The 56,724-nt window shown below is 63.4% G+C and carries 52 protein-coding genes and 1 pseudogene (1 of these 53 only partly in view); 30 read left to right on the top strand and 23 right to left on the bottom strand.

Annotated elements, in window-relative coordinates:
- Positions 1-58: the 5' end (the start) of a hypothetical protein gene (locus IVA95_RS24240; RefSeq protein WP_247512787.1), read on the bottom strand. 227 nt of this gene lie to the left of the window's left edge; 58 of the gene's 285 nt are visible here — the first part of the coding sequence; it begins with the start codon at positions 56-58; its stop codon lies off the left edge, out of view.
- A gap of 247 nt (positions 59-305) precedes the next feature.
- Here IVA95_RS24240 and IVA95_RS24235 point away from each other — a divergent pair, with 247 nt between their 5' ends.
- Together IVA95_RS24235 and IVA95_RS24230 are read left to right on the top strand one after the other, a co-directional pair.
- Positions 306-797 carry a cupin domain-containing protein gene (locus IVA95_RS24235; RefSeq protein WP_247512786.1) on the top strand — a complete coding sequence of 164 codons (492 nt, stop codon included), beginning with the start codon at positions 306-308 and terminating at the stop codon, positions 795-797.
- A gap of 118 nt (positions 798-915) precedes the next feature.
- Positions 916-2,142: an MFS transporter gene (locus IVA95_RS24230; protein WP_247512785.1), complete on the top strand. Its 1,227-nt coding sequence runs from the start codon at positions 916-918 to the stop codon at positions 2,140-2,142.
- Here IVA95_RS24230 and IVA95_RS24225 read toward each other — a convergent pair.
- From IVA95_RS24225 to IVA95_RS24210, 4 genes are all read right to left on the bottom strand, one after another.
- The gene (locus IVA95_RS24225; RefSeq protein ID WP_247512784.1) at positions 2,114-3,400 is read right to left on the bottom strand and encodes an MFS transporter; all 1,287 of its coding nucleotides are present in this window, start codon (positions 3,398-3,400) and stop codon (positions 2,114-2,116) included. The genes IVA95_RS24230 and IVA95_RS24225 overlap by 29 nt on opposite strands.
- 45 nt (positions 3,401-3,445) lie before the next feature.
- Complete coding sequence (locus IVA95_RS24220) at positions 3,446-3,943, bottom strand: PRC-barrel domain-containing protein (protein WP_247512783.1); 498 nt, start codon at positions 3,941-3,943, stop codon at positions 3,446-3,448.
- Between the two features lie 47 nt (positions 3,944-3,990).
- Positions 3,991-6,189, bottom strand: coding sequence for an amylo-alpha-1,6-glucosidase (locus tag IVA95_RS24215; RefSeq protein ID WP_247512782.1), 2,199 nt, complete (start codon positions 6,187-6,189; stop codon positions 3,991-3,993).
- A gap of 68 nt (positions 6,190-6,257) precedes the next feature.
- On the bottom strand, positions 6,258-8,021 hold the full coding sequence (locus tag IVA95_RS24210; protein ID WP_247512781.1) for an ABC transporter ATP-binding protein: 1,764 nt from the start codon (positions 8,019-8,021) through the stop codon (positions 6,258-6,260).
- 303 nt (positions 8,022-8,324) lie between these two features.
- Here IVA95_RS24210 and IVA95_RS24205 point away from each other — a divergent pair, with 303 nt between their 5' ends.
- Positions 8,325-9,392, top strand: a complete 1,068-nt coding sequence (locus tag IVA95_RS24205; RefSeq protein ID WP_247512780.1) for a glycosyltransferase family 4 protein — start codon at positions 8,325-8,327, stop codon at positions 9,390-9,392.
- 141 nt (positions 9,393-9,533) lie between these two features.
- Here IVA95_RS24205 and IVA95_RS24200 read toward each other — a convergent pair whose 3' ends face one another.
- Both IVA95_RS24200 and IVA95_RS24195 read right to left on the bottom strand, forming a co-directional pair.
- Positions 9,534-11,480, bottom strand: coding sequence for an alkyl sulfatase dimerization domain-containing protein (locus IVA95_RS24200; protein ID WP_247512779.1), 1,947 nt, complete (start codon positions 11,478-11,480; stop codon positions 9,534-9,536).
- A 433-nt stretch (positions 11,481-11,913) separates the two neighbouring features.
- Positions 11,914-12,918: an ABC transporter substrate-binding protein gene (locus IVA95_RS24195; RefSeq protein ID WP_247512778.1), complete on the bottom strand. Its 1,005-nt coding sequence runs from the start codon at positions 12,916-12,918 to the stop codon at positions 11,914-11,916.
- A 98-nt stretch (positions 12,919-13,016) separates the two neighbouring features.
- Between IVA95_RS24195 and IVA95_RS24190 the strand changes: the two genes are divergently transcribed.
- The 7 genes from IVA95_RS24190 (at position 13,017) to IVA95_RS24160 (ending at position 19,747) form a co-directional block, all read left to right on the top strand.
- Positions 13,017-13,664 (top strand): TetR/AcrR family transcriptional regulator, encoded by a 648-nt coding sequence (locus IVA95_RS24190; RefSeq protein ID WP_247512777.1) that lies wholly within the window; start codon positions 13,017-13,019, stop codon positions 13,662-13,664.
- Between the two features lie 88 nt (positions 13,665-13,752).
- Positions 13,753-14,523, top strand: coding sequence for an ABC transporter permease (locus tag IVA95_RS24185; RefSeq protein WP_247512776.1), 771 nt, complete (start codon positions 13,753-13,755; stop codon positions 14,521-14,523).
- A gap of 14 nt (positions 14,524-14,537) precedes the next feature.
- Complete coding sequence (locus IVA95_RS24180; protein ID WP_346658040.1) at positions 14,538-15,575, top strand: NAD(P)-dependent oxidoreductase; 1,038 nt, start codon at positions 14,538-14,540, stop codon at positions 15,573-15,575.
- Positions 15,562-16,380 carry a GNAT family N-acetyltransferase gene (locus IVA95_RS24175; protein WP_247512774.1) on the top strand — a complete coding sequence of 273 codons (819 nt, stop codon included), beginning with the start codon at positions 15,562-15,564 and terminating at the stop codon, positions 16,378-16,380. Before IVA95_RS24180 ends, IVA95_RS24175 begins: the two co-directional genes overlap by 14 nt.
- 11 nt (positions 16,381-16,391) lie before the next feature.
- On the top strand, positions 16,392-17,447 hold the full coding sequence (locus IVA95_RS24170) for a dihydrodipicolinate synthase family protein (protein WP_247512773.1): 1,056 nt from the start codon (positions 16,392-16,394) through the stop codon (positions 17,445-17,447).
- On the top strand, positions 17,435-18,223 hold the full coding sequence (locus tag IVA95_RS24165) for an ABC transporter ATP-binding protein (RefSeq protein WP_213249549.1): 789 nt from the start codon (positions 17,435-17,437) through the stop codon (positions 18,221-18,223). Before IVA95_RS24170 ends, IVA95_RS24165 begins: the two co-directional genes overlap by 13 nt.
- 132 nt (positions 18,224-18,355) lie before the next feature.
- The gene (locus IVA95_RS24160; RefSeq protein WP_247512772.1) at positions 18,356-19,747 is read left to right on the top strand and encodes an MFS transporter; all 1,392 of its coding nucleotides are present in this window, start codon (positions 18,356-18,358) and stop codon (positions 19,745-19,747) included.
- Between the two features lie 33 nt (positions 19,748-19,780).
- Here IVA95_RS24160 and IVA95_RS24155 read toward each other — a convergent pair whose 3' ends face one another.
- On the bottom strand, positions 19,781-20,209 hold the full coding sequence (locus IVA95_RS24155) for a DUF1772 domain-containing protein (protein WP_247512771.1): 429 nt from the start codon (positions 20,207-20,209) through the stop codon (positions 19,781-19,783).
- Between the two features lie 63 nt (positions 20,210-20,272).
- Here IVA95_RS24155 and IVA95_RS24150 point away from each other — a divergent pair.
- From IVA95_RS24150 to soxA, 9 genes and pseudogenes are all read left to right on the top strand, one after another.
- Positions 20,273-20,732: pseudogene (locus IVA95_RS24150) on the top strand (MarR family transcriptional regulator).
- Between the two features lie 158 nt (positions 20,733-20,890).
- Positions 20,891-21,340 (top strand): (2Fe-2S)-binding protein, encoded by a 450-nt coding sequence (locus IVA95_RS24145; RefSeq protein ID WP_247512770.1) that lies wholly within the window; start codon positions 20,891-20,893, stop codon positions 21,338-21,340.
- Between the two features lie 10 nt (positions 21,341-21,350).
- Positions 21,351-23,537 carry a molybdopterin cofactor-binding domain-containing protein gene (locus IVA95_RS24140; protein ID WP_247512769.1) on the top strand — a complete coding sequence of 729 codons (2,187 nt, stop codon included), beginning with the start codon at positions 21,351-21,353 and terminating at the stop codon, positions 23,535-23,537.
- Positions 23,538-23,595: 58 nt separating this feature from the next.
- Entirely contained in the window at positions 23,596-23,889 is a 294-nt protein-coding gene (locus IVA95_RS24135; protein WP_247512768.1) for a cytochrome C, read from the top strand.
- 12 nt (positions 23,890-23,901) lie between these two features.
- Positions 23,902-25,182 carry an NAD(P)/FAD-dependent oxidoreductase gene (locus IVA95_RS24130; protein ID WP_247512767.1) on the top strand — a complete coding sequence of 427 codons (1,281 nt, stop codon included), beginning with the start codon at positions 23,902-23,904 and terminating at the stop codon, positions 25,180-25,182.
- A 25-nt stretch (positions 25,183-25,207) separates the two neighbouring features.
- A complete protein-coding gene (soxX, locus tag IVA95_RS24125) occupies positions 25,208-25,633 on the top strand; it encodes a sulfur oxidation c-type cytochrome SoxX (RefSeq protein ID WP_247512859.1) in 426 nt (141 codons plus the stop codon).
- A 9-nt stretch (positions 25,634-25,642) separates the two neighbouring features.
- Complete coding sequence (locus IVA95_RS24120) at positions 25,643-26,122, top strand: SoxY-related AACIE arm protein (RefSeq protein ID WP_247512766.1); 480 nt, start codon at positions 25,643-25,645, stop codon at positions 26,120-26,122.
- The gene (soxZ, locus tag IVA95_RS24115; protein WP_247512765.1) at positions 26,122-26,442 is read left to right on the top strand and encodes a thiosulfate oxidation carrier complex protein SoxZ; all 321 of its coding nucleotides are present in this window, start codon (positions 26,122-26,124) and stop codon (positions 26,440-26,442) included. Before IVA95_RS24120 ends, soxZ begins: the two co-directional genes overlap by 1 nt.
- Complete coding sequence (gene soxA, locus IVA95_RS24110; protein ID WP_247512764.1) at positions 26,439-27,212, top strand: sulfur oxidation c-type cytochrome SoxA; 774 nt, start codon at positions 26,439-26,441, stop codon at positions 27,210-27,212. Before soxZ ends, soxA begins: the two co-directional genes overlap by 4 nt.
- An 87-nt stretch (positions 27,213-27,299) precedes the next feature.
- Here soxA and IVA95_RS24105 read toward each other — a convergent pair whose 3' ends face one another.
- Both IVA95_RS24105 and IVA95_RS24100 read right to left on the bottom strand, forming a co-directional pair.
- The gene (locus IVA95_RS24105; protein WP_247512763.1) at positions 27,300-28,520 is read right to left on the bottom strand and encodes a GNAT family N-acetyltransferase; all 1,221 of its coding nucleotides are present in this window, start codon (positions 28,518-28,520) and stop codon (positions 27,300-27,302) included.
- A gap of 267 nt (positions 28,521-28,787) precedes the next feature.
- Positions 28,788-29,561 carry a ferredoxin--NADP reductase gene (locus tag IVA95_RS24100; protein WP_247512762.1) on the bottom strand — a complete coding sequence of 258 codons (774 nt, stop codon included), beginning with the start codon at positions 29,559-29,561 and terminating at the stop codon, positions 28,788-28,790.
- A gap of 145 nt (positions 29,562-29,706) precedes the next feature.
- Between IVA95_RS24100 and IVA95_RS24095 the strand changes: the two genes are divergently transcribed.
- The 4 genes from IVA95_RS24095 to IVA95_RS24080 all read left to right on the top strand — a co-directional run bounded on the left by IVA95_RS24095 (position 29,707) and on the right by IVA95_RS24080 (position 34,040).
- The gene (locus IVA95_RS24095; RefSeq protein ID WP_247512761.1) at positions 29,707-30,906 is read left to right on the top strand and encodes an amidohydrolase family protein; all 1,200 of its coding nucleotides are present in this window, start codon (positions 29,707-29,709) and stop codon (positions 30,904-30,906) included.
- Between the two features lie 134 nt (positions 30,907-31,040).
- On the top strand, positions 31,041-31,730 hold the full coding sequence (locus IVA95_RS24090) for a hypothetical protein (RefSeq protein ID WP_247512760.1): 690 nt from the start codon (positions 31,041-31,043) through the stop codon (positions 31,728-31,730).
- Positions 31,731-32,029: 299 nt separating this feature from the next.
- Entirely contained in the window at positions 32,030-33,598 is a 1,569-nt protein-coding gene (locus tag IVA95_RS24085; protein WP_247512759.1) for an SUMF1/EgtB/PvdO family nonheme iron enzyme, read from the top strand.
- A 16-nt stretch (positions 33,599-33,614) separates the two neighbouring features.
- On the top strand, positions 33,615-34,040 hold the full coding sequence (locus tag IVA95_RS24080; protein ID WP_247512757.1) for a DUF4399 domain-containing protein: 426 nt from the start codon (positions 33,615-33,617) through the stop codon (positions 34,038-34,040).
- 41 nt (positions 34,041-34,081) lie between these two features.
- Here the strand turns inward: IVA95_RS24080 and IVA95_RS24075 are convergent, their stop codons facing one another.
- Genes IVA95_RS24075 through IVA95_RS24060 form a run of 4 tightly spaced genes read right to left on the bottom strand, consistent with a single transcriptional unit; the run spans position 34,082 to position 36,869 of the window.
- Positions 34,082-34,939 (bottom strand): crotonase/enoyl-CoA hydratase family protein, encoded by an 858-nt coding sequence (locus IVA95_RS24075; protein ID WP_247512756.1) that lies wholly within the window; start codon positions 34,937-34,939, stop codon positions 34,082-34,084.
- Between the two features lie 24 nt (positions 34,940-34,963).
- Positions 34,964-35,776 (bottom strand): crotonase/enoyl-CoA hydratase family protein, encoded by an 813-nt coding sequence (locus IVA95_RS24070; RefSeq protein ID WP_247512755.1) that lies wholly within the window; start codon positions 35,774-35,776, stop codon positions 34,964-34,966.
- 13 nt (positions 35,777-35,789) lie between these two features.
- The gene (locus tag IVA95_RS24065; protein ID WP_247512754.1) at positions 35,790-36,452 is read right to left on the bottom strand and encodes a TetR/AcrR family transcriptional regulator; all 663 of its coding nucleotides are present in this window, start codon (positions 36,450-36,452) and stop codon (positions 35,790-35,792) included.
- Between the two features lie 33 nt (positions 36,453-36,485).
- Positions 36,486-36,869, bottom strand: coding sequence for a hypothetical protein (locus tag IVA95_RS24060; RefSeq protein WP_247512753.1), 384 nt, complete (start codon positions 36,867-36,869; stop codon positions 36,486-36,488).
- Positions 36,870-37,113: 244 nt separating this feature from the next.
- Here IVA95_RS24060 and IVA95_RS24055 point away from each other — a divergent pair, with 244 nt between their 5' ends.
- Both IVA95_RS24055 and IVA95_RS24050 read left to right on the top strand, forming a co-directional pair.
- Positions 37,114-38,514 carry a selenium-binding family protein gene (locus tag IVA95_RS24055; protein ID WP_247512752.1) on the top strand — a complete coding sequence of 467 codons (1,401 nt, stop codon included), beginning with the start codon at positions 37,114-37,116 and terminating at the stop codon, positions 38,512-38,514.
- A 2-nt stretch (positions 38,515-38,516) separates the two neighbouring features.
- Positions 38,517-39,182 carry a hypothetical protein gene (locus IVA95_RS24050; RefSeq protein WP_247512751.1) on the top strand — a complete coding sequence of 222 codons (666 nt, stop codon included), beginning with the start codon at positions 38,517-38,519 and terminating at the stop codon, positions 39,180-39,182.
- 12 nt (positions 39,183-39,194) lie between these two features.
- On the opposite strand, the gene IVA95_RS24045 is transcribed toward IVA95_RS24050, so the two are convergent.
- The 8 genes from IVA95_RS24045 to IVA95_RS24010 form a co-directional block, all read right to left on the bottom strand.
- Complete coding sequence (locus IVA95_RS24045) at positions 39,195-39,650, bottom strand: MarR family winged helix-turn-helix transcriptional regulator (RefSeq protein WP_247512750.1); 456 nt, start codon at positions 39,648-39,650, stop codon at positions 39,195-39,197.
- 28 nt (positions 39,651-39,678) lie between these two features.
- Positions 39,679-40,383: an ABC transporter ATP-binding protein gene (locus IVA95_RS24040; protein ID WP_028347398.1), complete on the bottom strand. Its 705-nt coding sequence runs from the start codon at positions 40,381-40,383 to the stop codon at positions 39,679-39,681.
- A complete protein-coding gene (locus tag IVA95_RS24035; RefSeq protein WP_247512749.1) occupies positions 40,380-41,171 on the bottom strand; it encodes an ABC transporter ATP-binding protein in 792 nt (263 codons plus the stop codon). The genes IVA95_RS24040 and IVA95_RS24035 overlap by 4 nt, the downstream gene beginning before the upstream one ends.
- Positions 41,168-43,057 (bottom strand): ABC transporter permease, encoded by a 1,890-nt coding sequence (locus IVA95_RS24030; RefSeq protein ID WP_247512748.1) that lies wholly within the window; start codon positions 43,055-43,057, stop codon positions 41,168-41,170. The genes IVA95_RS24035 and IVA95_RS24030 overlap by 4 nt, the downstream gene beginning before the upstream one ends.
- 238 nt (positions 43,058-43,295) lie before the next feature.
- Complete coding sequence (locus IVA95_RS24025) at positions 43,296-44,498, bottom strand: ABC transporter substrate-binding protein (RefSeq protein WP_247512747.1); 1,203 nt, start codon at positions 44,496-44,498, stop codon at positions 43,296-43,298.
- A 23-nt stretch (positions 44,499-44,521) separates the two neighbouring features.
- A complete protein-coding gene (locus IVA95_RS24020) occupies positions 44,522-45,106 on the bottom strand; it encodes an amino acid synthesis family protein (RefSeq protein WP_247512746.1) in 585 nt (194 codons plus the stop codon).
- A gap of 19 nt (positions 45,107-45,125) precedes the next feature.
- A complete protein-coding gene (locus IVA95_RS24015; protein ID WP_247512745.1) occupies positions 45,126-46,034 on the bottom strand; it encodes a UPF0280 family protein in 909 nt (302 codons plus the stop codon).
- Positions 46,031-47,476, bottom strand: a complete 1,446-nt coding sequence (locus IVA95_RS24010) for a 6-hydroxynicotinate reductase (RefSeq protein WP_247512744.1) — start codon at positions 47,474-47,476, stop codon at positions 46,031-46,033. The genes IVA95_RS24015 and IVA95_RS24010 overlap by 4 nt, the downstream gene beginning before the upstream one ends.
- A gap of 285 nt (positions 47,477-47,761) precedes the next feature.
- On the opposite strand from IVA95_RS24010, the gene IVA95_RS24005 reads away from it, so the two are divergent.
- The 5 genes from IVA95_RS24005 to IVA95_RS23985 all read left to right on the top strand — a co-directional run bounded on the left by IVA95_RS24005 (position 47,762) and on the right by IVA95_RS23985 (position 55,299).
- Positions 47,762-48,247 (top strand): (2Fe-2S)-binding protein, encoded by a 486-nt coding sequence (locus IVA95_RS24005; RefSeq protein ID WP_247512743.1) that lies wholly within the window; start codon positions 47,762-47,764, stop codon positions 48,245-48,247.
- Entirely contained in the window at positions 48,244-51,798 is a 3,555-nt protein-coding gene (locus tag IVA95_RS24000) for a molybdopterin cofactor-binding domain-containing protein (RefSeq protein ID WP_247512742.1), read from the top strand. The genes IVA95_RS24005 and IVA95_RS24000 overlap by 4 nt, the downstream gene beginning before the upstream one ends.
- Positions 51,799-51,867: 69 nt before the next feature.
- A complete protein-coding gene (gene pncB / locus IVA95_RS23995) occupies positions 51,868-53,172 on the top strand; it encodes a nicotinate phosphoribosyltransferase (protein ID WP_247512741.1) in 1,305 nt (434 codons plus the stop codon).
- 45 nt (positions 53,173-53,217) lie between these two features.
- Positions 53,218-54,513 carry an O-acetylhomoserine aminocarboxypropyltransferase gene (locus IVA95_RS23990; protein WP_247512740.1) on the top strand — a complete coding sequence of 432 codons (1,296 nt, stop codon included), beginning with the start codon at positions 53,218-53,220 and terminating at the stop codon, positions 54,511-54,513.
- Positions 54,514-54,516: 3 nt separating this feature from the next.
- Positions 54,517-55,299 carry an alpha/beta hydrolase gene (locus IVA95_RS23985; protein WP_247512739.1) on the top strand — a complete coding sequence of 261 codons (783 nt, stop codon included), beginning with the start codon at positions 54,517-54,519 and terminating at the stop codon, positions 55,297-55,299.
- A gap of 173 nt (positions 55,300-55,472) precedes the next feature.
- Here IVA95_RS23985 and IVA95_RS23980 read toward each other — a convergent pair whose 3' ends face one another.
- Positions 55,473-56,498 (bottom strand): trypsin-like peptidase domain-containing protein, encoded by a 1,026-nt coding sequence (locus IVA95_RS23980; RefSeq protein ID WP_247512738.1) that lies wholly within the window; start codon positions 56,496-56,498, stop codon positions 55,473-55,475.
- Between the last annotated feature and the right edge of the window lie 226 nt (positions 56,499-56,724).

Below are 56,724 nucleotides of genomic sequence, written 5' to 3'. Positions count from 1 at the left end.
TCGTTGCAACGGCAGCAAAGGCCGCGGCGGCAATCAGGGTCTTGGAAAGGGAGGTCATGCGAAATTCCTCAAGATTGACATCACGCCCGCCAATCGGGCGCTGAGCCATCAGAGGGTCGAGGCCGCTTGATGTGAAATGCCGTTGCACAATCGGTTCGATAGCCACGGCGTATTGAGAGCCGCATAGCGCGGAGCTATCGAGTCAAAAGCGAACCGGCATTTCCTCCCGTGTGCCATTTCCATGATGGTGGTGACTAGCCGGCCAGACCATCCGGGGCCAAGGCAAAACCAGAGGAGACCACGACATGTCCAAATCCAACGTCACGTCACGCACGGTCTGGCACGGCCTCGCGCTTGCCGGATTGATCGGAGGTTCGATTGCCACCGCCTCCAGCGCCGCCGCCGGCGAATGCCCGGCCGGCAAGATGAAGGCGAACGTCCGCCCGATGGTCGACCACAAGCCGGTCGGCGTCACCGACGTCACGCTCGGCTCGATCAACCTTGAGAAGCAGCCGGCCAACATCAAGGATCGCGAGCTGCGCTTCCGCAAGCTGACCATCGAGCCCGGCGGCATCGTGCCCTGGCACAGCCATGACGACCGGCCTGCGCTGATCTACATCCAGCAGGGCGAGATCGTCGAATACGCCAGCAACTGCTCGGAGCCGATCGTGCACAAGGCCGGCGAGATCAGGCCGGAAGTCGCCGGCACCTCGCACTGGTGGAAGAACCTCGGCAACGAGACCGTCATTCTCTACGTGGGCGACGTTCGCAGGGATCCGCACGACCACAACATGTAAGGAGCTGTAACGAGCGCCACCCGGCGTCTTGTTGCCGGATGTGACGACGTGGGGTCCCCGTGTCGCCCCACACGCCCAGGCGTCACATCCTTCTTTCTCCATATTTTTGGGAAGCGCCATGACCGGCATGTCCGCGCCGATGAAATCCGAAACGACGGAAATTCATGGACACTCGCCGGGCGTAGCGCTGCGATCCCTCGTCATCTGTCTCACGGCGTTCCTGACCGTGGTGGATCTGTTCGCGACGCAGGCGATTCTTCCCTCGCTGACCCGGCACTACAATGTGACGCCGGCTGCCATGGGTATCGCGGTCAATGCCAGTACCATCGGCATGGCCGTTGCTGGCCTCGTTGTCGGCTTCCTGAGCCCGCATATTGATCGACGGCTCGGCATTCTCGTCAGCCTGGTCGTGCTCGCAGTTCCCACCACGTTGCTGGCGATCGCGCCTGATCTCACGACGTTTACGGCACTTCGCATCGCCCAGGGCCTCTGCATGGCCTCGGCGTTCGCGTTGACGCTGGCCTATCTCGGCGAGCAATGCAGTTCGATGGATGCGGGCGGCGCGTTCGCGGCCTATATCACCGGCAACGTCGCGAGCAATCTGATTGGCCGGCTGGTGTCCGCGGCGGTGGTCGACACGCTCGGGCTGGCCTCGAACTTCTATTTCTTTGCGCTGCTGAACCTTGCCGGTGCTGCGCTGGTGTATTTCACCATCCATCACGTCAAGCCGATGCACGCGATGCCCTCGACGCAATCGCCCTTCGCGGCAACGCTCGGCCATTGGCGCGACCCGGCGCTGCGCGCTGCTTTTGCCATCGGCTTTTGCATCCTGTTCGCCTTCATCGGCACCTTCACCTTCGTCAATTTCGTGCTGGTGCGCGAACCGCTCTCGCTCGGACGGATGGACCTCGGCCTTGTCTATTTTGTCTTCGCGCCTTCCGTGGTCACGACGCTGTTTGCCGGTAAGGCTGTCGCCCGGTTTGGCACGCGGCCGGCGATCTGGGGCGCGCTGGCGGTGGCAGCCGCTGGATTGCCGTTGATGTTGTCTCCTCACCTGCCGCAAATATTGACCGGCATGGTACTGGTCGGCGTCGGGACGTTCTTTGCGCAGGCCTGCGCCACCGGCTTCGTCGGCCAGGCCGCCAGCGACCACCGTGGCATTGCCAGCGGAACCTATCTTGCCTGCTATTTTCTCGGCGGCCTTGCCGGCAGCGCCATTCTAGGCCAATTCTTCGATCGGTTCGGCTGGAGCGCCTGCATCGCCGGCATCGGCGCGGCGCTGGCAGTGGCGGCGCTGCTGACCGCGCGGCTCACGGTTAAGCCGTCCGCCGGGTCTCCGGCATGAGCAGCCAGATCATCGTCAGGCCGAGCGCCGCGATCGCTGCAAGTCCGGTAAAGGCGATGCTGCTGCCGAAGGTATCGCTAATATAGCCGGCCAGCACCGTGCTGAGTGACGCGCCGATGCCGGTCGCAGTGCCGACCACGCCCTGCGCCAGATTGAAGTGGCCGCTGCCATAAGCGATGTCGGCCACGATCAGCGGCACCATCACGCTGAGCACGGCCGCGGTAATGCCGTCGAACACCTGCACGAGAACCAGAAGATAGGGATCGCGCACAACCGCAAACAGCAGGCCACGGATTGCCAGTGCGCCGAAGGCCATTAGTAGCAACGGTCGCCTTCCCCAGGCCTGCGCCTTGCGGCCGACCGTGGGTGAGGTCAGCGCGACGATCGCTTGAGGTACGATGATGCAGGCCGCAATCAGCACCGGCGCCCATTGGGCCGATCGCGTCGTGACCACGCCGGCCATCAGCGGCAGCATGGCTGCATTGGCGAGTTGAAACAGCAATACGCCGCCGGCGAATATCAGCAGCGGGCGCTGCCGAAGCAGGTGAAGCACACTGGTCGCCTCCTTGTCGGCGGCCTTGGTATCGCCGTCCTCGTTCAAGGCACCGTGCGCCTGCGCCACGTTGATTTCCTGGCCACGAATCCGGGCAAGCGCCAACAGGGTGGGGATTGCGAGAAGGGCCGTGACGAAGAATACCGACTGACTTGACAACAGATAACCGCATGCGCCCATGAGCGCCGCCGCTGAACCATTACCGAGGGACGCGAAACGGGCATTGCGCCCGAGCCGTTCCCCGATCGCAAGCGGCCCGACCAGGCCGAGGCTGATCGCGGCGATAGCCGGACCCAGCACGCAGCTCGCAAGCGCGTGCAACGTGGCGGCCGCTGTCACTACCGGGAAGATCGGCCACAAGGCGTAGGCTAGCGCGGCGCAGCCGATGGTGGCGACCGCGAGCCCCGCCACCAGCCGCTCGGAACGGGCAGCATCGACGACGGCTCCGCCCGGCATCTGCCCGAGCAGGCCGATGATCCCGCCGATCGACAGCACGAAGCCAATCTCGACCTGCGTCCATTTCTGCGTCGTCAGGTAAACCGCGATGAACGGACCAAATCCGGTCTGCACGTCGGCGAGAAAGAAGATGAACCAATCGAGGCCGCGTTGGCTCTCACGCGACGGTTTGGGCCGCTCGCCGGGCGCGGGCGGCAGCGGTACAACGTTGCCCTCGCCGGCGGATCGCCTATGGCGATCGTCGTTCATCGGATCGAGCGACTGGGACGGGCGCGCGATCAGACCGTTTCTCCCTTATTTGTCGAAATCCCACGGCTGTAAGCGGCCGGCCGCACCGAGCACGATGACCGGCGCGTCCTGCTTGTATTCCGGCGCCGCCATCACCTGTTCCTTGGTCAACTCGAGCGTGATGCTGTCACGCTTGTTGGCAACACGACCAAAATGCAGCGCACTCCAGTCGACGACGATCTTTCGGCTACCGACACCAAGAAAGCCGCCGAAATCGATCACGGCGGCGCGCACCGTGCCCTCGCGGTCCACGATCACATCGACGATGCGTCCCATATTTTCGTTGGCCGCACTGCGGACCTCGCGGCCAAGAATGCCGAGCGCGTCGCGGGCGCCGATCACAGTGACCGACGGCGGAGGCGCCGGTTCCTTTTTCGTGGCATCTTTCGCTGCATCAGCCGGAGCGGCACGGCTTCCCTGCGTTCCATTATCTTCCGCTGCCGAAACCGGAAGGCTCATCGCTAGCCCGGCGATCAGCGATATGGTGACAATACCGGCGCGCATATGGCCCTCCTGAACTCCGAAGACGCACGGATGGGAATGCACGACCGCTAATGCGTCAACACGATCGACACCTGAATCTGTCCGCGCGTGCGCAACACCTCGAGCGACACTTCCTCGTCGTGGCGGCGCACCCTCAAGTCGACACTTGAAGGCCCGAGCCGCAGATCGCGCAATACCACCTCGTTGAGGAATTCCGGCAGGCGCGGGTCACGAAGCCGGATCTCGCCGCGCGCGGCATCGAATTCAAGGCCGAGCGCTGCTTCAAGTAGCGTAAACGGCGTCGCGCTGGCCCAGGCCTGCGGCGCGCAGGCGACCGGATAAAGCACCGGTCCGCGCCGCTTTTCCCGTCGGAATCCGCAGAACAATTCCGGCAGCCGCCGCAAGTCCATGTAGCTCGCAGCGTCGAACAGGCCCTTGAACAGATGCGCTACCGAATGTTTCAGGCCGTAGCGTGCAAAACCGAGCGCGATCAGCGCATTGTCGTGCGGCCAGATCGATCCGTTGTGATAGGACATCGGGTTGTAGCGAACCTCACCGTAGGCCACGGTGCGGATGCCCCATCCCGAATAGAATTTCTGGCTCATCAGATCGGCCGCAACGAGGCGGGCGCGGTCGGTCCGGACGATGCCGGTGAAGAGAAGCTGGCCGGCATTGGACGTTCGAACCTTGCACGGCCGCTTGGCACCATCGAGCGCCAGCGCGTAGGTGCCGAGTTCCTCGCACCAGAACGCCTCCTCGAAGCGCTCGGCCAGCAGCAGGGCTTCGGATTCGAGCTTCGCCGCCTGATCAATTTTTCCCAACCGCCGTGCGCAACGGGCCGCCAGCCGCTTGGCGGCGAAGACATAGCCCTGAACTTCCGCCAGCGCGATATAGCCTTCGGCGAGCTGCCCATCGGCATGGAAGATCGCGTCGTAGGAATCCTTCCAGCCCTGGTTGGCGAGCCCCTGCTCGGTAGCACGCTGGTACTCAATGAAACCGTCATGATCGGGGTCGCCAGGCCCGTCGATCCACCGCAACGCCGCCTCGATCGCGGGCCACAGTTCGGCCAGCGTTTCCTCGTCGCCGGTGCGCTCGACATAATAACCGGCCAACAGCACGAACAGCGATGTCGAGTCGACGCTACCGTAATATTGCGCAAACGGCACTTCGCGCAGCGCCGCCATCTCGCCGCCGCGCATTTCGTGCAGGATCTTGCCAGGTTCGGCATCGGCGAGCGGATCGACGGCCTTGGCCTGAAAATGAGCCAGCCGCCGCAGCACGCCCTGGGCAATACGCGGATCGACCCACAGCATCTGCAGTGCGGTGATCAGTCCATCGCGACCGAACGTGGTCGAATACCAGGGAATGCCCGCATAGGGATATCGCCCCTGCGGCGTTTCGGTCATCAGCATGTTGAGGTCGCCCATCGCCTGGCACAGAACCTCGTTGAAGATGTCGTTCGACGTCTCGATGCTGGCTGCGCCGATCGTCGAGCGCCGCATCTCGCGGCGATGCGCCAGCAGGCCGCGATAGAACGGTACCGGCTTCTGCATGGCAGGCTTGTTGCAGGACACCGCGACGAACAATGCGATCACTTCCTTCGGCGCCAACTCGAAATGATAGGTTGCCGAATTGACTGCGAGCCGCGTCGGCCGTGGCTCGAAATGCAACGATGTAACGCGGACCTGACCGTCGAGCCCGCTGTACTCTAGCACGACATCGCTGGGGCCGAGCAACCGGCTGGAGCCCACTCCCCGGCGCGACCGGCGCTCGCCGCGCACCTCGAACAAGTCGGCGAAGTCGTTGTCGAACAGCAGCGTCAGGTCGAAGCTCGCCGGCCGGTCGCCGTGATTTTGCAGAGCGATGCGCTGGTAGGCGGTGCCGCGCCACAGAAAAATCGAGCGCACGATGTGCAGCGTGTCTTTCTGCAACGCCAGCCTGCCGTTGCGGTACACGTCCGAATTGGTGAGATCGATTGTCAGCGCCGAATTGTCATCGCGCAGATTGGAGCCGAGCAACAACGGCTGGACTTCGTCGAGCACCATCTCCAGCCGGGCGAGATAACGGGTGTCGGCGTTGAACAGCCCGTCGGGCCCGCCGGCAGAGGCGCCGATGTCGCCATGGCTGTCCAGCACAATGAATGTATCATCGTGCTTGAGCGAGCGGCGCTGCCGCGTCGCTGGGCCCGTCATCGGAATATAGAAAGGCGATTCCGCGACGTGTTCGGCAGCCTGAATGGTGATCAGTTGGCTGACTTCGGCTGTCATTTTGACCCCTCAAGCGATTTCCTTGCGTTGTGATGGACGCATCGGCACGCAAACGCAACTGCCACAGATCAGGCCGCATGGCTGGCGAGGCGGCCCATTTCGCGCGCGACCAATTCTCGGTAAGGCCCTCTTCCCTGCACGAGAATATCCGGCGGCCCATCTTCAATGATTCGCCCGTGATCCAGCACCACCACGCGGTCAAAATTGCGCAAGGTGGCGAGACGGTGGGCGATGGCAATCACAGTACGTCCGCGCATCAACCGCGACAACGCCTCGCGGATCGCCTCTTCGGATTCGCTGTCGAGCGCAGCCGTTGCCTCGTCCAGCAACAGGATCGGCGCGTCCTTCAGGAAGGCGCGCGCGATGGCGATCCGCTGCCGCTGCCCGCCGGAAACCTTGATACCGCGATCGCCAACCATTGTCGCCATGCCTTCGGGCAGATTTTCGATGAAATCGCAGCGCGCTGCAATCGCCGCGCGCAGCACCTCGTCGTCGGTCGCGTTCGGACGTCCGTAGCGGATATTTTCCATGATCGAGCGGTGGAACAGCGAGATGTCCTGCGGCACCACCGAAATCGCCTCGCGCAGGCTCTGCTGCGTCACCCGCGAGATATCCTGGCCGTCAATGGTGATGCTGCCGTGCTGGACGTCATAGAAGCGCTGCAGCAGCACAAACAGACTGGATTTCCCGCCGCCGGAATGACCGACCAACCCGACCCGTTGTCCCGGCTGAATGCGCAAGGAGAATTTCTCGAACACCTGAACGCCGCCGGGATAGTGGAACGAGACGTTGTTGAATGCGACGGCGGCGCCGCTGCGGATCAGCGGCTCGGCCTCGGGATGATCCTTCAATTCGTGCGGCAGCAGCAAGGTGGCGATCGCCTCCGTCAAGCGGGCAACATGCTGGGTGACGTCGACCAGCGCCACCGCGAGGTCGCGCGTCGCGCTCAAGATCGAGAGCCCGAGCGTACATACCAGCACGACATCGCCGGTGGTCGCCCCGCCCCGCTGCCAGAGCGTGATAACCCACGCCAGCAGCGCGATCGTCAGCAGAATCGTCACAACGGCGTGAAGCAGCCGCAGCTTCTCGAGATAGCGGAGGCTGCGCCCACGGGCATCGAGTTCCCGCTCGACGGTGGCGTCGAAGCGGTCGTGCTCGTAGCTGAGGCCGCAGAACGCACGGACCAGCGGCAGATTGCTGATAACATCGACCATCTCGCCGTCCACCGCGGCCGCCTTGTCGGCAAAATCATCATGCAGCGGCTTGCCCGCCGCGGCGAGGTGAAACATCGCCATCAACATAATACCCGCGATGATGATCAAGCCCGCGGACATCGCCAGACTGACAGTTCCTATAAGGAGTATCGCCGAAACGGTCGCGATGCACGGCGGTAACACATTCCAGACGAACATGTTTTCGACGGTGAAGACGGCATTGGACGTCGCCGTGATACGGCTGGTCAGCATGCCCGGCAAGCGGTCAGAGAAATAGCTGGGGGCGTGACCGGTCAGGTGGCGGAACATGTCACGGCGGAGATCACCGGTGACGCCTACGAAAGTAAAGCTCGCCGTCCAGCTCGCGACCCGCCACAGCAGATTATCCGCCGCAATCAGCGACATGAGAAAAGCGAATGCCAGCCATACGCTGCTCGCGTGCGACGAACCGGCCGTCAGGCTGTCGACCAGATACTTGACGCCATATTGCGTGCCCACCGAGCAGGCAACCGCTGCAACGACGGCAGACACAATGACCACATGGGCTCCGCGGCGCCGGCGCAGATAGCGCAAGACAAATGGAAGCGGCCGCCGCGCATATCCTGAGAGATTATCCATGTCGTCTGCAAACCTGTTGAGAGTGAAAGGGAATCCCTAACGCATATCGCGCACGAGGACGTGAACGGTGCCGCTTCGGGTTTGTGTGCGCGCGGCCATCACCGCGCAACAATTCTGCAGCATCGAGGTCGCCTCAAATCTGTTGGTGTCAGATGGCATCAGCAAGACAGTCGTGTGGAAGAACCAAGATGCGCCGACGGTTGGAACTTCGCAGATGCAAGAACGTTCCAGCTTGCGGCACGCCGGTGCCGATCTGCGGGCTGAGGGCTTTATCCAACCAACATTCGAAACAGGAGACGAGAGATGCGCATCGCGCAGGTCGCCCCGCTGACGGAGGCTGTTCCCCCCAAACTGTACGGCGGCACCGAGCGGGTGGTGCACTGGCTGACCGAAGAACTGGTAGCGTTAGGGCACGAAGTCACGTTGTTCGCCAGCGGGGATTCACGCACCTCGGCGAAACTCGATGCGACGTGGCCGAAGGCGTTGCGTCTCGACGGCTCCGTGCGCGACCCCAACGCGCTGCACATGGTGATGCTGGAACGCGTGCGGCAGAAATGCGACGATGAAGAGTTCGATTTTCTGCACTTTCATCTCGACTACTATCCGTTCTCGCTGTTCTACCGACAGCCGACGCCGTTCCTGACCACCCTGCACGGCAGGCTCGACCTGCCGGAGCATCAGCCGGTATTCAATACCTTCTCCAAGGTGCCGGTGATCTCGATTTCCAACGCGCAGCGTCGGCCGGTGCCGCAGGCCAATTGGGTGCGCACCATTCACCACGGGTTGCCGGAGAATCTGCTGACGCCGCAGCCGGTGCAGCCGTCCTATTTGGCGGTGCTCGGGCGGATCGCGCCGGAAAAGGGCGTGGATCGCGCCATCAGCATTGCTACCCGATGCGGCATTCCGCTGAAAATCGCGGCCAAGGTCGATCGCGCCGACCAAGACTACTACGACGAGCTGATTTCCCCACTCATCAAAGCCAATCCGCTGGTTGAATACATCGGTGAGATCAGCGACCGCGAAAAGCCCGACTTCCTCAGCGGCGCCATCGGGCTGCTGGTGCCGATCGACTGGCCGGAGCCCTTCGGCCTCGTCATGATCGAGGCCATGGCCTGCGGCACACCGGTGGTCGCTTACAACCGTGGCTCGGTGGCGGAAATCATCGACCCCGGTCTCACAGGTTTCGTGGTGGAAGATGAAACCAGCGCAGTGGCCGTGGTCGATCGACTATCCACGCTGGATCGCGGCGCCATCCGCAAGCGGTTCGAAGCGCGTTTCACGGCGCGCCGAATGGCGCTCGACTATCTTGCTGCGTATCGCGGCCTGATGGAGGAAGAGCCGCGCATCAAGCTGGTCAGCAGCGCGGAGTAATAGCAGTCGCACCTGCCCTCGTCGTCGCAAGACGACCGTAGGGTGGGCAAAGCGGAGCGTGCCCACCATCGCATGGATCCGGACGGATGGTGGGCACGGCGCTCACACGCCTTTGCCCCACCCTACGAGATCACAACCACGTCAGGGGACCACCGTCCGTTTCGGCTCGACGATCTCGAACATCCGCGGGAATTCGTCCATCAGCATCATCAATTCGTCGAGCCGCACCGGATTGCCGCTGACTTGGATCTTGCCGGAGCTGACTGCTTCCGGGAATGTCGTCAGTTTGGCGATCACTTCGTCGAGCACGCTGCGCGGCAGCGTGAAGCTGGCATCGGCATCGCCGGCTTGCGCACTGGCGACATAGGTCAACGCGCAGTTTTCCAGGTTGAGCATGAAACTCTCCTTGGTATCGGTGAAATTCCAGTTCAGCACGATGCGCTTGCCTTCGGCCTTGGGACCGTTGAGGCGCACGCCGAGCACGTCCCAGAGCTGCTCGGTGCGCAGCGCCGCCAGCGTTTCACGCGGCATCGCGGCGCGCGGCGGCGTCTTGGGCATCCCCTGCCGCAACTCCTGCGCGCCGAACAGATACGCATTGCGCCAGGTCGAACTTTCGGAGGCGTAGCCGAGCTGCTCGAACGTATCGGCGAGCAACGCGCGTGCCGCCTGATTGTCGGGATCGGCGAACACTAGATGGCTCACCGCCTGTGCGACGAAGCGGAACTCGCCCCTGGCAAAATCCTCGCGCGCGCGTGCCAGGACCGCGTCCGCGCCGCCCATATACTCGACATATTTTTTGCCGGACTCGACCGGCGGCAGCGGATTGAGGTTGACGGGATTGGCGTCGTACCAGCCGAGATATTTTTGGTAGATCGCTTTCACGTTATGCCTGATGTGGCCGTAATAACCACGGCCATGCCAGGCGCCCTCAAGGCTCGCCGGCAGGCGGATGGTTTCGGCGATTTCGGCTGCGGTTAGCCCATGGTTCATCAGACGGATGGTCTGGTCATGCGCGAATTTATAGAGATCGCGCTGCTGCCGGATCATGGTGTCGATCCGCTCCCGGCCCCAGACCGGCCAATGGTGCTGGCCGCACATCGCATCCGCCTTGCCGCCCCACATCTGCAGGGCCTCACCGAGATATTTTGACCAAGCCAGTGCGTCACGCACGTCGGCGCCGCGGAACGGCAGCAGATTGTGGAAATTATGCGTGCAGTTTTCCGCAAGGTTGAGAAGCTTGTAACGCGGTAGGAAGAAGTGCATCTCTGCCGGCGCTTCGCTGTTTGGCGCCATCTGGAATTCGAATTCGACCCCGTCGATGATCCGCCGGTCGCCGGTCGCCATGATCAGGTCGGTCGGGCGCACGAGCGCAACCGCCCCCGCCGCCATGGTCTTGCCAAGCCCGCAATCGACCTGCCCGCGCACGCCCTTTGCAAGAAACGGCCCGAATTGATATTGCGCCCGCCGCAGCATGGCGGGGCCGGCAATGATGTTTTCCGAAACCGCATGCTCCATGAACAGATTGGGTGCGATGATCGGCACGCTGCCGCCGGCATGCGTTGCGTCATCGACTACGCCGCGCGCGCCGCCCCAATGGTCGGTGTGGGTATGGGTGAAGATCACGGCCGCAACAGGACGCTTGCCCCGGTGTTGGAAGTAGAGCTCCATCGCCGCTCGCGCGCCCTCGATCGAGGTCAGCGTATCCACCACAATCACGCCGCTGTCGCCCTCGATCAGCGTCATGTTGGCGATATCGAGCCCGCGCACCTGGTAGAGGCCGGGCATTACCTCGAACAGGCCATGATGCATGTTGAGCCGCGACTGCCGCCACAGACTGGGATCGACCGTCGGCGGCGCTTCTTCGGCGGACAGGAAGCCGTAAGGCTCCAGGCTCCAGACCACCCTGCCCTGAGGCGAGGTGATGTTTGCGTTCTCCACCGTGCCAAGGAAGCCGCGCGCGGCATCGTCGAAATCACGCGTGTCGGAGAACGGCAGCGCCTTCAGCGTCGCCGCATGCTGCGCGATGACGGAAGCGGACGCTTCCTTTGGAGATTCCTTGCGCGCTTCGATCGTGGCTGGTTGGCTCATTGTGTGCTCCCTTACGCAAAAGAAACAGAAGGTCGAAGTTCGAACAGCGTCAGCGAAAACTCGAGCCCTTGGAAGCAAATCAAGACCGGCAGCGTGAAGCCGCTTGCCGTCATGACCGACAAGTGCGTCGCCGATCTGCCCGATGTGCCGACGATTGCGGAGGCCGGATTTCCGGAAGCCACCATTTTGCCCTCGAGCTTGCCGCGCTGATGAAGGCCGATTACGAGAAGCTGACGAAGGTGATCGCGACGTCGGGCATGGCGCTGCAGTGATGTCTGCCTCCTAAACGAACCTCACGTCATTGCGAGAAGCGAAGCGACGAAGCAATCCATGGCTCGGCAAGCTGAGAAAATGGATTGCTTCCGCCTTCGCTAAAGCTTCGGCGGACAAGTCGCTGCGCTCGCAATGACGGCGGGAGACGCCGACCGCCCCGCTACTTCTTCACCTTGCTGGCATCCATCTTGATGCTCGTATCCAGCATCTTGACCGAAAAAGCAGTGTTCACGTCGAACGGCTTTTCCATGCCGAGATAGGTCTGCACCAGCTCGTAATCCTTCTTCATCCGCTCGGCATCGATCCAGCCGAGCGCCTTACTCGTCGTGAATTCGTCTGTCATCAGGAACTTGATCCGCTCCCACTGCCGCTGCTGGTTTTCCTTGTCGAGGCCGGAGGCTTGATCCAGCAGCGCCTTGAGGCAGGGCGCGACGTCGGCGACGCAGGCGGCATAGGCCTTCTGGCTGATCTTGACGAAATCCTCGACCAGTTTTGGATTCTTTTGCAGATAGGCGCCGTTGACGATCAGCGAATTGCCGTAAGGGTTAAGCCCGATATCCTTCCAGTTGACGTAGCCGAGATCGGCGCCGAACTCGATCACCTTCAAATCGTGCTCATTGTAGAAATCGCTGATGATATCGACGGTATGGCTCTTCAGCGCCGCGATCTTGGCGGTCGGACCGACATTGACGAAGCTCACCGAGTCCGGCGCGATGCCGGCCGCCTTGGCAAAGGCCGGCCACATCACTCGTGACGCGTCGCCCGGCGGATTGCCGATCTTATGGTTCGGAAAGTCCTTCGGCCCGTTCACGCCATAGCTCTTCAGCCAGTAGAAGGTCTGTCCGGTGTTGGCGTAGATGCTCATCAGCGCCACCACGTCGGCGCCCTTGCTCTTGGCCACCAGCGCGGTCGCGAGATCGGCGATGCCGAACGGCGAGCCACCGGAGCCGACTTTCAGCGATGAGACGCCGGAGCCTTTGCCGACTTCGATCGTGAGATCGATGCCGGCTTTCTCGTACCAGCCTTGGGACTTGGCGTAATAGAACGGCGAATGATCGGCCGTCGGCGTCCAGTTCAGGATCAGGTTAACGGACTCGGCGGCCACACAGGGCGCAGCCGGCGCGGCAAGCGCAAGCGCCAATCCCGCAATTCGCAAAGCCTTCATTGCACCCTCCTCGTTCTGCAACCGATCTTGTCGTCGCGCATCCGTGACGCTACCAATGCAACAAGGGACCAGACGACTTGTCAACTATTTGGTTGGAAATGCCGAAGAAACGTTCTGACAATACCAGGCCGCAGCGGCGCGATCCCGCCGCGACCCGCAAGAAGCTGCTGACGGCGGCGCGGCGCGAATTCGCCAGCAGCGGCCTCGCCGGGGCCAGGGTCGACGAGATCGCCGCGCGGGCGGGCGTCAACAAGCAGCTCGTCTATCACTATTTCGGTGACAAGGACGCGCTATATCTCGCGGTGCTCGAATGGGTCTATGAGGAGATCCGCGCCCAGGAGCGCAAGCTCAACCTCGAGGGACTGCCACCCGAACAGGCCATCAGAAAGCTGATCGAAAGTTCGTTCGATCACCTCGCCGCGCATCCGGACTTCATCGTGTTGCTGAACGACGAAAACCGGGGCGGCGCCCGGCATGTGCGCGGATCGCGAAAATTGGAAGCGATGCATTCGCCGCTGGTCAGTCTCGTCTCGACCATTCTCGGCGAGGGCGTCAAGGCCGGCATATTCCGTAAAGGCATCAACCCCCTGCACCTCTATATCTCGATTGCCGGGCTCAGCTATTTTTACTTTTCGAACACGCCGACCCTGTCGGCGATCTTCGGCAAGGATCTGTCGAGCCGAGCCGCGCGGCAGGCCCGCCGCAGGCACGTGGTCGACCTGGTGATGCACTCACTGCGGCCATAATCAACCAGATGGTTGATTACTGGAAGGGGCCGCGGTAGATTGCCGCCGCGCGGCGGGGAACCGGCCGCGCATCCAAAGGGAGCGCACGGTGTTCAGCGGTGACGGCGGATCGGCTCGGTCTTTCGCGATCATCCTGATTGTGCATCTCGCCGTGATCGTGCTCTGGCAGGTTCTGGTCGACGTCTTCCAGGTGCCAAAATTCATCCTCCCCTCGCCGCTCGCGACCGTCGCGACCCTGGGTTCGCCCAGCTATGCCTGGCTCTCCAATCTCGCGGTGACCGCCATCGAAATTCTCGGCGGATTCTGCCTCGGCGCGCTGGTTGGCATCATGCTGGCCGTGCTGTTCACCTGGTCACCGCTGGTCAGCATTCTGCTGCTGCCGCTGTTCGTGACGCTGAACATGATCCCGAAAGTGGCGCTGGGACCGCTGTTCATCGTCTGGTTCTCTTACGGCATCTTCCCGAACATCCTGATCGCGTTTTCCATCTGCTTCTTTCCCATCCTGCTCACCACTGCGCGCGGATTGAGCGAGGTCGAGCCTGATCTGCTGGATCTCGTGAAGTCGCTGCGCGGTTCGCGCTGGACGCTGTTTCGAAAGATCCAGTTGCCGGGTGCGCTGCCATACGTGTTTTCCGGAATGAAGGTCGGCGCCATCCTGGCGGTGGCCGGCGCGATCGTCGGCGAATTCATCGCCTCAGAGCGCGGGCTCGGCTACCTCATGATCCAGGTTCAATCCTCGCTCGATACGCCGGCGATGGTGATGGCAGTGGTGCTCCTGACGTTGCTCGGTGTGGCGCTGTATGGCCTCGTGCTCGGCCTCGAACGGATGTTCGTCGTCCGTGACATCCGGCTGCAATAAGACAGGGAATGAAGATGCTGCTGACGCGCGAAAACCTGCCGCAGACGATCGCCGATACTACCGCACTCGACGAGCTGTTGTGCCGCCCGAGTCAGGCGTTGATCGACGATTTGCGCAAGGTCGACGGCGACATCATGATCCTGGGTGTTGCCGGCAAGATGGGGCCGACGCTGGCCGGCCTTGCCAAGGCGGCCGCGCCGGAGCGCCGCGTCATCGGCGTGGCCCGCTTCAGCGATCCCGCCGTCAAGGACTGGCTGCAGGCGCGCGGCATCGAGACCATCAATTGCGACCTGCTCGACGAAAGCGCCATCAAGGCGCTCCCGAAGATTCCGAATATCGTCTTTATGGCCGGACGCAAGTTCGGCGCCGAGGGCGACCTCTCGCTGACCTGGGCGATGAATTCGCACGTCCCGGCCCTGGTCGCGCAGGCCTTTGCGGCGTCGCGTATCGTCGCGTTCTCGACCGGCTGCGTCTATCCGTTCGTGCCGGTCTCCGGCAAAGGTTCGGCCGAGGATATGGCGCCCGATCCCCCGGGCGAATACGCGCAATCCTGCGTCGGGCGCGAGCGCATGTTCGAGTATTTCTCACGCAAGCATGGAACGCCCGGACGGCTGTTCCGGCTGAACTACGCGATCGACATGCGTTACGGCGTGCTGCACGATATCGCGAGCAAGGTGCTGCACGGCAAGCCGATCGACGTCAGCCTCGGCCATGTCAATTTCATCTGGCAAGGCGACGCTTCCTCGCAAGCGCTGCGCTGTCTGGCGCATTGCGATACGCCGACCTCCCCGATCAATGTCAGTGGCCACGAGATCCTGGCGGTGCGCGATCTCGCCGCTAAATTCGGCCAGCGCTTCGGCCGCCCGCCCGTGATTGTCGGCAAAGAGGAGCCGACGGCGTGGCTCACCGACACGTCGCAGGCGGTAAAGTTATTCGGCCTGCCGATCGTCGATACCGAGCAGCTCATCAGTTGGACAGCCGATTGGGTGTCGCGATCGATGCCGAGCCTCGGCAAGCCCACCAAATACGAGGTGCGCGATGGCCGCTATTGAGCCCATCGTCGAGCTCGGCATCAGCGATGCGAAGGCCGGGCTCGTGCTGTCGACCGAAGCCGGCTGGAACCAGAACGAGGCCGACTGGCGATTTTTCCTGAGCCAAGGGGTCGTATTCGGCGCGCGCGACGCAGACCGGTTGGTGGCGACAGCGGTGCTGATGCCCTACTCGGCGGGCAATGCCTGGATCAGCATGGTGCTGGTGACCGCCAACTTTCGTCGCCGCGGCCTTGCGACCAGGCTCGTCGATGCATGCCTGGAAGCGGCCGCGCGGCGCGGGCTCACAACCTGGCTTGACGCTACGCCGGCTGGCGCGACCGTCTATGGTCCACTCGGTTTTGCGCCGACGCTGCAATTGCGAAGGTTGCGGTTGGAAAAGCCGCAAGGCACCACAGCGACAAGGCCGCTAGCGGCCGGCAACCTCGAAGCCCTGGCCGCGCGCGATGGCAGCGCCATGGGGTTCGACCGCAGCACATTGCTGTCGGAATTTGCTGCGCGCCCGGGTTCTCGCATCGTGTCGGATGCTCGAGCCATGGCCCTCGTCCGCGATGGACGCACCGCGCGGCACATCGGTCCGGTCCTGGCCGACCACGCCGATCAGGCGCTGGCGTTGGTCGACGCCATCACTAGCTCTGAGATCGGCCCCTGGCTAATCGACGTCGTTCATTCTCAGGACGCGTTTCTGAACGGCCTCGTTCGCTCGGGCTGGAATATCGAGCGGCCGTTTCAGCGCATGCGCTTTGGCGCCGCAACCGCCTCGCCCGCGCAACCGCCGTTCGCCGTCGCCGGCCCGGAATTCGGATAGGAAGCGCCGCCATGCATCATAGCGAAATCAAGGCCGAGGTTCGAAAGCTGATCGCCGACGGTACCGTGCTCCCTGCGCATCCGCTCGCGCTCGACGCCAACCGCGCACTCGATATCAGGCACCAGCGGGCGCTAACGCGCTATTATCTTGACGCCGGCGCCGGAGGATTGGCCGTGGGCGTGCACACCACGCAATTCGCGATCCGCGACGTCGGCATGTACCGTCCGGTGCTGGAGCTGGCGGCCGAGACCGCCGCTTCATGGACCAAGCGGCCGGTCGCGATGGTCGCGGGACTGGCCGGTCCGACGCAGCAGGCCATCGCAGAAGCGCAGACCGCACGCGGCATCGGCTACCACGCCGGCCTGCTCAGCCTGGCTGCGATGAAATCGGCATCCGAGGACGAGATCATCGCGCATTGCGAGGCGGTGGCACGCGAGATCCCCCTGGTCGGCTTCTATTTGCAGCCGGCCGTCGGCGGCGTCATCCTCAGTGCCGATTTCTGGCGTCGCTTCGCAGGTATCGACAACGTCATCGCCATCAAGGTCGCGCCGTTCAATCGCTATCGGGCGCTGGACGTGCTGCGTGGGGTGGCGGCGGCGAACGCGCTCGACCGCGTCGCGCTCTATACCGGCAATGACGATCACATCCTGCTTGACCTCACTCTGCCGTTCGACCTCCGCGACAAGGGAGTCACCACACGAGCCTACTTCAAGGGCGGCCTGCTCGGGCACTGGTCGGTGTGGACCGCAAGCGCGATCAAGCAGTTTGAAATGTGCAAGGCAGCGCGCGGCAAGGACACCCTGCCGGCCGATTTGCTGGCGCTCGACGCGCGTGTCACCGATTGCAACAGCGCGTTCTTCGACGTTGCCCATAATTTTCACGGCTGCATCGCAGGTTGCCACGAAATTTTGCGGCGGCAGGGATTGATGCAGGGCCTCTGGTGCCTCGATCCCGCTGAAGGGCTGAGCCCGGGCCAGATGCAGGAGATCGACCGCGTCTGCCGCGAACATGCCGATCTCTCCGACGATAGCTTCGTGCGGGAGAACCTGCAGAAATGGCTGGCATGACGGCGGAAGAGCCCTTCATCAGCCTGCGCAACGTCCGCAAGGTCTACCGGTCCAAGGGCGCGGAATTCCTCGCCGTCTCCGACGTCACCATGGACGTCGGGGAGGGCGAACTGGTTTCGCTGGTCGGCCCGTCCGGCTGCGGCAAGACCACCGTGCTGAAGATCCTGGCCGGATTGCATGACGCCGACGGAGGCACGATTAAAATCGGTAATGCGAAAACGCCGTTTGATCCGGCGCGCGACATCGGCATGGTGTTCCAGCAGGCCCTGCTGCTGAAATGGCGAACCATTTTGGACAACGTGCTGCTGCCGGCCGAAATCGTCGGCTTGCCGATGAAGGCTGCACGGAGCCGCGCCCGCGATCTGCTCAACCTGGTCGGCCTGGCTGGCTATGAGGACCGATATCCGCAGCAATTGTCCGGCGGCATGCAGCAGCGCACCGCGATTGCCCGCGCCTTCATCCACGATCCCAAACTGATCCTGATGGACGAGCCGTTCGGCGCGCTGGATGCGCTGACCCGCGAGCAGATGAACCTCGAAATGCTGCGGATCTGGCGCGAAAGCGGCAAGACCATCCTGTTCGTGACGCACTCGATTCAGGAAGCGGTGTTTCTCGCCTCGCATTGCGCCGTGCTCACCGCAGGTCCGGCGCGAATGGCGGAATATTTCCCGATCGATCTGCCGTTTCCCCGCGCATTGCCGATCAAGACCACGGACGAGTTTGGCGCCTATGCGCGGCGTATCTACGCGCGACTGGGATTGAGCCCGGGCACGTAGGCCTGCGGACGCCAGGATTTTGCAGGCTCGCCTCGCATACGCATCATGCAACTGAGAGCCTGTGGCCAGCGCGGCGTCCGTAGTACACGCCATCCGAGGGCGCGTCCGCGCCGGCGTGGAGAGCCCGACAAAATGCCCGCAGACGTAGCCCCAAGACCATCGACCGCACCCATCGACGGCCTGCCCCCCGAACTCCGGCGCTGGGCGGTCGCGGCGATCTTTACCGCGCTGGCGCTGGCCTCGCTGGATACGGCGATCGCCAATATCGCGCTGCCCGCCATCGCGGCTGACCTCCATGTCAGCCCGGCCGACGTGGTCTGGGTCGTCAATATCTACCAGATCGCGTTGGTCGCGACGCTGCTGCCGCTGGGCGCGCTCGGCGAGATCGTCGGCCACGAGCGCATTTATATCGGAGGCCTCGTGCTGTTCACGCTGGCCTCGCTTGGCTGCGCCTTGGCATGGTCGCTACCCAGTCTGACGGCGGCGCGCGCGCTGCAGGGGCTGGGCGCCAGCGGCATCATGAGCGTGAATGCGGCCCTGGTCCGTTTCGTCTATCCGACGCACATGCTGGGGCGCGGCTTCGGCCATAACGCGCTCGTGGTCGGAACGGCATTCACCTTCGGTCCGACCATCGCCTCCGCCATTCTTGCGATCGGGACATGGCCGTGGCTGTTCGCGATCAACATCCCGTTCGGCGTGATCGCAATCTGGATCGGCCTGAAGACCTTGCCCAAAACGCCGCGCGCGAAGCACGCGTTCGATTTTGCGAGCGCGGCGCTGACTGCAAGCTGCCTCGGGCTTTTCATCATCGGCATCGGCATCGCGGCGCATCAGGCCCCGCCTCTCCTGGTCGGCCTGACGCTTGGCGCGGCATTGCTGCTCGGCTGGATCATGATGCGTAGAGATGCGGACCATCCGGCGCCAATGCTGCCGATCGATCTGTTCCGGCGGCCGATGTTCGCGCTGTCGGCCGCCACGTCGGTCTGTACATTCGCGGTGCAGGGACTGGCGTTCGTCTCGCTGCCCTTCTATTTCGAGGACGTGCTGCACCGGTCGCAGGTCGAGACCGGCTTCTTCATGACGCCCTGGCCGCTGGTCGTGGCGATCATGGCGCCGATCGGGGGCCGGCTCTCCGATCGCTATCCCGTCGGCATCCTCGGCGGCCTCGGGCTGGTGTTACTCGGCATCGGCATGGCACTGCTGGCGACGCTGCCGCCAGACCCTAGCGTTGCCAACATCGTCTGGCGCATGGTGATTTGCGGAATCGGATTCGGCTTCTTTCAAACGCCGAATCTGCGGGCGCTGATGTCGAGCGCGCCGCCGCATCGCAGCGGCAGCGCGAGCGGAATCGTCGCAACCGCACGCCTGACCGGGCAAACCCTCGGCGCCGCGCTGGCGGCATTGTGCTTTGCGCTCGCCGGTCACAACGGCGCCACGGTGGCGCTGGCGCTCGGGGCCGGCTTTGCCGCACTCGGAAGCCTGATGAGTTTCCTGCGTCTGGCGGTCGGCACCGAAAGGACATAACGGCCACGCGGGGCACGCTCCGGTTCGTTGCGCCTAATTGAGCGCCCAAAGATACGCCAGCGTTGCCGCGATCCCGAGCCCCGTTCTGACCGCGTGCAACCCTCCCCATTTCATGATCAGCGCACGTGACTGCGGGCCGGCGTCCGTTTCGTCGATGGCATTCAGCAGGCGGTTGGTCGGCATGATGCCGATTAGCGTATAGGGCCAATTGGCGAGAATGAGCACCGCGCCGACGATCCAGCGCCAGTCCCGCGTCAGCCAGGCAGCGATCAGGCCGAGCACGCCGGAAATAACCGCGCAACTCGCCTGCATCGCAAAGCCGCGCGCGTAGCTTGGTTTCCACTGCCTCAGGAGGCCCCGGTCATCCAACATAAGCCGCGCCGGCTGTTCGGCGAAGTTGATGAAGAAGGCGGCGCCGGCGAACGCCGCCGCGACGACCATTGCAAGCTGTCCTGCAAACATGACTCACTCCAAACACTCGTGTCTTATTGACAATATATTGTCATCTTGGGTACTAACTGTCAAATGGCAACGAAACTACATACACCCGGCGGTCAGGCTTTGACCGAGCTGGTTCTCGCCGTGTTTCGCCTCAATGGACGCCTGCTCGCGGCCGGTGACCGGCTTGTTTCGGACCTCGGCCTCACCAGCGCGCGCTGGCAGGTGCTGGGCGCAATCGCGCTTGCGCCTAGTCCGCAACCGGTGGCCCTGGCTTGCGCGCAGCATGGGACTCAATCGACAGGGAGTTCAGCGCATTGTGAACGAGATGGCAGAGGATGGCCTCGTGGAGCTGCGGCCCAATCCAAATCACCGCCGGGCGCACCTCGTCGCGCTGACCAGGCGTGGGCAGGATGCCTTCGAAACCGCCAGCGCGCTGCAGGTTCCGTGGGCAAATGCCCTCGCGAAGGGGCTTAGTCCCGAAGAGCTCGCTACAACATGCCGGATCGCGAAGCTGCTGAGCGAGCGCCTTGATAATTCCGTCTAGCCCCTACCCCTGAACAAGGCGGCAAATCGGCGTAACACCGGCGGATCGAGTTTCTTCCCGTTCGCCAACACGCTTTTTCTTGATTTGAACTGTTCTATTTTCTCGGATCACATCGCGCCCGGTTCAATTGGCGAATTGGACTCAAAAAGGGACATGCGATGGCAAACCTCACAATAAACGGCAAAACAATCAATGTGGACGTTGAAGACGACACGCCACTGCTTTGGGCGATCAGGGAAAATGTTGGACTGACCGGCACCAAATATGGCTGCGGCATAGCACTATGCGGCGCCTGCACCGTCCATATCGACGGAGTCGCGATGCGCTCCTGCGGCATGACGGTCAGCGAGGCCGTCGGCAAACAGATCACCACGATCGAAGGTCTTGCCTCAGAAGGCGCCCTGCACAAAGTGCAGCAGGCCTGGGTGGCGAACGACGTGCCGCAATGCGGCTATTGCCAGAGCGGCATGATCATGGCGGTTGCCGCCCTTCTGAAAGAGAAGCCGAAGCCGACCGACCAGGATATCAACGAGGCCATCACCAATATCTGCCGATGCGGGACCTTCCAGCAGGTCCGCGAGGCGATCCACGCCGCCGCGAACGCTTGAGGGGGACGCCATGAACAAGCACGTCATGCCCAAACTGAATCGCCGCGCCTTCGTGATCGGCACCGCTGCCGCCGGCGCGGGCCTCGCAATCGGCCTCGACATTCCCTTCGGTGGACCCACGGTCGTCCGCGCCGCCGACGGCTCGCCCGAGGTCAATGTCTGGGTGGTGATCCGCCCGGACAATACGACCGTAATCCGCGTTGCCCGCTCCGAGATGGGTCAGGGCACCCTCACCGGCCTCGCGCAGCTCGTCGCCGAAGAGCTTGAATGCGACTGGTCGAAGGTCGTCACCGAATATCCGACCCCCGGGCAAAGTGTCGCACGCAAGCGCCCTTGGGGCGATTTCTCGACGGGTGGCAGCCGCGGCATCCGCTCCAGCCAGGAATATGTCCGCAAGGGCGGCGCCACCGCGCGCATGATGCTGGTGCAGGCCGCCGCAAACGAGTGGAAGGTGCCGGTCTCGGAATGTACCGCCGCCAACAGTGTCATCACCCATACGCCGTCGGGCAGGACCACGACCTACGGCAAGGTGGTTGAGGCCGCAGCAAGGCTCGAGCCGCCAGCGGATGTGAAGCTGAAGGATCCCAAGGACTGGAAGATCGTCGGCAAGGCCCTGAAGCGGCTGGACACCGTCGACAAGACCACCGGTGCGATGATCTACGGCGCCGACATCAAGCTGCCGGGCATGCTCAATGCGGCGATCAAGGATTGTCCCGTCTTCGGCGGCAAGCTGAAGAGCTATGACGAGGCCAAGATCAGCGGCATGAAGGGCATCAAGAAAGTCGTCCGTGTCGGCGACAGTGCGGTCGCCGTGGTCGCCGATACCTGGTGGCACGCCAAGACCGCGCTGGATGCGCTGCCGATCGTCTGGGACGAAGGCGAGAACGCCAAAATCTCCAGCGAGTCGATTGCCAAGTGGCTGGCGGAAGGTCTCGACAATTCCCAGCCGGCCTTTATCGGCAACCAGAACGGCGACGCCAAGGCCGCGATTGCGAGCGCGGCGAAGAAGGTCGAGGCGGTCTACAACTATCCCTGCCAGAACCACGCGACCATGGAGCCGATGAACGCCACGGCGCTCTATACGCCGGACAAATGTGAGGTCTGGTGTGGCACGCAGAACGGCGAAGCGGCATTCGCCGCCACTATGGAAGCATCGGAATTGCCGGCCGAAAAATGCGAGGTACACAAGCTCATCCTCGGCGGTGGCTTCGGCCGTCGCGGCATGACCGACTATGTCAGGCAGGCGGTTCTGATCGCCAAGCAGATGCCCGGTACGCCGGTCAAGCTGCTGTGGTCGCGCGAAGAAGACATGGCGCAAGGCAAGTTCCATCCGGTCACGCAATGCAAGCTGACCGGCGCCTTCGATGCCGACAACAATCTGACGGCGCTGCACGTCAGATTGTCCGGCCAATCGATCCTGTACACGGTCCGTCCGGCGGCGCTGGTGAACGGCATGGATACGGTTGCGTTCCAGGGCCTCAGTCCTTCCGGCGACGCGGCGATCGGCTACTCCGTGCCGAATCTGCTGGTCGAGCATTCCATGCGCAACCCTCACGTTCCGCCCGGCTTCTGGCGCGGCGTGAACGTGAACCAGAACGCAATCTATATGGAATGCTTTATGGATGAGCTGGCGCATTCGGTCGGCCAGGATCCGGTGGAATTCCGCCGCAAGCTGATGAGCAAGCATCCAAAGCACCTCGCCGTGCTCAATGCCGTGGCCGAAAAGATCGGCTGGGGCAAGCCGGCACCGCAAGGCGTCTATCGCGGCATTGCGCAGGTGATGGGCTATGGCAGCTATGTCGCGGGTGCTGCGGAGATCTCCGTCTCCGACGGCAGCAAGATCAAGGTGCATCGCATCGTCGCTTCGACCGATCCGGGCTACGTCGTCAATCCGGCGCAGGTCGAGCGGCAGATCGCGGGCTCCTTTGTCTATGGCCTGTCCGCCCTGTTCTACGGCGGCTGCACCGTGAAGGACGGCAAGATGGAGCAGACCAACTTCGATACCTACGATTCCATGCGCATCGCCGCGATGCCGAAGGTGGAATGCGTCATGGTGCCGAGCGGCGGCTTCTGGGGCGGCGTCGGCGAGCCGACCATCGGTGTCGCCGCACCCGCGGTGCTCAACGCCTACTTCGCGGCAACTGGCAAGCGGATCCGTTCGGTCCCGCTGAAGGACCAGAATATTACGTTTGCCTGACACTAGCGGACGGCGGGCCCACTCCGGGGCCGCCGCTTTTCCCATCGAGAGATTGCCGATGAAAGCGTTGCGTGTCGCCATCGCAGCTGCCACGGTCGCGGCGTGGTATCAGCCGCTGCTTGCAGCTTCCGATCCGCCGGCCGGCGCAGCATCCTGCTCAGGCTGCCATTCGACCGGAACAACCGCCTCGTCGATTTCGCGGCTGTACGGCCGCGATGCCGGCGACATCGCCACGGCGATGGCCAAATTTCGCGACGGCTCGCTTCCGGCCACGGTCATGAACCGCATCGCCAAGGGTTTCACTGACGAAGAGTCGCGCGCGATTGCGACGTGGCTCGCGGCACAGAAATAAGGGGCCGCCGGCATGGGTATCAGTCATCATGTGAGCCGCCGGGATTTCTGCCGCATCGGCGCGGCCGCCGCGGCGACGGCCGCTTTTCCACTGCCCGCGTTCGCGCAAGCGGCAGCACGCGTGGTCGTAATCGGCGGCGGCTTCGGCGGCGCGAGTTGTGCGCGGGCGCTGAAGCAGATCGATCCGAAATTGCAGGTGACGCTCGTCGAGCAGAGCCGAACCTTCACCGCCTGCCCGTTCAGCAACAATGTCATCGCCGGACTGCGCTCGATCGAGGAGCAAAAGTTCGGCTACGACAAGATCGCCGCCAGCGGCGTCACTGTGGCGGCGCAGGCGGCAACGGCCGTCGATGCGGCGGCGCGCACCGTCGGTCTCGCCGACGGCACCTCGCTCGCCTATGACCGGCTGGTGCTGTCCCCTGGCATCGATCTGCGTTTCGATGCACTACAGGGTTACGACGAAACTGCAGCCGGCAAGATGCCGCATGCGTGGAAAGCCGGCGAGCAGACGCTGCTGCTGCGCAAGCAGCTCGAGGCCATGGACGATGGCGGTCTCGTTGTGATCGCAGCCCCAGCCAATCCCTACCGCTGCCCGCCGGGCCCTTACGAACGCGCCTGCTTGATCGCGTATTACCTGAAAACCAAGAAGCCGCGCTCCAAGCTGATCATCCTCGACGCCAAGGACACCTTCTCCAAGCAGCGCCTGTTCCAGAACGCCTGGAAAGAACTCTATCCGGGAATGGTCGAATGGGTGTCGCTATCGCAGGGCGGCAAGGTGAACGGCGTTGATGCAGCGACCAACACGCTGATCACCGATTTCGGCAACCACACCGCCCAGGTGGCCAATGTCATTCCGCCGCAGCGGGCCGGGCGCATCGCCATGATAGCAGGGGCTACCGACAACACCGGCTGGTGCGCGATCGATCCTGTGACCTTCGAGTCCAAGTCGGTCCCGCACATCCATGTCATCGGTGACGCCTGCCTCGCCGGCAGCATGCCTAAATCGGCATTCACTGCCAATGCGCAGGCCAAGGCGTGCGCGCGTGCAGTCGTCACGCTGCTATTGGGTGGATCGCCCGCGACGCCGAAACTGATCAACACCTGCTACAGCCTGGCGGCCCCCGACTATGGCATCTCGATTGCCGGCGTGTACCAACCGAAGAACGGATTGCTGGCCGATGTCGAAGGCGCCGGCGGCGTCAGTCCGCTGGATGTGCCCCGCGATTTCCGCGCACGCGAAGCCGACTATGCGCAAACCTGGTTCGCGACCATTACGGCGGAAGTCTTTGGCTAAACGCACCTATCGCTTGTTGGATCCGATTCTTGCTGGAGTTCTCCTCGCGTTGCCCGGCTGCGCCGCCGCAACGGAACTTCGCAGCTATACCATCGTTGGCGATGCCATTCCGCAGTCACTGACGGGCACGGCTGGCGATGCGACGCGCGGCCGCGCGCTCGTCGTCGAACGTTCCAGCACTTGCATCCTCTGCCACAGCGGCCCATTTCCCGAACAGAAATTCCAGGGCGACCTGGCGCCTGATCTTACCGGTTCCGGCAGCCGCTGGTCCGAAGGTCAGCTTCGGCTTCGGCTGGTGGATGCCGCTCGTCTCAACGCCGCGACGATCATGCCGTCCTACTACCGAGTTGACGGCCTCACTCGCGTCGGGACGCTGTGGCGCGGCAAGCCGATCCTGTCGGCCGAACAGATCGAGGATATCGTGGCGTATCTCGCAAGCCTACGCGAATAGGAAGGTCCGATGCATCCACCACCGAATTCGACACGCCGCCAGTTTCTCAGCCTCGCCGGAGGAGCAGCCGTGCTTGGCACGGCCTCCGTCGTCACGCTTCGGCCTGCCGAGGCGACGCCCGAGATGCTCGCTTCCGCCATCCGCAATGTCACCGGCGGCGCCGCGGTGAAAACCGGCAAGGTCAAGCTCGACGTGCCGCCCTTGGTCGAGAACGGGAATACCGTGCCGCTGACTGTGAGTGTCACCCACCCGATGGCGCCGGAGGACCACGTCAGCAGCATCCACATTTTCAACGAGAAAAATCCGCAGCCCAACATCGCCAGTTTCCATCTCGGCCCGCGTAACGGCCGCGCGCAGGTATCGACCCGCATTCGCCTCACCGACAGCCAGAAGGTGGTCGCGATCGCAAAGCTCTCGGACGGGTCGTTCTGGTCGGCTAGCGTCGACGTCGTGGTGACACTGGCGGCCTGCACCGAGGAGGTGATCTGATGGCTTCCGCGCTGATCAACGTTCCGGCCAAAGCCAAACGCGGCGACATTATCGAGATCAAGACGCTGATGTCGCACATCATGGAGTCAGGCTATCGCCATAAGGCATCAGGCGAAGCTGTGCCGCGCGATATCGTCACGAGCTTTACCTGCCGCTTTAACGGCGCTGAAATCTTCCGCGCCGACTTGTATCCGGCCATCGCGGCCAACCCGTTCTTCTCCTTCTTCACGACCGCAACGGAAAGCGGCAAGTTCGAATTCGAATGGATCGGCGACAAGGGTTTTTCCGAAACCGCTTCCGCCTCAATCTCGGTCGAATGAGATTTTTGGGCTCCATAGCCGCCGCACTGCTGGTGGTGGGCGCCGTCGGCGCTGCCGAGATCCCGCAAACCGACCGCCGTTCCGGCTACAGCTTCATGAAGCCGGACACAAAGACAATGCAGGATGACGACACCGCCAATCCCGGCATGCTCTGGGTGCTCAATGGCGAGACAGTGTGGAACCGGAAGACGGGCGCCGCCGACAAAGCGTGCGCCGATTGCCACGGCAATGCCCGCGCGACCATGAAGGGCGTGGCCGCCCGCTATCCCGCGTTCGACAAGGCAACCGGCCGCCCCATCAATCTGGAACAGCGCATCAATTCGTGCCGCACCAATCACCAGCAGGCGACGCCGCTTCCCTTCGAGAGCCGCGAGTTGCTGGCGCTGACAGCCTTTATCGCGCGGCAGTCGCAGCGGGCACCGATCGAAACCGGCGCCGACCCGCAGCTCGCGACGTTCGTCGCCAAAGGACGCGAACTCTACATGCAGCGGCAGGGCCAGCTCAATCTCGGCTGCGCCAATTGCCATGACGACAATTGGGACAAGCGGCTCGCCGGCTCCGCGATCACGCAGGGACACCCGACCGGTTACCCGCTCTACCGGTTGGAATGGCAGTCGCTTGGCTCACTGCAACGGCGCCTTCGCGCCTGCATCACCGGCATCCGCGCGCAGCCCTATGATTATGGCTCGCCGGAGCTGGTCGCGCTCGAATTGTACCTGATGTCGCGGGCGCGTGGGATGGCGATGGAAGCGCCGGGGGTTAGGCCATAAGTCTTACCCTCATGGTGAGGAGCGCCTGCTGCGCAAGCTCCTCAGGGTATGCACCGCCCGCCGCAATAGCGGGAGAAGAACGCAGGATCATTCTGCTGCCGGTCGCCGAAAGCCACGCGGCGGCGCCAGCCCCCTCGCGATACTTCGCAGGCGCTCGCTTCGCGCGACCAACGCCTTGAGGTGCCCGACGGTCAGCCGGATCGCCTGATAGACCTTTCCCCTTACCGTCACGCCGCGGACGCAGGCGTGGAGCGGCATGGTGTGGTCGGCCCAGAGTCGTTTGTACTCCTCATCGCCGATGGTTAGATCGAAGTATTTGATGCGCCGCGCGATGCCCCACTCGACGAGGCGCTGCATCAGCAGGCGGCCAACCGATAAACGGGCCCACTCGCCGGTTTCGTAGGTCGGCATCAGCCAGTAGATTCGATTGCGGAACACCATGCCCCAATGCGTCGCCACGATGGTTTCGCCGACCCGCAAGGCAGACAGCTGGATGAAGCCGGTGTCGCGATGCCGCTCGGCCATAGCCTTGTAGAAGCGCAGATGGCCCGGTCTGGCGAACAGATCGGGCGAGCCGATCTCCTGCAAGCGCCGCCGCTTCTGGCGCACGAAAGCCTGCATGATATCGGCAACGGCCTCGGGCGTGTCGGCAAGGCAGAGCTCGGTCGCCCCCATCTCCGCAAGTCGCCGCTGCATTCCCGCAGCCTTCTTGAAGAATTTCGCACTGCGACGCTTCTTGAAGTCGGCGAACGTCTCACCGAGGGTGGCGACCCAGGCGTTGCTTACGTGCTCGGCACCGCGAAGATGCGCGAGCGCATTGGCGACCCCGTCGATCACCACGGGCATTCTATCAAGCGCGACCACGTCCACGTCGGGCAGTTGCTTCAGGATGCGCGCGATCAGCGCGTCGGCGGCATCCGGATCGAGGCTCGCCGCGAAATCCGCGCGGATGATCGGCGCGTTATAGTCGGTTGTGCCACCGCCGAGGAAAACGAGATGCGACAGTCCAAGCCGCCGCTGGATTCCGAGCGGCAGCAACATCAACGTGCTCCCGTCGGCGTCGGCGACACGGACGATCTGCGGCACGATCCGCTCCACGATGCCGATCGTCTCGTGCCAGGTGGAGAGCCAGTCGAACGTCTGGAACCCATAGCAGTCGCAATGGTCCTGCGCCTTGCGCCATTCGGCCTCCGCCTGGCCGAAGGAGTGGAAGACCGCTATGCCGACGCACGGCAGCGAGGGCGACGGAGCCTCACTCCAGCTCCCGCCGGGCGACACGAATGTCCCAGGATCTTCCGCCGGCAACATGCGCTCCCCGATCGGTATCCGCCCCGGCCTCTCGGGTCTCGTCGAAGACGTTGGAGCACTCCCGAAATCCCTTCTTGCCGTCGGAAGAAAAGCGCAAGATTCCGTGGCGCCCCGTTGCATGGTCCCAGGCCTCAAAACTATGGCGCACCCTCTCACGTGGCGAGTTGGGCGATGGGATAGGTGGCGAATGAATCCGAACGCAAAGTGGGTACCTCGAAGGTATCCCGAGCTCGGGTGAGGAGATTAAACCTATGGTGGCGCAGGCGATTACCGCTCCGCGAACGCCTTCTCGACCACGAACTGCGCCGGCTCGCCGTGATTGCCCTCGACAAACCCCTTGCCATTGAGCAGAGCGCGCGTGTCCGTCACCAGCGCCGGGCTGCCGCAGATCATGACGCGGTCATGGGCGGGATCGAGCGCAGCCAGCCCGATGTCGCCGAACAGTTTTCCTGAGGTGACCAGGTGGGTGATGCGGCCGCGGTTGCGGAAGGGATCGCGCGTCACGGTCGGATAATAGATCAACTGGTTACGGACATACTCGCCGATCAGTTCGTCGTTCGGCAGTCTCTCGGTGATCATTTCGCCATAGGCGAGCTCGGCGACGCGGCGGCAGCCGTGCAGCAGCACCACCTTCTCGAAACGCTCATAGGTCTCGGGATCCTTGATCACGGAAAGGAACGGCGCGAGCCCGGTGCCGGTGCCGATCAGGTAAAGGTTACGACCGTCTTCGAGGTTGTCGATCACCAGCGTACCGGTGGCCTTGCGGCTGACGATGATCTCGTCGCCCTGCTTCAAATGCTGGAGCCGCGACGTCAGCGGGCCATCCGGCACCTTGATCGAAAAGAATTCGAGCCGGTCCTCGTAATTGGCGCTGGCGACCGAGTAGGCGCGGAGCAGCGGCTTCTCGCCGACCTTCAGGCCGATCATGGTGAACTCGCCATTGCGGAAGCGGAACGAGGGATCGCGGGTGGTCGTGAAGCTGAACAGCGTATCAGTCCAGTGATGGACGCTCAGCACGCTTTCCTGGTTGAAACTGCTCATCGCGCCGTTCCCTGACCTGCAAGCCGGATTGACCGGCTAAATCATTGGTATACGATCATTCGTATACAAACGAATAATCCAGCTTGATCCGATCGTCAAGCCGGGCAGAATGTCCGGCGAAGGCATTGAAGAAAAAGGAAAAACTATGGCCCACGACGCACCCCAGGCGACCGGTCCGAGCAAGCTGGTCATCCACAATATCGGGCTGATGCTGTCAGGGGCGCTGGAGAAGCCGATCCTGGACGGCGATACGATCGTGGCCGAGAACGGCAAGATCACAGCGATCGGCCGCTTCAAGGACGTCAACACCGAGGGCGCAACCACTGTTGTTAACGCCAACGGCACCACCGTCGCGCCGGGCTTAATCGACAGCCATGTCCATCCGGTCGCCGGCGACTGGACGCCGCGGCAGAACCAGAGCAGCTGGATCGACAGCTATCTCCATGGCGGCGTCACCACCATGATCTCGGCCGGCGAGGTCCACATGCCCGGCCGCCCGCGGGACGTCGTGGGCCTGAAGGCAATGGCGATCTTTGCGCAGCGCGCGTTCTGGACGCTGCGGCCAGGCGGGGTGAAGGTGCATGCCGGCGCGCCGGTCATCGAGTGCGAGATGGTCGAGGACGATTTCAAGGAGATGGCCGCGGCCGGCGTCAAGCTGCTCGGCGAAGTGGGCCTCGGCGGCGTCAAGGACGGCCCGACCGCGCGAAAAATGGTCGGCTGGGCACGCAAATATGGCATCCAAAGCACGATTCACACCGGCGGACCTTCAATCCCCGGCTCCGGCCTGATCGACAAGGACGTGGTGCTGGAAGCCGACACCGACGTGGTCGGCCATATCAATGGCGGCCACACCGCGCTGCCCGATGACCAGATCCGCTGCATCTGCGAGGGCTGCAAGCGCGGGTTGGAGCTGGTTCACAACGGCAATGAGCGCTCGGCGCTCTACACGTTGCGCACTGCGCGCGAGATGGGCGATTTGCACCGCGTGATCCTGGGTACCGACGCGCCGGCCGGCTCCGGCGTGCAGCCGCTCGGCATCTTGCGAATGGTCTCGATGCTGTCCTCACTCGGCGAACTGCCCGCCGAACTCGCCTTCTGCCTTGCGACCGGCAACACCGCGCGCATGCGCGAGCTCGATTGCGGAATCATCGAGGTCGGCCGCTCCGCCGATTTCGTCCTGATGGACAAGGCGCAGCACTCGCCCGGCAAGAATATCCTCGAAAGCGTGCAACTCGGCGACCTCCCCGGCATCGGCATGACCATCATTGACGGCATCGTCCGCACCCAGCGCAGCCGCAACACGCCGCCCGCCGGCAAGGTGCCGGAGATCCTCAGCGGGCATTGACGCCGGTGGCCCCGCGAGTGCGGCGGGCGCCTAAAAAATTCGTCAACCCTCGAAAGCGATGAACGAACTGCCGGTCAGCCCCGTCAAATGCGCGCTGGCCTGATGGCCTGTTTGCTCACACCTTCGAGGAATATTTGAAGAATTCGCTGCAGATGGCCGGCGGAGTAGTCGGCGCGGTCATTGGTTTTGTCGCGACACTGCTGCTGCTTGAGCTGGTCGGCTTCGGTAACCGGGCCGATCCAATCATGTCAGGCATGTTGGCGTTACTGGCGTTCGCGCCGTGCGGAGCGATCGCAGGCCTCCTGTTTGGCACGACGCTGGTGGCACGGGTGCGCGGCCGAGAAAATGCCGACGGATCCCTCCGCAACAGCTTGAAGGCATTCGCGCTTGTCGTTGCACTCTGCGCCGCTGCCGGGGCCGCTTATTATGTCTACGCCGTCACGACGGCGACGCCCTGGCTCAACCCGAATGCCCCCAATCCGCTCCTCGTTTTTGAGGTTCGCCTCCCCACAGGCGCGGCATTGCCTGGCTCCGCCCGTGACGTAACGATCGAACTGCAGACCGACTTGAACACCATGCCGGGCGAGCCACGCCCCGACCAGTTCCGTCGCGACGGCGACAGGCCAATCATTGCCGGCTACGTCGAGCTCGCGTTCCGCACCGCGCACCGGCAACTGGAGATCAAAATCAATGGCCAGCCCGACCGGCTCTATCTCATCGGATTGTCGGCCAAGGCGCCGCATGCGGCGGAGTTCGGGCCGTGGCAAGCCAATAGCGACGGCAGCGAAATTCGCTACCGCGCCAGATGGCCGGGACGGGATTGATCAACGCCGCCGCGCTAGGAGCTTTACTCGCCGCGCCGTCGCGTCGGCATCGCGTTCCTCCTTTGCCCACACAATTGCGAGGATCGGAGCTCGTTAACTGGTCTCCGGGTCTGTGCTCATATCCTGAGTACATGCGGCGGGCGATCAGCCTCATTCATGTGATTTCACTCACACTTAGCGGCATGGAACCCGCGCATGGCTGCTTTGCGGCGAACAGCCGGCATGGTACGCTGGGGGTACTGGAAAGATTGTTTGCCCAACGCTGAAATTGCTGCAGCTCGAGGAAATCAATCCAAACCATGGCCCAAATTCGTGACATCAAGTCGGGCCGCGCTGGTGAGCAACCACGCGAGCCAACGCCGCGGCGCCTTGCGGCCATCGTGGCAGGCGATATTTCCGGCTACAGCCGCCTGATGCAGATCGACGAGGAAGGGACGCACAACCGCGTCAAGCGGCTCGAGCGCGACCTCATCGAACCCACCATCAGAGAACACCACGGCAGGCTCGTTAAGACCACGGGCGACGGCTTCATCGCTATTTTCGATAGCCCCGTAGAGGCCGTCCGATCGAGCATCGTGATCCAGCAAAATGTGGTTGGTCGCAATGCATCACTCCCCAAGCATCATTGGATCGAATACCGGATTGGCGTCAATCTTGGCGACGTCATCATCGAAACCGACGACGTCTATGGCGACGGGGTCAATATTGCGACGCGGCTTGAGGGTATAGCCCATCCCGGCGAAGTCTATATCTCCGGCGGTATTTATGAGCAGATAAAGCATAAGCTGGTTTGCGGATACGAGTCGCTCGGCGATCGAAAGGTCAAGAACATCACCGAGCCTGTCCGGGTCTACCGCGTGCTTCCCGACCCCTCCGCCCTGCACGAACGTCGGAACTGGCGCGAACGTATCCTGGCCCTCCTGCTGATTCTTGCATTACTGATCATTGCGGGCGGCACTCTCTGGTACACGCTGGGGCAGCCTCGCAAGGCGGCAGAACAAGCGTCAGCTCCCGTTTCATCTCCGGCGGAAGCGCCGAAGGCGCCTGCGCCTGCCGCAAAACAACAAGCGCCGCAGCCCCAACCTTCTCCTACAGTAGCACCAACTCAACAACAGGCGGCGCCGCTACCGCCGCCGGCGTCTCCCGCCGCACCCGCGACTCCGCCGACGACGCAAGCGGCCGCACCGGTTCGAGAACCCGAGATGGTCTCGCTTCGGGGTGGCAGCTTCGCCATGGGTAGCAACGAAGACGTTTCGGAAAAGCCGGTCCGTCAGGTAACGGTCAAGCCGTTTGCGATGGGGAAATTTCCCGTCACCGTGCAGGAATGGAACGCATGCGCCGCCGCGAAGGCCTGCGGATTTACGGCAGCCGGAAAGGACGATGCGCCTGTTACAAACGTAAGCTGGAGCGATGCCAAGCAATATGTCGCGTGGCTCGCGGAAGTCACGGGAAAACCATACCGACTGCCGAGCGAAGCCGAATGGGAATATGCGGCGCGCGGCGGCACGCAGACCCGATACTGGTGGGGAGATCAGTTTCAGCCCGGCATGGTCAATTGCAAGAACTGCAGCGATATTCCAGCGACCGAGCAGCCGGTCAAGGTCGGCAGCTTCAAGCCAAATCCTTTTGGGCTGTTTGATATGGGCGGCGGCGTCGATCAATGGGTCGAAGATTGCTGGCACAGAAATTATCAAGGCGCGCCAGGAGACGGGTCAGCATGGGTCGAGAATGCATGTTCCTCGCATGTCATCCGCTCCGGCTCCTGGAGGAAGGACTCAGGCTATGCCCGCGTATCAAACCGCGGCAGCTATGACACCAACGTGCGATATCCCACCCACGGTTTCCGCGTCGCGCTATCTCCCAAGTAGCCTTAAGAGGGCGGTCATGAAGTGCATGCAGTGGATCGCTCTGTCAGCAGCGCTCACTTGCCTGCCGCTCGCCGCGTATGCTCAAGGGAAGCCCTCGCATAAGGAGGCCCTTCTCTATTTCATTTGGCCGCAGAACGGCGCCGTCATCAAAGGCGGATTTTGGTGCCGCTTTGGTCTGCGCAACATGGGCGTCACGCACGCCGGCGATAATTACCCGAACAGCGGCCATCACCACCTGCTGGTCAATGTGAACGAGCCGCTCAATCCCAATGAGCCGATTCCGCAGGACAAGTCACATCTTCATTTCGGCGCCGGCCAGACCGAAGCCCGGATCGAGTTGCCACCGGGCAAACATACGCTCCAGCTCGTGCTGGGCGATGCCGAACACTATCCGCACGTTCCTCCGGTGGTCTCGCAGAAAATTACCATCACGGTCAAATAGAGCGGAATTCTCTCCGCCGACTCTGATCCTTGCGCCTGGAACTACCTGTTCTGCGTGATCGGCTGATTGGTGGTCCAGTCGAAAGTACCCTGGTCGCGCTCGTCGACCGCACGCTTCCAGCCCATCTCTTCCGAGCGGCGCTTGAAGTTCAGCCCCTCCGGCGAATGCCGGGTGATGCCGTCGAACACGGTCGCGATCATCTGCGTGCCCATCAGGCCCATATTGTAGAGCGCCTGGTTCACCATCAGCTTCTGCATCATGAGCTGGTTCTGCGGCACGGTGGCAATGCGGTGTGCGAGCGCATCGACCTCCTCATCCAGCCTGTCGGGCGGAACGGCTTTCAGCACGAGGCCAAGCGCCGCCGCCTCGACGCCAGTGATCTTATCACCGGTGAACAGCATGCGCTTGGCCTTTTCGGCGCCGAGCCGATAGACCCACATCGCCGTCGTCGGACAGCCCCAGACCCGGACCGGTGGATAACCGATGCGCGCATCCTCGGCCATGACGATCATGTCCGAGCACAATGCTATGTCGGAGCCTCCGGCGACCGCAAAACCCTGGACCTTGCAGATCACCGGCCGCTTGGAGCGAAACAGGCTCATGAACTTGTTGGTGTTGTCGGACATCGCCGCGTAATCCTTCATCGGATCCCACGGCATTCCCTGAGTGTAGCGGTTGGCCCTGTCGCCGGAGGCGTAGGCGGTCAGGTCGTACCCGGCGCAGAAGGCGCGGCCGGCCCCGGCGAGCACGATCACATGCGCGCCCGGATCGTTGTCGGCACGCGCGACCGCGTCGGCGAGCGCGCCGGGCAGTTCGTCGTCGATCGCATTCATGACTTCCGGCCGGTTCAGCGTGATGCGTGCGATACGCCCGTCGCGCTCGTAGAGCACTTTGGCCATGATGGCCTCCCTGGATGAGAGAATTCAGATTTTGGCAAAATCACCGTGGCGGCCCTTGCCGCTGGCAAAGCGTGCCGCGCCGCTGACGCCTTCCTTGAAGATGGCCTCGACGCCGTTGGCCCATTCCTGCCGCAAGGCATCGCGGACAGGCAGGCCATAAGTTTCGACCACCGAGCGGCGATCGGCCCGGACGGCTGCCTGCGGAAACCGCGCGATCTCCCGCGCCATCGCTTCGGCTGCGGCGCGTGCGCCGCCGGTCTCCACGACCTGCTCGCACATACCGATGCGCAGTGCTTCATCGGCCGGCACCTTGCGGCCGGTGAGGATGATTTCCATCGCCCGTCCCTGCCCGACCAACCGCGCCAGACGCACGCTGCCGCCATCCAAGAGCGGAATGCCCCAGCGCCGGCAATAGACACCGAGATAGGCGCTCTCGGCCATCACGCGGATATCGCACCACAGCGCCAGCTCCATGCCGCCGGCCACCGCCGGTCCCTCGACGGCGGCGATCACCGGCTTCGACAGTTCCAATCGCGTCGGTCCGAGCGGCCCGCGCGGCGCGGGATTTGCGCCGGTCGGGAACGCCAGGCCATCGACGACATGGCGTTGAAAGGCTTCGCGGTCAGAGAGCGTGCTGGCGAATTTGAGATCCCAGCCCGCGCAGAACGCGCCGCCCTCGCCCCACAGCACGGCGACGCTTGCGGAATCGTCAGCGTCGAATTCCTTGAAAGCCGCCGCCAGCGCCTCGGCGCTGTCGGGGTCCATGGCGTTACGTGCCTCGGCAAACCGGCTGTGGACGACGGTCCACACGGCACCCTGCTTCTCGATCCGAACCATTGCGCCTACTCCCCTACTGTTTTGATTTGCGTGCGGCTCTAACCCTCGCGCGTTTCGCGCGCGGAAAGCATTGCGCCAGCATCATGCGAAGCAGCGTCTGCGCATTTGTATCGAGAAAATCGAGCCGTCCGGCGATCTGCAGCACAAGCGCGCCGATCATCTGACTGGTGAGCAGCGCGACCGACGGCCGAACCTCTGAAGGCTTAAGCCCGCGCACCTCGGTCAGCGGCACTGCGATGCGTTCCAGCACCTTCCAGAGCGCCTGATTGAGCTCATCATCCGACGGCTTGCCAACGCCGAGCCGCTTGAGGCCGCGAAAGGCGTAGAGTCCCAGATTTATCTCGAAGCGGTGATCGAGGTAGTAGTTCAGGAAGGCCCCGCAGGCCGCCTCGACCTGGGCCTCCGGCGTCCGCGCGGTGGCCACGGCCTCGGAAACGAAAGCATCGAGCGCCGCGAGCGACTGTTTCAGCAGTTCGGCATAGATCGCCTCCTTGCTCTCGAACAACGGATAGATCGCGCCGGTCGTGCAGCCGGCGCGAACCGCGATGCCGCGCATGGTGGCGCCCTCCAACCCCTGCTCCGCGAACTCATCGCGGGCGGCACGCAGCAGAAGCTCGCGCTTTGCGCCCTTCACGACGTTCGACCAATCCTTTGCCGAAGTTGCGGGTTTGCCCATGATAACAATGTTATCAATCTATTTGAGGTGTAGTCAAATGGTAACAATGGTTCTGTTATGGGGAGCGAAATCGACGGCCTGATCGATCAGGTGATCGCCGACGAACAGGGCGCAAGGTGGCTGGCCGAACAGATCGCGATTGCGGTGCAATATTTCCTGCTGCTGCGCCATGCGCCTGACTTCGTGTCGGACAGTTTTCGGGTGAGCAAGATCGACCGGCCGCATCTGGCGATGGGATCGCTCAAGGCCGACGCCGCTCTCCGCCGTGTCGTCGATCGGGCAGCGGTATGCTGACGCGGCAATTCCTCGGAAGACCTGCTGCTGCGCACCGCGATCGCCGCCGATATCGATACGTTCGCGAGCGCGTAAAACACCGACCAGCCGCGATCGAAGATGCGCCAGCTCCTCGCCGCGCATGCGCAGTGCTAGGCACGATTATGATCCAGCTACGGCTTCCGGGGTTTAGCGCAACGGCGGGCATTGGCCCCCGGATCGGTAGCACCATCGTTATTTTCGGCCGGTCACATTGCGTGTATTGTCGACCGGCAAACCCCGGCCGGCGGCACTCGCCAGAGGAACTCAACGCGCCGGGTGCTTTCTTGCCGTTAGCGTGCCGCTGCGCCGTGTTGCTGTACACCCAGGCAAACAGGGAGGCAGTACGATGAACATTCGGCCCGATCCCACGTTTCACGCTTCGCCAAAGCTTGCCATGGAAGCTCCGCCGGAGCGCTTCGCCTACACCGTGCTGCTGAGCCCGGACGCGTCGAAGCCGGACGCACTGGCCGTAATCGACGTCAGGCCGGACTCCCAGACCTACAGCCAGGTCGTTCATACCGTCACGATGCCCAACAAGGGCGACGAGTTTCACCATTTCGGATGGAACGCATGCTCGTCCGCGCTATCACCGCTCACCGGACATGCCTTCCTCGAGCGCCGCTATCTCATCATTCCCGGCATGCGGTCGTCCCGCATCTACATCGTCGATACCAAGCCGGATCCCACCAAGGCGGCGATTCACAAGATCATCGAGCCTGAGGAAATCTTCAAGAAGACGGGATACTCGCGGCCGCATACCGTTCATTGCGGACCGGAAGGCATTTACGTCTCTACGCTCGGCGGCGGCGGCAAGGATGGCACCGACGGACCGCCTGGCGTCTTCATCATGGATTGCGAAACCTTCGAGGTGCTCGGACGGTGGGAAATCGATCGCGGGCCGCAGCAACTGCACTATGATTTCTGGTGGAACCTGCCGCGCGATTACATGGTGACGAGCGAGTGGGCATTGCCGCCACAGTTCGAGAACGGGATCGTGCCGGAAGATCTGCTCTCCAACAAATACGGCCATCGGATCCACTTCTGGGATCTGCGCGCTCGGCGCAATGTCCAGACCATCGATCTCGGCGCCAACCATCAGATGGCGCTGGAGGTGCGTCCCGCGCATGATCCGGTGCGCGAATACGGCTTCCTCGGGGTCGTGGTCGACACCACAAACCTCGAAGGCTCGATCTGGACATGGTGGCGCGAGGGCGGCAAGTTTCACATCGAGAAGACGGCGACGATCCCGCCCGAGCCGGCGGCGAAGGAACAACTGCCGCCGCTGCTGCAAGGCTTCGGCGCCGTGCCGCCGCTGGTCTCGGACATCGACTTGTCGATGGATGACAAATTCCTCTACGTCGCCTGCTGGGGCACCGGCGAGATGCGTCAATACAATGTCCACGAACCGCGAAGGCCGAAGCTTGCCGGCTCGGTGCGGATCGGCGGCATCGCGCGCCGCACGCCGCATCCGAACGGCAAAGCCTTTGCGGGCGGTCCGCAGATGGTCGAGATCAGCCGCGACGGCAAGCGGGTGTACTGGACCAACTCGCTGTATTCGACGTGGGACGACCAGTTCTATCCCGGTGGTGTTCCGGGAGCCATGGTGATGGCCAATACCAAGCCAGACGGCGGCCTCGAGCTGGCAAGGGATTACTGGGTTAATTTCCCCGACGGTTACCGCGCGCACCAGATCCGGCTCGACGGCGGCGACTGTTCGACGGATTCGTTCTGCTATCCGTCGGTTTGAATTTGAGCGGATCCGACTGGACACCGGCCTGGCTCTGGCTGGCTGTCATCGCGAGCGGCCTCTATCACGGCATCAACCCGGGCATGGGCTGGCCGCTGGCTGTTTCGGCTGGACTGATGGAGCGGAGCCCGCGTGCGCTGGTGGCCGCGCTCGGGCCGCTTACGGCCGGCCATCTGCTCGCGATGCTGCTCGTACTTCTTCCCTTCGCGCTGCTCGTTGCCATCGTCGAGTGGCAGCGCACGATCCAGATCGGCGCAAGCCTCCTGGTGATCGCCTTCGGCCTGTTCCGGTTGGCCAACCGCCGCCATCCGAGAGTTTTAGCGCGGATATCACCGGCGCAACTGGGGCTTTGGTCTTTTGCCGCGGCGCTGGCGCATGGCGCCGCGCTGATGCTGGTGCCGATCTATCTCGGGCTCTGCCGGGAATCAGAATTCGACCGCGGCCACGCAGCCGCCGGTACCCTCATCAATGCCAATCTCGGTATGGCACTGCTGGTCGCCATCGTCCACGCTGCCGCGATGGCCGCCGCCGGCGGCTTTTGCGCGTGGCTCGCCTACCGCTATCTCGGCCTCAAATTCATATCGCAAAGCTGGTTCAACCTGGATACGACTTGGGCCCTGAGCCTCATTCTCGTGGGCGCGATTGCGCTGGCGCTCAACCTGAGCTGACGCGAGCTAGCCTCAACGCAACTTTTCAAGCAATGCGATCAACGTCTCGCGCTCCTTTGCGTCCAGCGGCGCCAGCGTCTCTCTCGAGATCGCAAGCGCGTTCGGCGCGGCCTTCTCGGCCAGTTGCTGGCCGGCGCGCGTCAGACTCACGAGCAGCCGGCGACCGTCCTCGGGATCCGAGCTGGTTTCGGTCAGGCCGCGCGCGGTGAGACGGTCGATCACGCCCTTGATGGTGGCGACATCCATCGCCGTCAGTCGTCCAAGCAGATTCTGGGAGCACGGCCCGGTCTCGTTCAGCTTGGCCAGCGCCGCCCATTGCGTCGGCGTTAGGTTGATGCCGATCTCGCGAGCGAAGATGGTGGCATGGCGCTGCCAGACCTGGCGCAGGATGAAGCCGATCTGTTCGTCGAGAATGTAGGCCGGGCGCGGCGGCTTGACGCTCCGTTTCGGCGAAACACTCCTTCCCATCTGCGTTCCCCGCCCTTCCCCTCGCCAATCACAGCGACAGATGCGCGTCCCGGATATCCGGCCGCGCGTCGAGTTCGGCCATCGTGCCGCCGAAGCAGATCTTGCCACGCTCGATGATGTAGGCGCGATCCGAAATCAGCCGCGCGAAATGCAGGTTCTGCTCCGAGACCACGATGCTGACGCCTTCCTTCTTCATCGCCAGTATGGCATCGACCATCTGTTCGACGATTTTTGGCGACAGTCCTTCCGATGGCTCGTCGAGCAGCACCAGCGAAGGATTGCCCATCAATGTTCGCGCAATCGTCAGCATCTGCTGCTCGCCGCCGCTCATCCGCCCGCCCGGCCTGTTGCGCATCTCGCCAAGGTTCGGAAACAGCGTGAACAGTTTCTCGCGCGTCCAGTGCGGCGCGTTCGGCCGTTTTGGCTGGCGGCCGACTTCGAGGTTCTCCTCGACCGTGAGGTCCGTGAAGATGCGCCGCTCTTCCGGCACGTAGCCAAGCCCGCCGCGCACGATCGCATGCGTCGGTTCGCGCGAGACGTCCTTGCCTTCGAAGACGATCCGCCCCGAACGGCTCTCGACGAGGCCGACGATGGAGCGGAACGTAGTCGATTTGCCGGCGCCGTTGCGCCCCAACAGAGCCACCACTTCGCCCTCACCGACTTCCAGCGCGATATCGAACAGGATATGCGCCGGGCCGTAAAAGCTGTTGAGATCGGCGACTTGCAGCTTCATGCGCCGGCTCCCTCGCGATGGCGCGCATCGTAGACCAGGCCTTCGCCGAGATAGATCGCGCGCACCTGCGGATTGCCACGGACTTCCTCGGGCGAGCCTTCGGCGATCAGGCTGCCACGGTTGAGCACGAGGATGCGGTCGGCATGTTCGAACACCACGTCCATGTCGTGCTCGGTGAACAGCACGCCGATCGATTGCTCGCGGGCAATTCGCGCGGTCAGCCGCATCAGCTCGATCCGCTCGCGCGGCGCCATGCCGGCGGTCGGCTCGTCCATCAGCAGCAACTTCGGCTGGTTGGCGAGCGCAATCGCAAGTTCCAGCCTCTTGAGATCGCCATAAGCGAGTTCGCCGCAGGGCCGCTCGGCATAGGCGCCCATGCCGACGAGGTCGAGCAGCCGGCCCGCCTCGTCGCGGGCGTAAGCCGCGGTCGAGCCCCAGAGATTGAACAATTGCCTGCCATACGACACCAGTGCGACCTGCACGTTCTCGCGCACCGTCATGGTCGGGAATGTCGCCGTGATCTGGAACGTGCGCCCGACACCGAGCCGCCAGATGGCGCGCGGCTTCCGGCCGACCGTATCCTCGCCGAGCAGATGGATCCGCCCGCTGTCCGGCATGTTCTGGCCGTTGAGCATATCGAAGCAGGTGCTCTTGCCGGCGCCGTTCGGTCCGATCAGCGCCAGGATTTCACCCGCGCGCAGCTCGAAGGAGACACTGCGCACGGCATGGACACCGCCATAGGATTTGCTTAAGGCCTCGACCGACAGCAATGTAGGAACCGTGCTCATTCGGCGGCCTCGATCCGCGAGGTGACCAGCGCAGATTTTTTGGCATCGGAGGATCGCCGGCGATTCCGGATTGCCTCCAGCGTGCCGACGATGCCCTTTGGGAACGCCACCACCATCAGCACGATGAAGCCGCCCAGCACCAGTTTCGAAAGATCGGTCTGGCTGACCAGCCAGATGTTTGCTGCCTTGAAGACGATGGCGCCGATCACCGCACCGGAAACCGTCTCGACACCGCCGAGCAGCACCATGACCAGCGCATCGACCGACAGCGAAATGCCGACGCTGTCCGGGAACACGCTTCCCTTCAGATAGGCGAACAATGCGCCGCCGATGCCCGCCACCGTTCCTGATATGACGAAGGCCGTCCACTGCACGCGCTTGCCATTGATGCCGATCGCCTCGCTACGCAGCGGCGAGTCCCGCGTTGCGCGCAGTGCAAAGCCGAACGGTGAGAACACGATCACCCGGAGCACAGTGACCACGAGCGCCGTGATGCCGAGCGATAACCAATAGAAATTAGCGGGGCTCGCCGCCCATTTCTCTGGCCACACACCCAAAATGCCGTTGTCGCCGCCGGTCACCTCGACCCACTGGAACGCGATCGACCAGACGATCTGCGCAAAGGCCAGTGTCAACATCGCGAAATAAACGCCGGAGAGTTGCACGGCGAAGAAGCCGAACACCGCAGCACCTAGCAGCCCCAGCACCGGGCCGAGCAGCAGCGAAACGATCATCGGCAATCCCGCCGCCTTGGCGAGGAATGCGACGCCATAGGCGCCAAGCCCGAAATAGGCGGCATGGCCGAACGAGGCGAGACCGCCGACCGACATCAGGAAATGCAGGCTGGCCGCGAAGATGACGAAGATCGCGATTTCCGATCCGACGGTCAGCGCGTAGTTGCCGGCAAATAACGGCATCATGGCCGCAAGGGCCAGAGCGCCCAGTGACATCAACCGTTCACCCGAGGTGAGCGGCCGCCACGGCGTGACGGTCAGGCCCGGCGTTCGGCGTGCCGCAGCTTCCGGCTTGCCGAACAGACCCCATGGGCGCACGATCAGCACCACCGCCATCACCAGGAATACCAGGATGATGGATATCTTCGGGAAAATGAGAATACCGAAGGCGTTGAGCTCGGACACCAGCACGGCGGCGACGAAAGCACCGATGATGCTGCCGAGCCCGCCGATCACCACCACCACGAACACTTCGACGATGATGCGCAGGTCGAGCGCGTGATGCACCGCATCGCGCGGGATCTGCAGCGCGCCGCCGAGGGCTGCCAGGAAGACGCCGAGCGCGAATACGCTGGTGAACAGCCATTTCTGATTGACGCCAAGCGCCGCCACCATGTCGCGGTCCTGCGTCGCCGCGCGCACCAGCACGCCCCAGCGCGTGCGCTGGAACAACAGCCAGAGCACGCCGAGCACGATCGGGCAGAGCGCGATCAGGAACAGGTCGTAACTCGGGATGTTCTGGCCGAAGAAATCGACCGCGCCCCTGAAGCCGGGCGCGCGGCGGCCGAGCAGATCGTCCGGTCCCCAGATCAGCACGACGATATCCTGGACCATCAGCGTGAGGCCGAACGTCGCCAGCAACTGGAATAGCTCCGGCGCATGATAGATCCGCCGCAGCAGCACCATCTCGACCAGCACGCCGATGACGGCAACGATCAGCGCTGCAACGACGATGCCGCCCCAGAAGCCGAGCGCGCCGGAGAACCGCTCGGTCAGCGTGAACGCGACATAGGCGCCGAGCATATAAAACGCGCCATGGGCAAAGTTCACGATCCGTGTCACGCCGAAAATGATCGACAGCCCCGACGCGACCAGGAACAGCGAAGCTGCGCTGGCGAGACCGGTCAGGAACTGAACGAAGTAAAAGGCCATTGGCGGTCCGGGTTAGGGCAGCGTTGGAGCGGGGCTTTCATCCTTCGAGACGCGCTTCGCGCCTCCTCAAGATGAGGATCTGCTAGTCCCTCATGGTGAGGAGCGCGGCACCGCCGCGCGTCTCGAACCATGAGGCCTGGATAGCGGTGAGTGACTGTCTCTGCGAGTTCGATTCATGGAGAGAGCCCCTCACCCCGACCCTCTCCCCGCGAAGCGCGGGGAGAGGGAGAAGAGAGAATCAATCCTTCGGCCGAAGCTTTTCGACTTCCGCATCACTCGGGAGATAGTCGGCGCCCTTGCGATAGACCGAGTTCACCATCACGCCCTTGCCGTCCTTCAGCGCGGTCTTGCCGACATAGGCGCCGAGCGTCGACTGGTGATCGATCTTGCGGAAGGTGATCTCGCCGAACGGCGATGGCATCGACAGGCCTTCGGTCGCTGCGATCAGCTTCTCCGGATCGGTCGAGTTGGCCTTCGCAAGGATCGCCGCCGCTGCCTTGATGGTCTGATAGCCGACGATCGAGCCGAGGCGCGGATAGTCGTTGTACTTGGCCTGATACGCCTTCAGGAATTTGTCATGGTCCGGCGTCTTGATGTCGTACCAGGGGTAACCGGTGACGATCCAACCCTCCGGCGTCTCATCCTTCAGCGGATCGAGATATTCCGGCTCGCCGGTCAGGAACGAGACCACAGAGCGGTTCTTGAACAGGCCGCGGGTATTGCCCTCGCGCACGAGCTTCACCAGATCGGCACCGAATGTGACATTGAGGATGGCCTCCGGATTGGCGGCGGCAACTGCCTGCACCACCGGGCCGGCGTCGATCTTGCCTTGCGGCGGCCACTGCTCGTCGACCCACTGAATGTCCGGACGCTTCTCCGACATCAGCTTCTTGAACACGGCGACCGCCGACTGGCCATATTCATAGTTCGGCGCAATCGTCGCCCAGCGCTTGGCCGGCAGCTTTGCGGCTTCCTCCACCAACATCGCGGCCTGCATGTAGTTGGAGGGACGCAGGCGGAACGTGTAGCGGTTGCCCTTCGACCAGGTGATGGCGTCGGTCAACGGCTCCGCGGCCAGGAAGAACACCTTCTTCTGGTTGGCGAAGTCGGAGACGGCCAGACCGATGTTGGACAGGAACGTGCCGGCCAGCATCGCGACGTTCTCGCTCGACACCAACTCGTTGGCTGCGGTCTGCGCATCCGCCGGCTTGCCGCCGTCGTCCTTGGAAATGACGACCAGCTTCTTGCCGTTGATGCCGCCAGCGGCATTGACCTCCTCGACCGCGAGCTGCCAGCCCTTGCGATAGGGCTCAGTGAAGGCCGGCAAGAGCGAATAGCTGTTGATCTCGCCGATCTTGATTTCGCTCTGCGCCATGGCGCCGCCAGCCATGCCCACCACCGCGATCGCCAATCCCGCTCCCAGCAAATGTCTCCGTCGCATCCCTACCTCCAATGTTGATGTCATTATCTCAAGCCGTCTTCGCCTTTGACTTCCGCAACCGTCAGTCCCCCGACGCGCGGCAATGGCCGGCCGCTGTCGGTGACGGCGACCGCGACCATGATCTCGTTGGCGCGCGGCGCGTCGTTGATCTGCACTTCCATGCCGTCGAAATGGCTGCGCACGAAGGCCGCATCCTTATGGCCGAGCGGAATGTCCAGCGTTGTGCCCGGGCCGCTGCGCTTCTTCGATGAGGGGATCAGCGCCGCGCCCTTGCCCAGAACCTTCCGCACCGGCGCGCCCATCTTCGGATGCAGGATCGCCGCCGCATGTTCGAGCTCACCGTTTTCGCCGACCGCGGCGGCCTTGCCGTAGCTGTGCGCCTTGGCGCCGTCGATGGCGAGCGCCGCAACTGCTCTCTTCGACAGCAATTCGCCAAGCTCCTCCCCGATTTCGATCAAAGGCGAAAGGTCTTCGACATACCGGCCTGCAAACGGATTCTCGATGACCGCAATCGCCGCGGCCCGCCGCGTCGGCGGTGCAATCTTCTGTCCCATCTCAAGATGGGTTTCCTCGACCACCGTGACGATCTTGCGAATGATCGCGCTCATCTGTCAGCCTCGCTCCCAATCAAACATGCGCCGTTCTTCCTAGTGCGCTTCCGTGCAATGTTGGCAGCGCGCCCGCCCTAATCCCTGTTGCACCCACCACGGCCGTCTCGCCTAGTAGACGCAAGGCCGCACCTTCGATCAATCCCGCCGCAAGCAATTGTTGTGCCCGGCTTACCCCTGCCCTTAACGCATCGTCGATCTCGCTTTCCCGGAGCACGTCGACGTCGCGGGTGACGAGGCGCGCTCCTAGGTCGCTGTCGGGCTGCAGCTCATTGGCCGGACAACGGATGATGGCGGGATGACCAGGCAGATCGACGGCATTGGCGATGATGGTGGCCGCGGCATCGGCTTGCGACGCCGCTCGCGCCAGCGCGGTAACGGCATCGGCAATCCCGAGCGAGAAACTACGGCCATGCCGCCCGCTGGTCGCGATGCCGCGTGCCGGATCATCGGCATTGACAGTGATGGTTTGCATCACGCCATGACAATCCGGTCGGTCCATCAATCCAACTGTGAACTGCTCGCCACCGGTCAAATGAAATGCGATGTCGCCGCCATTGTTGACGTAGGCTCGATCGAGCCGTGCCGCGCTCAGCATCGCGCCAAGAATCTCTTCCGCAACGCTGCCTGCCACCGCCGCCATCGGCGTGATGAAATGATCGGCCGCGAACGGCGCTACTGCAGCATGCATGCGACGTGCGACGACACCGTTCAGCGTGCTTCGCGCCGGATCGGCAGCCTTGCGAAGTTCGATCAACTCTTCACAGAGTTCATCGAGCAAGCCGGTGAAGCGCCGAGCGGCGGCTTCATAAGCGCCGCGCACCTCACCGTCACTTCCCTTCGCCTCGATGACCAGATCGATCGGACCATCCTGCAAATGCAGCCGCTTGCCGTCAGGAAGAAGCGCGATTTGCGGGAGCCGTTTCATGCGCGCCGTCCGGGCATATAGGGCATCGGCCGGAATTCGCTGTTTTCCCGCAAGGATGCCAACGGACGCACATGATCCATGTGACCGCCGAGCGCCGCGTAATCGGACAGTTTCAGCGTGAACTCGATCGGCGCGACCAGCGCCGGCGTCGGCACATAGCCGAACGCGCCGGCCGGCATCTGCGTCACGTCGACCATGAAAGTGATGCCGCCGCCGGGCCAGACATAGACCGGCGCGCCGCCGCTGGTGACCCGCGTCAGCGCGTCCTTCACCGAGCGCGTCAGCCGCACCGGATTGTCGGTGACGCCGGCGCGCAGCGAGCCGCCGGCGCCGCCCATGAACAGCACCGTGCACAAGGCCGGCTCACAGTTCTCCTGGATACGCTCGACAGAGAACTTCAGATCAGGCGGCATCTGCTTCTCGATCGGCCGCAGCGCCTCGTCGAGTTCGTAATAGGCGGCGTGCTCGCCGGTGGTCGAGACCATCAGCATGGTGAGCCCAGGCCGCGCCTCCTTCGGATTGAACGGTCCCAGCACCGACAGCGGGTCGGAAATATTGGTGCCGCCCCACCCCGTCCCGGGCTCGGCGACCTGGAAGTAACGGCCGGGCGTCGAGCGCCGCCCCTTCATCTTGATCCCGGTATCGGGAATATCGAGCAGCTTGCCGGCCTGGTGTTCCGAGAGCACGCCGGTGATGTGGTCGTCCACGACCACGACCTCATCGACCTTGCCGTGCCATTGCTTGGCGAACATGCCGATGGTTGCCGAGCCGCACCCCACCCGCATGCGCTCTTCCGCGACACCGTTGACGATCGGCGGATGGCCGGCCTGCACTACCACCGTGGCGCCGCCATCGATCGTCAGTTCCACCGGCTTGCAATTGGAAAGGTCCATCAGCGCGTCGCAGGTAACGCGGCCCTCCTTCTTGGAACCGCCGGTCAGATGATGCACGCCGCCGAGCGACAGCATCTGCGAGCCATATTCGCTGGTCGTCACATGGCCGATCGCCTCGCCTTCCGCACGGACGGTCGCGGTCTCGGGGCCGAGATAGCGATCGGTATCGATCTTCACCTTGACGCCGCAATAGCTGAAAATGCCTTCGGTCACGACCGTGACCATGTCGACGCCATCGACTTCCGATGACACGATGAACGGTGCAGGCTTGTAGTCGGGATAAGTCGTGCCGGCGCCGATCGCCGTGACGAATACGTTCGGCTCGCGAACGAGTTTGCCGTCCCAGTCGCCACCGGCCTGAAACGGCACCAGCCGTCCGCCGTGCGACACTGTTCGCTCCAACACGATGTGCGGATCGACGCGCACCAGTTCGCCATTATGGTTGGCATAGCGATCGCACGCGCCCGCCGCGCCCGGCTTGATGTAGCACATCACCGGACAGGCATCGCAGCGGATCTTGTCGCCAGTGGCAACCGTCTCGTCAGTCATGAACAAGCCTGCAGTCGGGAAGGCGCCGATCGGAGCTGCTTCTTCGCGGCCCGACCATTTGTTCGTATACGAATGATGTTGCGCGCGGACTTGAACGCTGTCAAGCGGGCCTGGAAGCCAAAAGCCTCGCTTGCCGCATAATACCTCATTTGCCTCGCATCTCTGTTCATAAAGCGAGCAGCGCGCTGCAGCGCGGGATCGCGCGGCTTGCACGTTTGTACACAAACGGTATCTTTCGGGAGCGTCCAGCGCGTAGTTTGCAGCGCAACGAGAGCCTGAGGGAGCATGAGGCTGAGCACGATGCGGCTGACTGTCAACGGCGCCACTCATGATGTCGATGCCGCGCCCGATACCGCATTGCTCTACGTGCTGCGCAACGACCTCGAACTGAACGGACCGAAATACGGCTGCGGACTCGGCGAATGCGGCGCCTGCGCCGTGCTGATCGACGGCGTCGCCGCCCGCTCCTGCGCGATTCCGATCGAGGGGTGCATCGGGCGCGACATCGTGACGCTCGAGGGCCTCGGCACGCGCGCGCATCCCGATCCCGTGCAGCAAGCTTTCATCAGCGAACAAGCGGCGCAATGCGGCTATTGCCTCAACGGCATGATCATCACGACCAAGGCGCTGTTGCTGCGCTCCCCTCACCCGTCGGAAGACGAGGTACTGGAAGCGCTGCGCCATCATCTATGCCGCTGCGGTGCGCATGTCGAAATCATGCGCGCGGCAATGCGCGCCGCAGGCCGTCTCGTTGAGGCGCAGACGCGATGACCGTCCCCGACACGGCCGAGAATCGCCAGCGGTTGCAAGGTACGCTGTCCGTCGTGCGTCCGGCGTCACCGGTCGAGGCCGTCAAGTTCGAGACGTTCATCAAGATCACCGCAGATGGATCGGTAACCGCCTATAACGGCCACGTCGATCTCGGCACCGGCATCCGCACCGCGCTCGCGCAGATCGTTGCCGAAGAGCTCGACGTGTCCTTTGCGCGTGTCGTCGTCGTGCTGGGCGACACAGCCCTCGTGCCCAATCAGGGCGCGACGATTGCGAGCGAAACGATCCAGATTACGGCCGTACCGCTGCGCAAGGCCGCCTCGCAGGCGCGGCAGTTTCTCGTCACGCGCGCGGCTGAGCGGCTGGAGCTTTCGGTCGAGGACCTCGTCGTTGAAGATGGCCTCGTCCGCGGCAAGGACAATCGCAGCGTCAGCTATGGCGAACTGATTGCGGGCGAGACCATTCGCCTTGAACTCGCCGACGACGTTCCAGTGAAGTCCATCGACGCCTATAGCATCGTTGGCCAATCAGTGCCGCGCGTCGATCTTCCGGCGAAAGCAACCGGTGAATTGGTCTATGTGCACGATGTCCGCGTGCCCGGCATGCTGCATGGCCGCGTCGTTCGTCCGCCCTATGCCGGCGTCGATGTCGGCGACTTCATCGGCAACAGCCTGATCGCGGTCGACGAGTCCTCGGTGGGCGACATTCCCGGACTTGTCGCCGTCGTTCGCATCGGCGACTTCGTCGGCGTCGTCGCCGAGCGCGAGGAGAATGCGATCAAGGCGGCGGCGCAGCTCAAGGTGAGCTGGAAGCCGGTGCCGACGCTGCCCGACCTGAAGGATATCGAAACCGCATTGCGCGCCAATCCGTCGACGCCACGAACGCTGATCGATAAGGGCAACGTCAATGCAGCGATTGCCGGCGCGGCCAAGCCGATGCCGCGCACCTACATCTGGCCTTATCAGATGCACGCCTCGATCGGCCCGTCCTGCGCGGTCGCCGACTATCAGGACGACCACACCAGGGTTTGGTCCGGCACGCAGAACCCGCATCATCTGCGCACCGATCTGGCGCGGCTGATCCACCGGCGCGAAGCCGAGATCGAGGTGATCCGGCTGGAGGCCGCGGGCTGCTACGGCCGCAACTGTGCCGATGATGTTTCCGCCGATGCGGTGCTGCTGTCGCGTGCCGTCGGTTGTCCTGTGCGCGTGCAATTGACGCGCGAACAGGAACACGCCTGGGAACCGAAGGGCACCGCGCAGTTGATGGACGTTAACGGCGGATTGAACGCGGACGGCAGCGTCGCCGGCTATGATTTTGCGACGCGCTATCCATCGAACGGCGCACCGACGCTGGCCCTGCTGCTGACCGGCGCCGTACCGCACACGCCGGCCGTGTTCGAGATGGGCGATCGCACCGCGATCCCGCCCTATGATTACGAGAATCTGCGCGTGGTCGCGCATGACATGCCGCCAATCGTGCGCGCCTCCTGGCTGCGCGGCGTCTCGGCGCTGCCGAACACCTTTGCGCATGAGTCCTGGATCGACGAATGTGCGTCTGAAGCCGGCGTCGACCCGATCGAATATCGCCTGCGCTATCTGAAGGATCCACGCGCCGTCGATCTCGTCAATGCGGTGGCCGAACGCGCCGGTTGGAAACCGCGGCCGGTACGCGAGGCAAAGCAGGCCGAAGGCGATATCGTGCGCGGGCGCGGCTTCGCCTATGCGCTCTATGTGCACAGCAAGTTTCCCGGCTATGGCGCAGCGTGGTCGGCGTGGATCGCCGACGTCGCGGTGAACAAGACGACCGGCGATGTCAGCGTGACGCGCGTCGTTGCCGGACAGGATTCCGGCCTGATGATCAATCCGGACGGCGTGCGCCACCAGATCCACGGCAACGTCATCCAATCGACCAGCCGCGCGTTGATGGAGGAAGTGTCGTTCGATCGTACCTCCGTGACGGCGCGCGAATGGGGCGCCTACCCCATCATCAAGTTTCCCGAGGTGCCTGAGATCGACGTGCTGATGCTGCCGCGACAGGATCAGCCGCCGCTCGGTGTCGGAGAATCCGCCTCCGTCCCCAGCGCAGCCGCCATCGCCAATGCGATCTATGACGCGACTGGTGTGCGGTTCCGCGAATTGCCATTCACACCGGAACGCATTTTGCGCGGGCTACACGGCGAGCAACCCGCCGCAGCGGATGCGTTGGCCGCGCCAGCGTCCGCACCACAGCCTGATCTCAACCGATGGTACAATCCGTTCGCTGGACGGCGCGGCGTTTTCGCCACCGCCACAGCGTTGTGCGCAGCCGTACTCGGCATTGGCGCCGCGGTGCTGCCGTGGCGAGCGATCGCGCCGATCGCGCGGCCGGATGCCTCGGTCTATTCGGTTGCGACCATCGCGCGCGGCCAGCAACTTGCCGCGCTCGGCGATTGCGCGGTGTGCCACACCGCTGCAAATGGCGTGCTCAACGCCGGCGGCCGGCCGTTGCCGACGCCCTTCGGTACGATCTACTCGACCAACATCACGCCCGATGTGGAGACCGGCATCGGCGCGTGGTCCTATCCCGCTTTCGAACGCGCGATGCGCGAGGGCATCCATCGCGACGGAAGGCATCTCTATCCCGCGTTCCCCTACACCCACTTCGCCAAGACCACCGACGCCGACATGCAGGCGCTGTACGCCTATCTGATGGCGCAGCCGGCGGTGCGCGGGGAGACGCCGGCAAACATGCTGACGTTTCCATTCAACCTTCGCCCGCTGATGGCCGGATGGAATGCGCTGTTCCACACACCCGCCGTGTTCCAGCCCGATCCTGCAAAATCCGAGATCTGGAATCGCGGCGCTTATCTGGTCGAAGGCCTCGGCCATTGCGGCGCCTGCCATTCGCCGCGCAACGCGCTCGGCGCGGAAAAGGCGAACGCCTATCTCGCCGGCGGATTCGCGGAAGGCTGGGAAGCGCCGGCGCTGACTTCGTTGTCGCAAGCGCCGATCCCTTGGAGCGAGGACGAACTGTACGCATATTTGCGAACCGGCGAGTCGCGCTTTCACGGCGTCGCCGCGGGGCCGATGGCGCCGGTGGTGAGGGAACTCGCGGCATTGCCTGATGCCGACATCCGCGCCATGGCGGTCTATCTCGCCTCGCTCAACGAGACCGCGATCGATCGCCCGGCGCAGCAAGCGCTTGCCGCCAGGCTCGAAGCTTCGACCGGCACGCGAACGCTTGCGGCTTCTAGCGTAGGCGCGCGCCTCTACCAGGGCGCCTGCGCGGTCTGCCACGAAGTCGGCGGCGCACCGCTGTTCGGCAGTCGGCCATCGCTGGCGCTCAACAGCAATCTGCACAGCACGGTGCCCGACAATCTGATCCAGGTCATCCTGCACGGCATCGCAAAGCCGGCCGCGACCGACCTCGGCTATATGCCGGCATTCAAGGACAGCCTGAGCGACGGCCAGATCGCCGAATTGGTCGCTTACCTCAGGCAACAATTTGCCCCGGATAAGCCGGTCTGGAAGGATATTCCTGCTGCGGTCGGCCGTATCCGGCAGGAATAGCTCGCTGAGCTGCCATGCCGCCGGCAAAACCCACTGGTTGGGCGGCCCCCGGCGCGGTACAGTTCCAACATGGCAGTTACCGATATTGCATCGCGGACCTATAACCACGGCTGGCGGCTCGACCCGATCGTGCGCAGCCTGCTCGATACCGATTTTTACAAGCTCTTGATGCTGCAGATGATCCGGGAATTCTACCCGGAACAACAGGTCACCTTTTCGGTGATCAATCGCACCCGGCAGGTCCGCCTCGCCGAGATCATCGACGAAGGCGAACTGCGCGCGCAGCTCGATCACGCGCGCACCATCCGCTTCACCAAGAAGGAGCTGATCTGGCTGTCCGGTAACACGTTCTACGGCAAGACCCAGATGTTCTCGCCGGACTTCATCCACTGGCTCGCCAACTTCCGCTTGCCCGAATACGAGCTGAACAAGGTCGATGGCCAATACGAGCTGCATTTCCACGGGCCGTGGACCCACACCACGATGTGGGAAATCCCGGCGCTCGCGATCATGAACGAGCTGCGTTCGCGGCAGGCGACCAAGGGTCAGGGGCGTTTCGTGCTCGACGTCCTCTACGCCCGCGCCAAGGCCAAGCTGTGGTCCAAGGTGGAGCGGCTGCGCAAGCTCGAAGGCCTCCGGCTGTCGGACTTCGGCACGCGCCGCCGTCACGGCCATCTGTGGCAACGCTGGTGCGTCGAGGCCGTCAAGGAGGGCCTCGGCTCCTCCTTCACCGGCACCTCCAACGTGCTGCTGGCGATGGACAACGATCTCGAAGCGATCGGTACCAATGCGCATGAACTGCCGATGGTCGCGGCCGCGCTCGCCAATTCCGACGAGGAGCTGCGCTGGGCGCCCTATCGCATCCTCGATCAATGGCGACACACCTATGGCGGTAACCTCCTGATCGCCCTGCCCGACGCCTTCGGCACCAAACCGTTCCTGCGCGACGCACCGGACTGGGTCGCCGACTGGACCGGCTTCCGCCCCGATAGCGCACCGCCGATCACGGCAGGCGAAGACATCATCAAGTGGTGGAAGCAAAAGGGCCGCGATCCCCGGGAGAAGCTGCTGGTGTTCTCCGACGGTATGGATGTCGATTCGATCGAGGAGACCTATCGTCACTTCGCCGGACGTGTCCGCATCTCGTTCGGCTGGGGCACCAACCTCACCAATGATTTCGTCGGCTGCGCACCGGATGGATCGGCCGATCTCGATCCGATCTCGCTGGTCTGCAAGGTGACGTCGGTCGATGGGCGGCCGGCGGTCAAGCTGTCGGATAATCCCGAAAAGGCCACCGGTACGCCATCCGAGATCGAACGCTATTTGCGCGTGTTCGGCAATGCCGGCCGCGTCCGCACCGCCGTGCACGTCTGAGCCATCACATACTTTCCCGCCACTACATGATCTGACGAGCCCCGCATGCCCGCACCCAAGCCGCCTGCCTTCGAAACCCTCAGCCTGCATGCCGGCCAGCGCCCGGACCCTGCGACCGGCGCCCGCGCCGTTCCGATCTACCAGACCACCTCCTACGTGTTCCAGGACTCCGATCACGCCGCGGCGCTGTTCAATTTGGAGCGCGCCGGCCACATCTACACCCGCATTTCCAATCCCACGACGGCCGTACTCGAGGAGCGGCTGGCGGCGCTGGAAGCCGGCGTCGGCGCGATCTGCACGGCCAGCGGCATGGCCGCGATGCATCTCGCAATCGTTACCATCCTCAATGCCGGCGATCACATCGTCGCCTCCGCATCGCTCTATGGGGGCACCATCAACCTGCTCGCACACACGCTGCCGCGCTTCGGCATCACGACGACCTTCGTCAAGCCGCGTGCGCTCGATGAATTCCGCGCCGCGATCAAGCCAAATACGCGGCTGGTGATCGGCGAGACCATCGGCAATCCCGGGATGGAAGTGCTGGATATTCCGGCGGTCGCACAGATCGCCCATGATGCGAAGATTCCGCTCCTGATCGACAACACCTTTGCGACGCCGTTCCTCAGCCGCCCGATCGAGCTCGGCGCCGATCTCGTGATGAACTCGGCGACCAAATGGATCGGCGGGCACGGGATCGCGATCGGCGGCGTCATCGTCGATGGCGGCCGGTTCGATTGGCACGCGTCGGGCAAGTTCCCCCAGCTCACCGAGCCCTATGCCGGCTACCACGGCATCGTCTTCGACGAGCAGTTCGGCCAGGCCGCCTTCATCATGCGCGCCCGAACCGAAGGGCTGCGCGACTTCGGCGCCTGTCTGTCGCCGACCAACGCGTTCCAATTACTGCAGGGCGTTGAGACGCTCGGCGTCCGGATGGAGCGCCACATGAGCAACACGCTTGCGGTGCTGGAGGCGCTGACGGCCAACAAGGCGGTCGACTGGGTGCTGCATCCGGCGCTGGAAAATCATCCCGACCATCAACTCGCCAAGCGGCTGTTGCCGCGCGGCGCCGGATCGATCGTCTCTTTCGGCATCAAGGGCGGCCGCGCGGCGGGCAAAAAATTCATCGAGTCCTTACGGATGATCAGCCACCTCGCCAATGTCGGCGACGCCAAGACGCTCGTGATTCATCCGGCCAGCACCACGCATCAGCAGATGGATGCGGCGCAGCTCAAGGCCGCCGGGATCGGCGAGGAGCTGGTGCGGCTGTCGGTCGGCATCGAAACCGCCTCCGACATCATCGACGATCTCGGCCAGGCGCTTCGCGCATCGCAGAGGGTTTGAACCATGCAGCTCTCCGTCAATGGCGTTGATACGTTCGTCGCGACCGGCGGCCGTCCGCTCGATCCGTCGCTGCCTGCTGTGGTGATGCTGCACGGCGCGGGTTTTGATCATTCGACCTGGGCACTGCACAGCCGATGGTTCGCGCATCACGGCTATTCGGTGCTGGCGCCCGATTTGCCCGGCCATGGCCGTTCGGGAGGCAGCCCGCTGCCAACCATCGCCGACATGGCCGACTGGACCCAGGCGCTGCTCGACGCGGCCGGTGCGTCCAAGGCGAAGCTGGTGGGACATTCGATGGGATCGTTGATTGCGTTGGAGACGTCCGCGCGGCATCCCGACAAGGTGTCGGCCCTCAGCCTGATCGGCACCGCCGCTGCGATGACCGTCGGACCCGATCTGCTCAAGGCCGCCGAGGTCAACAACCCCGACGCCATTGATATGGTCTCGATCTGGGGCCTCGGCTTCAAGGCCGAACTCGGCGGCAGCCTCGCGCCGGGACTGTGGATGCATCAGGGCGCACAGCGCGTGCTGCAGCAGACGCGGCCGGGCGTGCTGTACAGCGATCTCAATGCCTGCAACTCCTATCAGAACGCGCTCGCCGCGGCCGCGCAGGTGAAGGTGCCCGTCACCTTCATTCTCGGCGAGCGCGACATGATGACGCCAGCCAAGAGCGGCAAGGCGCTCGCGGCAGCGACGCCGAATTCGCGCATCGTCGTCGTTCCCGGTGCCGGCCACATCATCATGGCCGAAGCGCCGGATGAATTGCTGGCAGCGCTGCGGCAATAGCAATCGAACTCTTTTTCTTCCTTCTCCCCTTGTGGGAGAAGGTGGCGCGAAGCGCCGGATGAGGGATCTGTCTCCGCGGAGAGAACCCCTCACCCGTCTCGCCGCCGCCGCGCGGCGTCGATCCACCCTCTCCCACAAGGGGAGAGGGTAAGCGGCGCTCGGCGCCGTAATCATTACTGCCGTGCGACAGGCCTGCGCTCCACCGGATGAATCTCGATCCCGCGCAACCTTCCCATCCGCAATACGTCCATCGCCAGCGTGCGGCCGATGCGGTCGCGATCGAGGGCGCGGATCAGATCGTCGACGCCGTTGATCTCGACGCCGTCGAGCTTGATCACGACATCGCCCGGCAACAGGCCGGCCTTCGCGGCCGGGCTGTCCGGCTCGATCTGCGCCAGCAGCGCGCCCATCTTGTTGTCGACGCCGGCGACCAGCGCATGCCGTCGTGGGATCGGCGCAGTCTGGCCGGCGACACCGATATAGGCGCGGCGGACATAGCCGTGGCGGATGATCTCGGACAGCACGAACTGCGCAGTGTTGCTGGCCACCGCAAAGCAGATGCCTTGCGCGCCGTTGATGATTGCGGTGTTGATACCGATCACTTCAGCCGATGACGACACCAGCGGCCCGCCGGAATTGCCGGGATTGAGCGCGGCATCGGTCTGGATCACGTCCTCGATGGTCCGCCCGCTCACCGAGCGGATCGAGCGGCCAAGCGCCGACACCACGCCGGCGGTCACCGTTGATTCGAAGCCGAGCGGATTGCCGATCGCGACCACGAGCTGGCCGCGGCGCAGGCTCTTGGAATTGCCGAGCGAGGCATAACGCAGATCGCGCGCGCCATCGGCCCGCAGCAGCGCGAGGTCCGTATCGGGATCGACGCCAAGCACATGGGCGTCGGTGACAAACCCTTCGGTGTCGCGCAGGCGGATCTCTTTCGACGATCCGACCACATGGCTGTTGGTTAGCACGAGACCGTCGGGCGAGATGACGATGCCGGAACCAAGTCCGCCGCGCTCCCGCGCGCTGCGTACTTTCGGCCCGGTTTCGACGCGCACGACTGCGGGACCGACCCGCTCGGTCACGTCGATCACGGCATTGGAATAGGCATCGAGCAGATCCCGGTCGTTATCCCGGGCAGGCCCGGCCGGCCGCGATGACTGGCGGTCATCGGCGATATGTGAGGTAAAATCCAACATGGCGAGATTCCTTCGGCCTCATCAGATGGTGGCCTGGAACCGCCTGCGCAAGGTGCGGACGCAGCCGGCGGGGCTGGCCTGCTAGGGCGTGATGATTCTTGGTTAGATCGAGTTGGCCGCAGACGCGCTTCACCTCTCCCGCTTGCGGGGGAGGTCGGCGCGAAGCGCCGGGTGGGGGCTCTCTCCACTCGGGCAGTGTCGCCCGCGGAGACACCCCCACCCCAGC

Origin of the sequence: Bradyrhizobium sp. 157, assembly GCF_023073815.1 — a bacterium.
In the GTDB taxonomy this organism is placed as follows: domain Bacteria; phylum Pseudomonadota; class Alphaproteobacteria; order Rhizobiales; family Xanthobacteraceae; genus Bradyrhizobium.
The sequence above is the reverse complement of the archived record's forward strand: the minus strand, read 5'-3'. Positions and strand labels throughout refer to the sequence as shown.

Coding starts and splice junctions, on each gene's coding strand:
- IVA95_RS24085 (WP_247512759.1), top strand. CDS start 32,030: ATGGCCCAAATTCGTGACATCAAGTCGGGCCGCGCTGGTGAGCAACCA.
- IVA95_RS24200 (WP_247512779.1), bottom strand. CDS start 11,480: ATGAGCCAACCAGCCACGATCGAAGCGCGCAAGGAATCTCCAAAGGAA.
- IVA95_RS24080 (WP_247512757.1), top strand. CDS start 33,615: ATGAAGTGCATGCAGTGGATCGCTCTGTCAGCAGCGCTCACTTGCCTG.
- IVA95_RS24105 (WP_247512763.1), bottom strand. CDS start 28,520: ATGTTGCCGGCGGAAGATCCTGGGACATTCGTGTCGCCCGGCGGGAGC.
- soxA (WP_247512764.1), top strand. CDS start 26,439: ATGAGATTTTTGGGCTCCATAGCCGCCGCACTGCTGGTGGTGGGCGCC.
- IVA95_RS24225 (WP_247512784.1), bottom strand. CDS start 3,400: ATGAACGACGATCGCCATAGGCGATCCGCCGGCGAGGGCAACGTTGTA.
- IVA95_RS24020 (WP_247512746.1), bottom strand. CDS start 45,106: ATGAGCGCGATCATTCGCAAGATCGTCACGGTGGTCGAGGAAACCCAT.
- IVA95_RS23990 (WP_247512740.1), top strand. CDS start 53,218: ATGCCCGCACCCAAGCCGCCTGCCTTCGAAACCCTCAGCCTGCATGCC.
- IVA95_RS24000 (WP_247512742.1), top strand. CDS start 48,244: ATGACCGTCCCCGACACGGCCGAGAATCGCCAGCGGTTGCAAGGTACG.
- IVA95_RS24030 (WP_247512748.1), bottom strand. CDS start 43,057: ATGGCCTTTTACTTCGTTCAGTTCCTGACCGGTCTCGCCAGCGCAGCT.
- IVA95_RS24205 (WP_247512780.1), top strand. CDS start 8,325: ATGCGCATCGCGCAGGTCGCCCCGCTGACGGAGGCTGTTCCCCCCAAA.
- IVA95_RS24035 (WP_247512749.1), bottom strand. CDS start 41,171: ATGAGCACGGTTCCTACATTGCTGTCGGTCGAGGCCTTAAGCAAATCC.
- IVA95_RS24070 (WP_247512755.1), bottom strand. CDS start 35,776: ATGGTTCGGATCGAGAAGCAGGGTGCCGTGTGGACCGTCGTCCACAGC.
- IVA95_RS24060 (WP_247512753.1), bottom strand. CDS start 36,869: ATGCGCGGCGAGGAGCTGGCGCATCTTCGATCGCGGCTGGTCGGTGTT.
- pncB (WP_247512741.1), top strand. CDS start 51,868: ATGGCAGTTACCGATATTGCATCGCGGACCTATAACCACGGCTGGCGG.
- IVA95_RS24025 (WP_247512747.1), bottom strand. CDS start 44,498: ATGCGACGGAGACATTTGCTGGGAGCGGGATTGGCGATCGCGGTGGTG.
- IVA95_RS24095 (WP_247512761.1), top strand. CDS start 29,707: ATGGCCCACGACGCACCCCAGGCGACCGGTCCGAGCAAGCTGGTCATC.
- IVA95_RS24215 (WP_247512782.1), bottom strand. CDS start 6,189: ATGACAGCCGAAGTCAGCCAACTGATCACCATTCAGGCTGCCGAACAC.
- IVA95_RS24195 (WP_247512778.1), bottom strand. CDS start 12,918: ATGAAGGCTTTGCGAATTGCGGGATTGGCGCTTGCGCTTGCCGCGCCG.
- IVA95_RS23980 (WP_247512738.1), bottom strand. CDS start 56,498: ATGTTGGATTTTACCTCACATATCGCCGATGACCGCCAGTCATCGCGG.
- IVA95_RS24055 (WP_247512752.1), top strand. CDS start 37,114: ATGAACATTCGGCCCGATCCCACGTTTCACGCTTCGCCAAAGCTTGCC.
- IVA95_RS24155 (WP_247512771.1), bottom strand. CDS start 20,209: ATGTTTGCAGGACAGCTTGCAATGGTCGTCGCGGCGGCGTTCGCCGGC.
- IVA95_RS24160 (WP_247512772.1), top strand. CDS start 18,356: ATGCCCGCAGACGTAGCCCCAAGACCATCGACCGCACCCATCGACGGC.
- IVA95_RS24005 (WP_247512743.1), top strand. CDS start 47,762: ATGAGGCTGAGCACGATGCGGCTGACTGTCAACGGCGCCACTCATGAT.
- IVA95_RS24045 (WP_247512750.1), bottom strand. CDS start 39,650: ATGGGAAGGAGTGTTTCGCCGAAACGGAGCGTCAAGCCGCCGCGCCCG.
- IVA95_RS24010 (WP_247512744.1), bottom strand. CDS start 47,476: ATGACTGACGAGACGGTTGCCACTGGCGACAAGATCCGCTGCGATGCC.
- IVA95_RS24145 (WP_247512770.1), top strand. CDS start 20,891: ATGGCAAACCTCACAATAAACGGCAAAACAATCAATGTGGACGTTGAA.
- IVA95_RS23985 (WP_247512739.1), top strand. CDS start 54,517: ATGCAGCTCTCCGTCAATGGCGTTGATACGTTCGTCGCGACCGGCGGC.
- IVA95_RS24230 (WP_247512785.1), top strand. CDS start 916: ATGACCGGCATGTCCGCGCCGATGAAATCCGAAACGACGGAAATTCAT.
- IVA95_RS24040 (WP_028347398.1), bottom strand. CDS start 40,383: ATGAAGCTGCAAGTCGCCGATCTCAACAGCTTTTACGGCCCGGCGCAT.
- IVA95_RS24065 (WP_247512754.1), bottom strand. CDS start 36,452: ATGGGCAAACCCGCAACTTCGGCAAAGGATTGGTCGAACGTCGTGAAG.
- IVA95_RS24120 (WP_247512766.1), top strand. CDS start 25,643: ATGCATCCACCACCGAATTCGACACGCCGCCAGTTTCTCAGCCTCGCC.
- IVA95_RS24235 (WP_247512786.1), top strand. CDS start 306: ATGTCCAAATCCAACGTCACGTCACGCACGGTCTGGCACGGCCTCGCG.
- IVA95_RS24135 (WP_247512768.1), top strand. CDS start 23,596: ATGAAAGCGTTGCGTGTCGCCATCGCAGCTGCCACGGTCGCGGCGTGG.
- IVA95_RS24140 (WP_247512769.1), top strand. CDS start 21,351: ATGAACAAGCACGTCATGCCCAAACTGAATCGCCGCGCCTTCGTGATC.
- soxZ (WP_247512765.1), top strand. CDS start 26,122: ATGGCTTCCGCGCTGATCAACGTTCCGGCCAAAGCCAAACGCGGCGAC.
- IVA95_RS24210 (WP_247512781.1), bottom strand. CDS start 8,021: ATGGATAATCTCTCAGGATATGCGCGGCGGCCGCTTCCATTTGTCTTG.
- IVA95_RS24075 (WP_247512756.1), bottom strand. CDS start 34,939: ATGGCCAAAGTGCTCTACGAGCGCGACGGGCGTATCGCACGCATCACG.
- IVA95_RS24175 (WP_247512774.1), top strand. CDS start 15,562: ATGGCCGCTATTGAGCCCATCGTCGAGCTCGGCATCAGCGATGCGAAG.
- IVA95_RS24165 (WP_213249549.1), top strand. CDS start 17,435: ATGGCTGGCATGACGGCGGAAGAGCCCTTCATCAGCCTGCGCAACGTC.
- IVA95_RS24015 (WP_247512745.1), bottom strand. CDS start 46,034: ATGAAACGGCTCCCGCAAATCGCGCTTCTTCCTGACGGCAAGCGGCTG.
- IVA95_RS24180 (WP_346658040.1), top strand. CDS start 14,538: ATGCTGCTGACGCGCGAAAACCTGCCGCAGACGATCGCCGATACTACC.
- IVA95_RS24170 (WP_247512773.1), top strand. CDS start 16,392: ATGCATCATAGCGAAATCAAGGCCGAGGTTCGAAAGCTGATCGCCGAC.
- IVA95_RS24100 (WP_247512762.1), bottom strand. CDS start 29,561: ATGAGCAGTTTCAACCAGGAAAGCGTGCTGAGCGTCCATCACTGGACT.
- IVA95_RS24190 (WP_247512777.1), top strand. CDS start 13,017: ATGCCGAAGAAACGTTCTGACAATACCAGGCCGCAGCGGCGCGATCCC.
- IVA95_RS24130 (WP_247512767.1), top strand. CDS start 23,902: ATGGGTATCAGTCATCATGTGAGCCGCCGGGATTTCTGCCGCATCGGC.
- IVA95_RS24220 (WP_247512783.1), bottom strand. CDS start 3,943: ATGCGCGCCGGTATTGTCACCATATCGCTGATCGCCGGGCTAGCGATG.